43 protein-coding genes (2 of these 43 running past the window's edge) are annotated in these 57671 nt (G+C 58.8%); 11 read left to right on the forward strand and 32 right to left on the reverse strand.

Features of this window, described 5'->3' with window-relative positions; genetic code table 11:
• From DSM100238_RS02080 to DSM100238_RS02140, 12 genes are all read right to left on the reverse strand, one after another.
• Positions 1 to 518, reverse strand: the 5' portion of a protein-coding gene (locus tag DSM100238_RS02080) for a type III pantothenate kinase (RefSeq protein ID WP_152355084.1). The gene continues 259 nt to the left of window position 1, outside the view; 518 of the gene's 777 nt are visible here — the first part of the coding sequence; it begins with the start codon at positions 516 to 518; its stop codon lies beyond the left edge, outside the window.
• A gap of 112 nt (positions 519 to 630) precedes the next feature.
• Entirely contained in the window at positions 631 to 2025 is a 1395-nt protein-coding gene (locus DSM100238_RS02085) for a bifunctional phosphopantothenoylcysteine decarboxylase/phosphopantothenate synthase (RefSeq protein WP_152355085.1), read from the reverse strand.
• 300 nt (positions 2026 to 2325) lie between these two features.
• Positions 2326 to 3747, reverse strand: a complete 1422-nt coding sequence (locus DSM100238_RS02090) for an extracellular solute-binding protein (RefSeq protein ID WP_152355086.1) — start codon at positions 3745 to 3747, stop codon at positions 2326 to 2328.
• A 41-nt stretch (positions 3748 to 3788) separates the two neighbouring features.
• On the reverse strand, positions 3789 to 5876 hold the full coding sequence (locus DSM100238_RS02095) for a beta-galactosidase (RefSeq protein ID WP_152355087.1): 2088 nt from the start codon (positions 5874 to 5876) through the stop codon (positions 3789 to 3791).
• A 118-nt stretch (positions 5877 to 5994) separates the two neighbouring features.
• A complete protein-coding gene (locus tag DSM100238_RS02100; protein WP_152355088.1) occupies positions 5995 to 7008 on the reverse strand; it encodes a LacI family DNA-binding transcriptional regulator in 1014 nt (337 codons plus the stop codon).
• Between the two features lie 215 nt (positions 7009 to 7223).
• Positions 7224 to 7970 carry a pseudouridine synthase gene (locus tag DSM100238_RS02105; RefSeq protein WP_240812306.1) on the reverse strand — a complete coding sequence of 249 codons (747 nt, stop codon included), beginning with the start codon at positions 7968 to 7970 and terminating at the stop codon, positions 7224 to 7226.
• A 164-nt stretch (positions 7971 to 8134) separates the two neighbouring features.
• Positions 8135 to 10024, reverse strand: a complete 1890-nt coding sequence (gene glmS, locus DSM100238_RS02110) for a glutamine--fructose-6-phosphate transaminase (isomerizing) (protein ID WP_152355089.1) — start codon at positions 10022 to 10024, stop codon at positions 8135 to 8137.
• Positions 10025 to 10112: 88 nt separating this feature from the next.
• Entirely contained in the window at positions 10113 to 10796 is a 684-nt protein-coding gene (locus DSM100238_RS02115) for a hypothetical protein (RefSeq protein WP_240812290.1), read from the reverse strand.
• 100 nt (positions 10797 to 10896) lie between these two features.
• Positions 10897 to 11328: a hypothetical protein gene (locus DSM100238_RS02120; RefSeq protein WP_240812291.1), complete on the reverse strand. Its 432-nt coding sequence runs from the start codon at positions 11326 to 11328 to the stop codon at positions 10897 to 10899.
• Positions 11329 to 11833: 505 nt separating this feature from the next.
• Positions 11834 to 13012: a hypothetical protein gene (locus DSM100238_RS02130; protein WP_240812292.1), complete on the reverse strand. Its 1179-nt coding sequence runs from the start codon at positions 13010 to 13012 to the stop codon at positions 11834 to 11836.
• Entirely contained in the window at positions 13009 to 13707 is a 699-nt protein-coding gene (locus tag DSM100238_RS02135; protein ID WP_152355091.1) for an ATP-binding cassette domain-containing protein, read from the reverse strand. Before DSM100238_RS02135 ends, DSM100238_RS02130 begins: the two co-directional genes overlap by 4 nt.
• The gene (locus tag DSM100238_RS02140) at positions 13704 to 14858 is read right to left on the reverse strand and encodes a hypothetical protein (protein WP_152355092.1); all 1155 of its coding nucleotides are present in this window, start codon (positions 14856 to 14858) and stop codon (positions 13704 to 13706) included. The genes DSM100238_RS02135 and DSM100238_RS02140 overlap by 4 nt, the downstream gene beginning before the upstream one ends.
• Before the next feature lie 344 nt (positions 14859 to 15202).
• Here DSM100238_RS02140 and DSM100238_RS02145 point away from each other — a divergent pair, with 344 nt between their 5' ends.
• Both DSM100238_RS02145 and DSM100238_RS02150 read left to right on the forward strand, forming a co-directional pair.
• Positions 15203 to 15904 carry a response regulator transcription factor gene (locus tag DSM100238_RS02145; RefSeq protein ID WP_240812293.1) on the forward strand — a complete coding sequence of 234 codons (702 nt, stop codon included), beginning with the start codon at positions 15203 to 15205 and terminating at the stop codon, positions 15902 to 15904.
• Positions 15880 to 17283 carry a hypothetical protein gene (locus DSM100238_RS02150; protein WP_015450784.1) on the forward strand — a complete coding sequence of 468 codons (1404 nt, stop codon included), beginning with the start codon at positions 15880 to 15882 and terminating at the stop codon, positions 17281 to 17283. The genes DSM100238_RS02145 and DSM100238_RS02150 overlap by 25 nt, the downstream gene beginning before the upstream one ends.
• A 464-nt stretch (positions 17284 to 17747) precedes the next feature.
• Here DSM100238_RS02150 and DSM100238_RS02155 read toward each other — a convergent pair whose 3' ends face one another.
• The 10 genes from DSM100238_RS02155 to DSM100238_RS02200 form a co-directional block, all read right to left on the reverse strand.
• The gene (locus tag DSM100238_RS02155; protein ID WP_240812294.1) at positions 17748 to 18602 is read right to left on the reverse strand and encodes an amino acid ABC transporter ATP-binding protein; all 855 of its coding nucleotides are present in this window, start codon (positions 18600 to 18602) and stop codon (positions 17748 to 17750) included.
• A gap of 18 nt (positions 18603 to 18620) precedes the next feature.
• Positions 18621 to 19610, reverse strand: a complete 990-nt coding sequence (locus DSM100238_RS02160) for an amino acid ABC transporter permease (protein WP_152355094.1) — start codon at positions 19608 to 19610, stop codon at positions 18621 to 18623.
• Positions 19611 to 19857: 247 nt separating this feature from the next.
• Complete coding sequence (locus tag DSM100238_RS02165; RefSeq protein ID WP_152355095.1) at positions 19858 to 20799, reverse strand: ABC transporter substrate-binding protein; 942 nt, start codon at positions 20797 to 20799, stop codon at positions 19858 to 19860.
• Between the two features lie 190 nt (positions 20800 to 20989).
• Positions 20990 to 21919, reverse strand: coding sequence for an ABC transporter substrate-binding protein (locus tag DSM100238_RS02170; RefSeq protein WP_152355192.1), 930 nt, complete (start codon positions 21917 to 21919; stop codon positions 20990 to 20992).
• 543 nt (positions 21920 to 22462) lie between these two features.
• Positions 22463 to 22942 carry an SsrA-binding protein SmpB gene (smpB, locus tag DSM100238_RS02175; RefSeq protein WP_152355096.1) on the reverse strand — a complete coding sequence of 160 codons (480 nt, stop codon included), beginning with the start codon at positions 22940 to 22942 and terminating at the stop codon, positions 22463 to 22465.
• Positions 22943 to 24526: 1584 nt separating this feature from the next.
• Positions 24527 to 25981 carry a CHAP domain-containing protein gene (locus DSM100238_RS02180; RefSeq protein WP_152355097.1) on the reverse strand — a complete coding sequence of 485 codons (1455 nt, stop codon included), beginning with the start codon at positions 25979 to 25981 and terminating at the stop codon, positions 24527 to 24529.
• Positions 25982 to 26190: 209 nt separating this feature from the next.
• The gene (gene ftsX / locus DSM100238_RS02185) at positions 26191 to 27114 is read right to left on the reverse strand and encodes a permease-like cell division protein FtsX (protein WP_152355098.1); all 924 of its coding nucleotides are present in this window, start codon (positions 27112 to 27114) and stop codon (positions 26191 to 26193) included.
• A complete protein-coding gene (gene ftsE / locus DSM100238_RS02190) occupies positions 27111 to 28679 on the reverse strand; it encodes a cell division ATP-binding protein FtsE (RefSeq protein ID WP_152355099.1) in 1569 nt (522 codons plus the stop codon). Before ftsE ends, ftsX begins: the two co-directional genes overlap by 4 nt.
• An 89-nt stretch (positions 28680 to 28768) precedes the next feature.
• Positions 28769 to 29914, reverse strand: coding sequence for a peptide chain release factor 2 (gene prfB, locus DSM100238_RS02195; protein ID WP_152355100.1), 1146 nt, complete (start codon positions 29912 to 29914; stop codon positions 28769 to 28771).
• 1158 nt (positions 29915 to 31072) lie between these two features.
• Positions 31073 to 32101: a DUF559 domain-containing protein gene (locus DSM100238_RS02200; RefSeq protein ID WP_167510983.1), complete on the reverse strand. Its 1029-nt coding sequence runs from the start codon at positions 32099 to 32101 to the stop codon at positions 31073 to 31075.
• Positions 32102 to 33309: 1208 nt separating this feature from the next.
• Between DSM100238_RS02200 and dapD the strand changes: the two genes are divergently transcribed.
• Both dapD and DSM100238_RS02210 read left to right on the forward strand, forming a co-directional pair.
• Positions 33310 to 34299, forward strand: a complete 990-nt coding sequence (gene dapD, locus DSM100238_RS02205; RefSeq protein ID WP_152355102.1) for a 2,3,4,5-tetrahydropyridine-2,6-dicarboxylate N-succinyltransferase — start codon at positions 33310 to 33312, stop codon at positions 34297 to 34299.
• A gap of 211 nt (positions 34300 to 34510) precedes the next feature.
• Entirely contained in the window at positions 34511 to 34876 is a 366-nt protein-coding gene (locus tag DSM100238_RS02210; RefSeq protein WP_152355103.1) for a DUF1304 domain-containing protein, read from the forward strand.
• 1646 nt (positions 34877 to 36522) lie between these two features.
• Here DSM100238_RS02210 and DSM100238_RS02215 read toward each other — a convergent pair.
• The 3 genes from DSM100238_RS02215 to DSM100238_RS02225 form a co-directional block, all read right to left on the reverse strand.
• A complete protein-coding gene (locus tag DSM100238_RS02215) occupies positions 36523 to 37815 on the reverse strand; it encodes a citrate synthase (RefSeq protein ID WP_152355104.1) in 1293 nt (430 codons plus the stop codon).
• A 283-nt stretch (positions 37816 to 38098) separates the two neighbouring features.
• On the reverse strand, positions 38099 to 38878 hold the full coding sequence (map, locus tag DSM100238_RS02220; protein ID WP_152355105.1) for a type I methionyl aminopeptidase: 780 nt from the start codon (positions 38876 to 38878) through the stop codon (positions 38099 to 38101).
• A 153-nt stretch (positions 38879 to 39031) separates the two neighbouring features.
• The gene (locus tag DSM100238_RS02225) at positions 39032 to 39712 is read right to left on the reverse strand and encodes an HdeD family acid-resistance protein (RefSeq protein WP_152355106.1); all 681 of its coding nucleotides are present in this window, start codon (positions 39710 to 39712) and stop codon (positions 39032 to 39034) included.
• A 188-nt stretch (positions 39713 to 39900) separates the two neighbouring features.
• Here DSM100238_RS02225 and DSM100238_RS02230 point away from each other — a divergent pair, with 188 nt between their 5' ends.
• Positions 39901 to 41979, forward strand: a complete 2079-nt coding sequence (locus DSM100238_RS02230) for a M13 family metallopeptidase (RefSeq protein ID WP_152355107.1) — start codon at positions 39901 to 39903, stop codon at positions 41977 to 41979.
• Positions 41980 to 42159: 180 nt separating this feature from the next.
• Here the strand turns inward: DSM100238_RS02230 and DSM100238_RS02235 are convergent, their stop codons facing one another.
• Positions 42160 to 42729 (reverse strand): single-stranded DNA-binding protein, encoded by a 570-nt coding sequence (locus DSM100238_RS02235; RefSeq protein WP_152355108.1) that lies wholly within the window; start codon positions 42727 to 42729, stop codon positions 42160 to 42162.
• A gap of 533 nt (positions 42730 to 43262) precedes the next feature.
• Positions 43263 to 45083, reverse strand: coding sequence for a proline--tRNA ligase (locus tag DSM100238_RS02240; RefSeq protein WP_167510984.1), 1821 nt, complete (start codon positions 45081 to 45083; stop codon positions 43263 to 43265).
• A 419-nt stretch (positions 45084 to 45502) separates the two neighbouring features.
• On the opposite strand from DSM100238_RS02240, the gene DSM100238_RS02245 reads away from it, so the two are divergent.
• From DSM100238_RS02245 to DSM100238_RS02270, 6 genes are all read left to right on the forward strand, one after another.
• Entirely contained in the window at positions 45503 to 47104 is a 1602-nt protein-coding gene (locus DSM100238_RS02245; protein WP_152355109.1) for an extracellular solute-binding protein, read from the forward strand.
• Positions 47105 to 47351: 247 nt separating this feature from the next.
• A complete protein-coding gene (locus DSM100238_RS02250; RefSeq protein ID WP_152355110.1) occupies positions 47352 to 48341 on the forward strand; it encodes an ABC transporter permease in 990 nt (329 codons plus the stop codon).
• A gap of 9 nt (positions 48342 to 48350) precedes the next feature.
• Positions 48351 to 49292: a carbohydrate ABC transporter permease gene (locus DSM100238_RS02255; RefSeq protein WP_152355111.1), complete on the forward strand. Its 942-nt coding sequence runs from the start codon at positions 48351 to 48353 to the stop codon at positions 49290 to 49292.
• 118 nt (positions 49293 to 49410) lie between these two features.
• Positions 49411 to 50097: a YesL family protein gene (locus DSM100238_RS02260; protein WP_152355112.1), complete on the forward strand. Its 687-nt coding sequence runs from the start codon at positions 49411 to 49413 to the stop codon at positions 50095 to 50097.
• A 9-nt stretch (positions 50098 to 50106) separates the two neighbouring features.
• A complete protein-coding gene (locus DSM100238_RS02265; protein ID WP_152355113.1) occupies positions 50107 to 51168 on the forward strand; it encodes a LacI family DNA-binding transcriptional regulator in 1062 nt (353 codons plus the stop codon).
• A 165-nt stretch (positions 51169 to 51333) separates the two neighbouring features.
• On the forward strand, positions 51334 to 53262 hold the full coding sequence (locus tag DSM100238_RS02270) for a GH32 C-terminal domain-containing protein (RefSeq protein ID WP_152355114.1): 1929 nt from the start codon (positions 51334 to 51336) through the stop codon (positions 53260 to 53262).
• 77 nt (positions 53263 to 53339) lie between these two features.
• On the opposite strand, the gene DSM100238_RS02275 is transcribed toward DSM100238_RS02270, so the two are convergent.
• The 5 genes from DSM100238_RS02275 to DSM100238_RS02295 all read right to left on the reverse strand — a co-directional run.
• Positions 53340 to 53786, reverse strand: coding sequence for a permease (locus DSM100238_RS02275; RefSeq protein WP_152355115.1), 447 nt, complete (start codon positions 53784 to 53786; stop codon positions 53340 to 53342).
• A gap of 114 nt (positions 53787 to 53900) precedes the next feature.
• Positions 53901 to 55310 (reverse strand): PIF1 family DEAD/DEAH box helicase, encoded by a 1410-nt coding sequence (locus DSM100238_RS02280; RefSeq protein ID WP_152355116.1) that lies wholly within the window; start codon positions 55308 to 55310, stop codon positions 53901 to 53903.
• Complete coding sequence (locus tag DSM100238_RS02285; protein WP_152355117.1) at positions 55297 to 56196, reverse strand: Cof-type HAD-IIB family hydrolase; 900 nt, start codon at positions 56194 to 56196, stop codon at positions 55297 to 55299. Before DSM100238_RS02285 ends, DSM100238_RS02280 begins: the two co-directional genes overlap by 14 nt.
• A 108-nt stretch (positions 56197 to 56304) precedes the next feature.
• Positions 56305 to 56979 carry an oligoribonuclease gene (gene orn / locus DSM100238_RS02290; protein WP_152355118.1) on the reverse strand — a complete coding sequence of 225 codons (675 nt, stop codon included), beginning with the start codon at positions 56977 to 56979 and terminating at the stop codon, positions 56305 to 56307.
• A gap of 111 nt (positions 56980 to 57090) precedes the next feature.
• Positions 57091 to 57671, reverse strand: the 3' portion of a protein-coding gene (locus DSM100238_RS02295; RefSeq protein ID WP_152355119.1) for a sodium/proline symporter. 1048 nt of this gene lie beyond the right edge of the window; the window shows 581 of its 1629 coding nt (coding positions 1049–1629); the start codon falls outside the window, past its right edge; it ends in the stop codon at positions 57091 to 57093.

Genomic DNA, 57671 nt, shown 5'->3' on the forward strand with positions numbered 1-57671 from the left:
TCCGGCAGTTGGGCGGTTTCGTTCCACAGGGCGGCGGCTGCGGTGCGGATGCCGGTGGTGATCAGCCCGCTGCGGATACTTCCCTTGCCGTCCACGTAGTTGAAGGTCGTGGCTGTTCCGAAATCCGCGACAAGCACCGGCCCGCCGTAGGTGAAGTACGCTCCCACGCAATCGGCGAGACAGTCCGCGCCCATCGTTTTGGGATTATCTATGACCACGTTGATGCCGGTTTTGATGCCTGGCCCGACGATCATCGGGTCGATACCGAGGAATTTCACGATGCTCGCACGGAACGAATGCATGACTTTCGGCACCACGGACACGATGATCACGTCCTGCACATCGCTGGTGTGATACCCGCTCATCGCAAGGAATTCGGTGATCATCAAGCCGTATTCGTCCGAGGTGTGATTCGCTTTCGTCGTAATCCGGTAGGTGCCGGTGATCCGTTCTCCTTGCTCCCCGTCGAGGAAGCCGAGCACGATGTTCGTATTGCCGATATCCACTGCCAGCAGCATAGACGTCCTTTCTTCATTCGCGGCATTGCCGCATTTGCCGTATCGACCGTATTCGCCGTATGATTCGGATTCCCGCCAGCCCGCCGGCAAGCCCGATCCGGGTATCGTCCGCCTAGGCCGTCAGGCGGTCACGCCGCATGTGCGCGAGCCTGGAGACAATGCCCGCTGCAAGATCTTGCTTGTCCATCAGCGGCTGAGGCTCGGCATGCACGTGACGGTCCTGCGTGTCGACGGGCTGTGCCGTTCCGGAATGCCGACTGCAAGCCGCGCTGGAAATATCCGGGGTGAGTATCACGACCCGGTTCGTGTCATGCGCGAACCCGGCGCCGGGATCATTGAGATTGTTGGCGACCAGCATGTCGCAGTGTTTGCGTTCCAATTTGGATTGCGCGTTGGCGAGCAGGTCCTGGGTCTCCATCGCGAAACCGCACAGCATCTGCGAACCGTCCTTCCGCTTGTGTTCGCCCGCCCATGCGAGGATGTCGGGATTGTGCACCAGCGTGATGTTGAGCGTGGATTCCGCGGCTTTTTTGATTTTCTGGTCACTTCGGTGGTCGGGGCGAAAATCGCCGACCGCGGCGGCCATGATGATGATATCCGCTTGCGAGAACTGTCCGCGGACCGCATCGAACATCTCCTGCGCGGTCTGGACATGGATGGTGTGCACGCCGTCCGGCTCGTCCAAGGCGACCGGCCCGGACACGAGTGTGACATCGGCTCCCATGGATTGCGCCGCCCGTGCGAGGGCGTACCCCATTTTGCCGGTGGAATGGTTGGTCAGGTATCGCACCGGATCAAGCGGTTCTTGGGTGGGACCGGCGGTGATCAGCACGCGCAGCCCGCGCAGATCGCAGGATGCGTCTTGGCGATGATCCGCGTGATGAAGCGGCATACGCCCGGTCTGTACGGACGATTGGGATGTCTCGTCGCTGTTCTGCGGGCGTGCGAGCGCCTGCTCGACCGCTGTCTCGATGTCACCGAGGTCGGCGAGCTTGCCTTTGCCGGTCTCCTGACAGGCGAGCACTCCGGTTGCAGGCTCGACAACCGTCCACCCGAATTCGCGGCATTCGGCGAGATTGCGCTGTGTGACGGGATTGTCGTACATCCGGGTGTTCATCGCCGGACACAGGATTTTCGGTCCGCGATAGGCGAGCACCATCGAAGTGAGATAATCATCGGCGATGCCGTGGGCGATTTTGGCGATGATATCCGCGGTCGCCGGGGCGATGACCAGCACGTCCGCCCACTTCGCGTCATCGATATGACTGATGCCGAGCCGCTGGGCATCCACCGCATCTTGGGAATCCGCAGCCTCAGGGAACATGGCGGTACGTACCGGCGTATGTGCCAAGGATGCGAAGGTGAGCGGGGTGACGAAATGCTGTGCCGCGGCGGTCATGGCGACCCGTGTCTCATACCCGCGTTTGCCCCAATCGCTGACCAGTTGGCATGCCTTGAACACCGCGATGCTGCCGGTGACTCCGAGCATGATATGGGTTGAAGCCATACGACCTCCCAGGCGCCGCGCTGTTGCGGCGGTTCGTCATGTCGCTGCGGCGGTCGCCGTCAGCGCTGCCGCCAGTATAGGTCGCGCAACCGACGATGCCGGTGCCGTCACACGTGCGTCTTTTCATGCCAGGCGTCCCCGCGCCCGGCGACGCCTATCGGCCGGTCCGACGCATCCGGCCGAAGCAAGGCAGCCAACATCAACAGCAGGAATGCGATCGCCATAGACCACCGGAAGGCAGGCGAGAAATACCGGCGGTTGCGTCGCGAAGCAACCTACTCAAACCTCATCACAAATCTGTCATTGAATGGTGAAGCCTTGGTTCGCCCCATACTCCTGGATGTCCTTCTGCCAGCTGGCGAGCGCCCCGGCGAGCGACACTTTCGGCCCCGGATCGTCCGGCACGGTCACGGGATTGCCGTCATCGTCGGTCATCCCCGCTTCATACCGTTTCTTGGCGGTGATCCTGTGCTGATTGGCGGACTCCCACTTGTAGGCTTTGCCCATGGTCGCGCGGAAATCACTGCGCGCATACACTTCGAACGGCAGGTATTGGTAGTCTGCGGAAACGTTCTGAGCCGCTTGGGCGAGTACTTTGTTGAACTGTTGACCGCCGAAATACGGGATCTGGATGCCGCGCGAGTCGCGGATGGTCGTCTTGTCAAGGAAAGTCTTGGATTCCAGCGTGGCTGTGTCTGCCGGGAACGCCCCGCCGTCAACCCGCGTCGCGATGCCTTCAGCGTCGTGGCACACGTATTCGATGAACCGCCAGGCGGCTTCGGGTTTGCGCGTGGTGTTGAGCATGGTCAACGCCGATCCACCGGTTTCGGCGTTAGTGGCGCTGCCATCGACCGTCGGAATGGCACCCACCCGCCATTGTCCGGCGGCACCGGGCACATCAGCCAGCAACATGGACGGCATCCATGCGCCGGAAAGCACCGAAGCGACGGTTCCGCTGCCCAACGCGTTCTTCCATCCTGAGGACCATGTGGTCAGATGCGTGTTGATCAGCCCTTCGTCAAGCATTTTCTGCCAGTATTCGATGAAGGTTTTCGTGCCTGAATCACCTTTGAGATTCACGGTCACGGTTTTCCCGTCGGACGAAGTCTGGTACGGGCGACCGCCGGCAAGCCAGATCATCGCGTCGAAGAAACTCGCGTCCCCTGCGTCTGCGGCGATATACACCCCGATTTTCTTGAGTTTCTTGGCCGCCAGGTAATAGTCCTTCCACGTGTGGATTGTCGTCGGGTCAACGCCCGCCTGCCGGAACACGCTGTCGTTGTAGAAGAACGCCATCGGCCCCGAATCCATGGGCAGGCCGTAGATGCGACCGCCCAGCTGCACTGACGACCATGTGCCCGTGGTGTAGAAGTTCGCATAGCCTTGCGCACGGTCGGTCACATCGCGCAGCTGGCCGCTCACCGCATATTGGAGCAGCGCATAGTATTCGATTTGAGCGACATCCGGCAGCCCGTAACCATCTTGGATCGCCGTGTTGAGATTCTCATAGCCGCTCGTATTCTTCACGATGACGTGAATGTCCGGATTCGCCGCTTCGAAGGATTGGGCCAGCTTGCCCATACTCGGTTCCCATGACCATACGGTGATGACGGTGCGCGTATCCTGTACGGCGCATGCGGCGACCGTGAGCAGCATGCACACGGACATGACTGCGGATAGCACCTTCGCCACCAGGTGTCGTCCGCGGGATGGTCGGGTCATGCTGCTCCTTTGTCGTATCGGTCAGTCGTCGGCGCCAACCGTCATTTCATACTGACGATAACGCCATTGGGTGCGATGGTCGCCGTTCCGTCACCATGGTCGTCGGCGAGCGATGCAACGATCGCCCGGCCGTCGATATCCACGGCGACCGGGTGGTGGGTCCGGTTGAATTGGAAGGTGAACAGCGGCGCCTCATGCTCGCCGTCGCCACGGCCTTGACGTTCCACACGCAGGACGTCGCCGGAACCCTGCCATGCGGGTACAGTCACGTCCATAGCCTCGAACATGGCCGGCAGGCTCGCGGCAAGCCCGTCCGCGCCCAACCGGCAACCGACGTAGGCTGCGCACCCCTCACCGTACGTGTTGACGGTGATGGCGGGGACGCCATCCATGCCGGTCCATGGATCGGCTTGATAGGTGGCGAGCACACGTGCCGATTCGGCGGTCGAAGTGATGACGTCGGCGATGTCGTGCGCCACTGTGCCGTTGCTCACATCGAGGTGATCGAGGACGCCGTCATCATCGCCCATCGGGGCGAATTCTTCCGAACGCACGCCGACGACATCGCGTATGGCTCCCGGGTAGCCGCCGAGCCACACGTGGTCGCGTTCGTCGCTGATTCCTGTGTAGTAGGTGGCGAACAGTTTGCCGCCGCCGGCAACGTAATCGCGCACGCGTCGCGCATCGTCCTCTCCTAGCAGGTATACGCTCGGTAGAACGACCATCTCGTAGCGCTCCCAGTCGCTTGCCAGCGGTACCACGTCGGCGGTCAGACCGCAATCGGCGAGCGCGGTGAACCAATCCAGCGGTTCCGTCCAATGCCGTACCTGTTGGGTGGGTGTCGCCGTATGCTCGGTCGCCCATTCGCTCGCGTCATCGTGCACGACGGCGATACGAGCCTGTTTCAGCGTAGTGCCAGGCAGACCGGCTTGAGACAGGGTGTCCAAGTCGTCGCCGAGCGTGCACACATCACGGTAGACTTGGCTGTTCTGCCCTGCATGGGGCACCATACCGCTGTGGAATTTCTCGGCTCCCGCTTGGGATTGACGCCACTGGAAGAAGCAGATGGCGTCCGCGCCCATGGCCAGATGCGCCATCGCGTCGCGTTCCAGCTGCCCGGGTTCTTTGCGGTAATTGATGCCACGCCAGTTGACGGCGCTGGTGGAATGTTCCATAAGGAACCAAGGCTGCTTGCGGCTGATGCCGTCAACCAGCGAGGACGAGTAGGCCAACTCGTCAAGATGCCGGCTCCCCGCCGTGAAATAGTGGTCGTTGGACACGAAATCGACTTCATGGCCCCAATCGTCATAATCGAGGGCGTTCCCCGGCGCGCTGACCATGAAGTTCGTGGTCAACGGGATGTTCGGGGTGATCTGCGCGAGCGTGTCACGTTCGGCTTTGAAGAATTCCTTGAGCGCGTCGGAGCAGAACCGCTTGAAGTCAAGCAGCTTGCCCGGGTTCATGAAATTGCCTTCCCCGATGTAGCGCGGCGGGATGATCTGCGAGAAATCAGTCATGCGCTGGGACCAGAAGTAGGTGCCCCACGCGTCGTTGACCGCTTCGATATCCCCATAGCGCTCTTTGCACCAGCGCTGGAAGGCGCGCATGGCGTCATCCGAATAGTCGAAACGGTTGTGGCACCCGTATTCATTACTCACATGCCAAGCCACGATCGCCGGGTTGTCCCGGTAATGCTGTGCCATGGCACGGCACAGTCGCAGGGCGTATTCGCGAAAAATCGGGCTTGTGGGACGCCAATGCTGTCTGGCTCCCGGCCAGCAGGCGTCGCCCCGCTCGTCCTTCCACAGGACTTCCGGGTGCTTCTGCGTCAGCCAGAGCGGCGGGCTGGCGGTCGCGGACGCGAGATCGACGGCGATGCCGGCATGGTACAGCTTGTCGATGATTCGGTCGAGCCACCCGAAATCGTAGACGTCTTCCTCCGGCTCGATCGCACTCCATGCGAAGATGCCAAGGGAGACGATATTGACTCCGGCCCGGTTCATGAGTTCGATATCCTCATCCCACACGGATTCGGGCCATTGTTCGGGATTGTAATCTCCGCCGTACCAGATCCGCCGGGCTGCATTGTCCAACGGTCTGGGCCAACGGTGTGTTCTACGTGCTGTCATGGCGCTCCAACTGTATATGTTCGGTTACCGATGTTTACCATACCATCGACGGCCGTGTTTTTCCTGACGGCGCTTCCCCGGCCCCGTCCGGATGCGCTCGGCACCGGACCGGCACGGTTCAGCGGGCGTATCGCACCACCGATCCGCGTTCGATCAGCTCGCCGGGAATCACGGTTTTCACATTCACCGGCACCTCCTCGCCTTCGCATTGCTTGCGGATCATCGTAAAGGCCTCATGGCCGATGACGTCGAATCGCATGCGCATGGTCGTCAGGTCGAGTTGGGGGACGATGCCTCTGAGCGAATCATCCACGCCGATGACGCTGACGTCCTGCGGCACACGACGGCCGCCTTCCTTCAGGCCCAGGATTGCGCCGTACGCCATCTGGTCGTTCGCCGCATACACGGCGGTGCATGCTGGGTCTTGGGCGAGTTCGCGTCCGGCACGATACCCGCTGTCGGCCCCCCAGTCGCCGATCACAACGTCAGGCGCGCAGATGCCATGGCGATCAAGCTGGTCGCGCCATCCTTGCATTCTGCTGCGAGCCGCACGCGACTGCTCGGGACCGGCGATATGGTGCACGGTTCTGTGGCCTTGCGCCAGCAGATAATCGACGATATGCGTGGAGCAGCCGTACTGGTCGGCGTCAACGGTCGGGCAATGCGCGGCGGCTCCCTCGCACACGAGGACGACCGGCATCTCCTTCGGCGGGACGAACGTGTCGAAATCCGGCACGTCCTGCTGCAACACGATGATGATCCCATCAACCGGCAGTTGCGCCATACGCTCGACAGCCGCTTGGAGTGAGCGTTCCCGGCCGGCACCCATCGTGCGCACCGTAACGGCGTAGCCTTCGTCCACCGCCGCCGCGACGATGCCATCAAGGATGCGCGAGTCACCGTAGTCGTACAAGCTGAACACGACGACGCCGATATCGTTGAACCGGCCGTATTTGAGGGCTCGGGCAGCGTAGTTCGGTCGGTACCCGAGTTTGTCCATCGCTTCTTCGACGCGCTCACGGGTCTCGTCGCGCACGCCTTTGCTTCCGTTGGTGACGCGGGAGACGGTCTGGGGCGAGACACCGGCTTCCTTTGCGACATCCTGCATGGAGACAGTCAGGTTCCGGTTCATTGTTCTCCCCTTGATCGTTTCTGATACGCGCAGCCCAGTATAAGCGATATATCCGTCTCGGGGGCCGCACTCGTCTCATCATGAGCAACGCGGACGGCACGCGAAGCCCGTACTTCGTCGCGATTACGTGTGTTCACCGATGCGGGTGGGTGCCGCGATTGGATCCGCAATCCGCCAGCGACCGGAAGCGAGCGCGTCCAAGCGTCCGCGGCATGTCATGGGCATTGCAGCGGGATCGACGACACGAAATCCATATCACTCCCGCTGACCGGGTCGGTGAATACCAGACGGCGTGCAACCAGTTGCAGCGGAGCGCTGACATCATCCGGATCGCAAGGCTTCAGCACCGGATAGAACGGGTCACCCACAATCGGCAGGCCGAGCGAACTCATATGGACACGCAGCTGATGAGTTTTACCCGTCGTCGGATGCAACACGTATCGACGGATACCCATGGGCAGCGCAGTCGCACCAGGCCCGTCCGCGCTCATACCGCAGGCGTCGGGCAGATCAATGATGGTCTGCGCATTCGGCTCCCCCGGTATTTCGTAGGCTTGCAAACGGCCACGATCCTTGACGATATGCGAGCATCGCTTGAGGGGAAACACTGCCGGAGCTTGCAATCGTGTGACCGTACCGGTCCGCGGACGCGCGATCGGCGACGCCGGGGCAAGACATTCGTAGGTCTTGCGCACCTCATGGTTCTGGAACAGCATCTGGTAGGCGCCCCGGCATGCCGGGTCCCGCACGAACACCACGATCCCGGCAGTCAACCGATCCAGCCGATGCGCCGGCGTGATGTGCGGCTCCCCGTACAGCTCACGCAGTTTGATCAGCGCCGACTGCCGATACCACATGCCGCGGGGTGTGGTCGGCACGAAATGCGGCTTGTCGATGACAATGATCCGCTCGTCCTCATACAACACCACACAGTGAAACGGGATGTCGGGCTCGTCGGTCACCCAGCGGTGTCGTTTGGCGACCGGCTCTTGCCGTGTACGCGACGCTTGCTTCCGCGCGTCACGCATCGAAGTATCGCCGTCGTCAGACAGCGCGGCGGCATGCCCGGAGCGCAGCAACGTCGCATCGGGCACGCCGTCAGTGTGAGCCACAGGCATGCGTGGCATCACTCAACGGTCACGGATTTGGCGAGATTACGCGGCTTGTCCACGTCATAGCCCTTGAGCATGGCCATATCCATGGCGAACAACTGCAACGGCACCACGTCCACGAGCGGGCTGAGCAGCGTGGGGCATACCGGACGCCAGAACACGACATCCGCATACTGTTCGACATCCGGGTCGCCCAGTTCGGCAACAGCGATGGTGTACGCGCCACGCGCCTTGACTTCCTCGATGCCGGAAATCACCTTGTTGTGCAGAATGTTGCGCCCGCGAGCCGACGGCACGATCACGACGACCGGCTCACCCGCGTCCACCAGCGCGATCGGGCCATGCTTGAGCTCGCCCGCGGCGAAGCCCTCGGTGAAGGTGTAGGCGATTTCCTTGAGTTTCAACGCGCCTTCCAGCGCAACCGGGTAGCCCACATGACGGCCGAGGAACAGGAAGGAATGCGCGTTGACCATCCGCTTGGCGGCCTGCTCGACGTTGCCCGCCTGATTGTCCAGCACCCACTGGATTTTTTCGGGCATGCCCTTGAGCTGCTCGAGGATGTGCCTGATCTCGTCGCGGTACATCGTGCCCTTCACTTGCGCCAGATACAGGCCAAGCAGGTAGGCGGCGACAATCTGCGCGACGAAGGCCTTGGTGGAGGCGACCGCGATTTCCGGGCCCGCGTGCGTGTACAGCACAGCGTCGGATTCGCGCGGGATGCTGGCACCCTGCGTGTTGCAGATCGCCAGTACGCGCGACCCCTGTTCGCGGGCGTGGCGCAAGGCCATCAGCGTGTCCATGGTCTCGCCGGACTGCGAAATCGCGACGACCAGGGTGCGGGGCGTCAGAATCGGATCGCGATACCGGAATTCATGCGCCAGTTCGACTTCGACCGGGATGCGCACCCAATGTTCGATCGCGTATTTGGCGACCATGCCGGCATAGCTTGCCGTGCCGCACGCCACGACGATGATCTTGTCGACCTGGCGGAACACGTCCAGCCCGATATGCACTTCGTCGAGCACGATATCGCCCTGGTCGTCAAAGCGGCCGAGCAGCGTATTGGCCACGGCCTCCGGGTCCTCGTGAATCTCCTTGTCCATGAACGAGGGCCAGCCACCCTTTTCCGCCGCGGAAGCGTCCCAATCGACGGTGAAACGCTTGGAATCCTTCACCGGGTTGCCGTTGAAATCGGTGACGATTACATGGTCACCGCTGATGCACACGGCCTGGTCCTGCCCAATTTCCATGGCCTGCTTGGTGTAGGCGACGAACGCGGCGACATCCGAACCGAGGAAGTTCTCCCCCTCGCCCAGACCCACCACGAGCGGGGAATCATGCCGTGCGCCGACGACGATATCAGGCTGGCGGCAGTCCACGGCGAGGATGGTGAACGCGCCGGTCAGCATGCGGGCCACGCGCCGCAACGCTTCAAACAGGTCGGGTTTGCCGGTTTCCTCGATGATGGTGTTGGCAACCTTGCCGAGCAGTTTCGCCGCGACTTCGGTATCAGTGCCGGAGGAGAACACGTACCCTTCGGATTGCAGATCCATTTTCAGCTGTGATGCGTTTTCGATGATGCCATTGTGGATGATGGCGATTTTCCCGTCCGCGCTCACATGCGGATGCGCGTTGGTGTCGCTGGGCTCGCCGTTCGTGGCCCACCGCGTATGTCCGATGCCGACCGTTGCGTCCGGAAGAGGCGAACGCTTGAGGTCGGCTTTGAGATTGTCCAGGCGACCTGCCTTCTTGCGAACGGCTACGAGATTCATGCCAGGTGCGGCAAGTGCGACGCCCGCGGAATCATATCCACGGTATTCCAGCCTGCCCAGACCTTGCATGCATACTTCCAATGGTTTGCCGCATGCGGTCATGCCGCCTGCATATCCTACGATTCCGCACATAGCACACCAGTGTATCGGACGATTATGTCAAGCGCCGATGGCGAAAGTCACTTTCACATAACCGGCCAATCGGCGCTTGGAATGCACATCACGAATTCGTTTGGCACGCTTCGTACAGTTTCGCCTTCGCGGCATCATACCCTGGGGCGGATTCGTCGAAATACTTGCCGAATACGTTCTTGTCCTTGTTCTCGTCGCTGACGATCGCCTTGTAATCATCCACCGTCATGGATTGTTCGGCGAGCCCGTTTTTCTTCAGGCATTGGAGCAACGGTACCGCTGGATCCTCGTTCTTGGGATTGCTTTTCATGCTGTCGTGCAGAATGCTCATGCTGGTGAAATCATTGTCCTCGTCGCATTGGGCGACAGCGGAATCGCCATCGCTTTGGCTCATTCCGGCGGGATACGTGGTTTGCATGCCGCCTTGCGAGTCAAAAGTGACATCGACGCCTTGCTGTTTCGCGCAATCGCTGAAATGCTCGCTGAGTTCGTTGAACTCTTCGTCGGTGATTTTGCTGTCCTTCAGTATCTTCTTGGTCAGGGACTGGTGTGCATCATCGTAGGTGCGTTTGATTTGTTGCGCGTAGTATCCGGTGAAGACGGTGCCGTCCTTCGCAGTGGCGCTACTCGATGCACTTGTCGCGGTGCCAGTGGACGGAGCGGTATGTCCTCCGCCCGCACAGCCCGAAAGCAATGTTGCACAGCACGCCATGGCGCATACCATGACTGTCACAGCGGTGTGACGGTTCCCCCTATTGTTGGTCTTTTTCATGATTTCACTTCTCGGAGTGGTGATTCTTTCATTTCGCAGAGTCGGAAGGTGGGCTTGTGCCGCGAGTCCCGTAGCGCAAGCCCGCCTTCGCGGTTATTTATCATTTGGATTGATCGTTATCATCGGGATGTTCATGGACGTATACGTAGTGGGACAGATCGTTGATCTTATACCCGTCGTAACGTTCCATGCATTGCTTCGCAATCTTGTTCATCCTCTTCGCATTCGCACCATGGTAAGGATGCGGCATCCTTGTGCTTTCCGTCCAATCGATGTCGACGAAATCGTTTTCGCTTTGAGCTTGGGCATTGACACAATCCATTACCTTGTCTTGAATCGCATCAAGATCCTTCTCACTGATTTTGCCATCCTCGATGAGTCTCCGGGCGAAACCAGTCTGAAGGCTGTTGTATGTGTCTGCAAATTTCCGAGCATATGGCCCTTTGAACACGAATCCATTCTCGGCCTTCGCAGTGCTTTGCGATGGGTCTGGGGTCGCATTCTGATGTCCGGCACCGCAAGCGATACACATCAAGCATACCACGGCGACGCCGAAAATCAAGAGCACATTTCGTATATGAGCAACGGTATGAGTCAACATCCTGGACCAATCACTAATACCTGTGCCACTGTGCATCGTACGTTACCAACGGCTGTCCATGCGCATTCGCATATGACTTATGATAGGTCGGGGCCCATTTTCCATAAGCATTCCTCTTAGTCCCGTCATTGAATGAATACCTCAGTACGTGCCGCGAATACACCCCCTGTACCGTCGCCATGGAGTATGTCCAGTACACTACACCGCAATTCCAAACATCCCTCGCATTCGCGGTACCCGCCAATCCAGTCGCGAGCAGCAGCGATGCTGTAACCGCGGCCAATGCTGTCTTTACTTTCTTAGTTCTCTTCATTGTAGAGACTCCTTCTTGTGCCTCATATGCAACGCCCCGTTGACGTCACGATTGCATTGTTTCTCGCTTCACCACACGATGCAAATCCTTGTCATTGAAATTGCTACAAACCCCTGCTCACGGTCATCGATTCTTGAAATATTTGAACAGGTCGCGTTCGCGAGTGACCAGCATCGCAAGCGTGACGCCAGCCAACACACCTACAAGGGCCGCCGCTGGAATTCTGGCGAGAATGCCGATGAGCGTCAATGGAGCGATGATAATCCCTGTATCCATTTCCGTCACCGCCCAGACTGCCAATGGCAGTGTCACAAGAATTGCCGAACAGCACCAGGTCAATGCCTCAAGCAGCATCTGTAGCCAAAGCGCGGCCTTGGGTTCGCCACAATGCATAGCGGATGCGAGTTCAAGCCTCCTGACGCGCACAACAGCGAATCCTATGAAGAACGCGGCGATCAGCATCACCATAGGAGCTAAGGCAGTCTGCCTCTCCCGGAAGGCCTTGACGGCATCCAGCTGTGAGCCTTGCGTGGCATTCAACTGACTGATCGTTGGCTGCTGCGAAGCATCCGAAGGCCATGAGGAGACCGTGGATTGCAACAATGACTGCATGGCATCAGGAACCGGCCAGGCTTTGACCACGCATTGGTCGAAATCGTCCGCATCAGCCGGAACCTGGCTGAGCGCCACGTATTCGTAATTCGTTGACCTGCCATCATCTGGATACTGGAATACACCGGCGATTCGAACGCTACCGCCGGCATGCAATGCCAGCTGACTTCCGGCGGCAGCGTTCACAGACTGTGCCGCTTGCGAGGAGAGCCAAATGCCATCGTAATCCCGAGTACTCAACCCTACCGTGTCGGAACGGTTCGAAGAAGCGAAGACATCCAGCGCCCCAACCGTGGCATCAAGCGAAGGAATGCCCGCTGAAGGCAGAATGGCGGAAATGACCTTATCGTTCTTCGAGCGAAGTGCACCCGAGGCAAGCACCCCGTCCATGCTGGACAACCGCTCGCACGCCTCGCCGCTGATCCTGCCTTTGAATTCGATGACATACGTCGATGCACCGGAAGCGATGTACCGGTTAACCTGCTGCGCTATTGAGCGAATACTGAAGAGGTCTGCCGCAGACAATCCGCCGATCAACACGGCAACAATCAACATCAGCATGAAGGCATGCGACGTTCCAGAGACAATGTCTCGCCAGGCTTCGTCGATAACGCCTCCCAGTCGCATCCGCCCTGTAGCCGGCATACCCCGGTCAATGGCATTCACATCGGTATTCTGTTCCTGGCTCACTGGTAATCCCTCAAATCAATGATGTCCGTACAGGCATCGCGGGTACGCGGATCATGCGTGGCGACCACGACGATTGCCCCGGACATCGACAACGCATGCAAGGTACGGTTCACACTCGCCGCCGTCGCCAGATCAAGCTGTGCGGTCGGTTCGTCCACGAGAAGCAATCCCGCATGGGAAGCGACCGCGCGTGCCAACATCAGCCGCTGCGCTTCACCACCGGACAGATCACGGAACTGTTTGTCGGCAAGATGATCGAGTCCGAATACACGCAACAACGCCATGGCATGTTCCTCTGCTTCGCCTCGACGTTCTCCCCGCGAGATGTATGGCAGTGCCACATGGTCGATAACCTTTCTGCGCGCAACGCCATGAGGATTCTGCAACACCCAACACACTCTGCCACATGAAACCCGCGACACCTCGCCTTGAACCGGTTGCTGCCAACCGGCAATGATGGACAATAGCGTGGATTTGCCCGAGCCGGAAGGACCGACCAGCGCATAAACGCGCCGGGGATACAGCGTCATGGTGATATGCCTGAACAGCCAGTCGTCCCCGTCGAAGCTGTGCCCGACATCGTCGAGCTTGACATGGGCAGACTGCTCATCACCGGAATTGTCCTGAACTGTACTGGTTCCCGCCAATCCTGCAACCGCGGGTCGTATGGACTCGAGCCGGTCTTGCCCGCTCATCGGCACGCCTTGCCTGTGCTGGCGGGAACATCGACGGAAGTCAGGGATGCGCCGGATTGCACGCTGACCATCGATTTGCCAAGCTGGGAGGCGACCACATGGACGGCGACCGGCTTGCCGCGCGAAACCACGCATGCCGAATCCGCGGAGACATCGTACATCGCCGCCGGCGGCACCGAGACCACGTTCAGCGCTTTGGCGAGCTTCCAGCGATATGTAACGTTGATGGTGTTCGGAGCGGTGTCTTGTCCCGTGTCGCTTTGGGCCCCTCCGGTATCGGAAGCCTGCCCGGAGGCTGTCGGCTGTTGGGCGGCACGGTATTCGTTGCTCGCACCGATGGCTGAGAGCAGGGAGGCGTCAGTGCTGTCTGCTGTCTGATCGGTGATGGTGAACGTCGCACCGTTGACTTCCATGACCCGATCACCTTGCACCATCGAGGAATCATTGCGTCGGAACGTCGCACGGACCGGTTGGCTGGTAGTCGTCAGCACATCGGCTCCCTGCTCGACCTGCCCGCCATATCGGGCTTGGCACTCCTTGACAGTCACCTGCTGTTGGGGCAACCATGCGAACAACGACGTATCGATGCTCCACTGGCGCTCTTGCGTGGTTCCCTGCGTCCCGGCGGTTGTGGCAAGCGCATTGAAGGCTTTCACCGTATCCCACGTCATCACGTCCGAATCCGGAGCCGCATATCCGAGCCGTCTGAGCTCCGCATTGAGCGCCGCGATATCACCGCCCTTCATGCCACCGGTCATCGTCCGATACGGTGGTGTTCTCAGATACAGGGCGAGTTGGAGTTGTCCGTCAATGGCAATGAACGCGGAGCCTGATTCGATGTTGCTTCCGGCCGCGCACTGTCTCAACTCCGTAACCACTCCCCCAACCGGAGCGGCTACGGAACCGGATTCACTGCGTTCCACCGTGACGGTGACGGAACGCTCGTCATCATATGGTTCCGATCGCACGGCAAGTGTGCCCGCGCGCGTAGTCGACTCGAACGCGGTAGGTTGGGGCTCACGGGTGAGCAGAAACCCGCCGCACACGCCGGCCGCCAGCATGACGAGCGCGAGCAGAACAGCCACGGAGACGGACACAGTGTTGCGGCCCATGTTCCGGTTCGTACCGGTTTTCGGATGATGTAGCCGCATTCTGTGCTCCTTCGTGCAGAATCGAAACGTAGCCATTATCGGCAGGGAGGAATCCGCAGGCAAATCCTTGTCGTGCAAATACCTACACGGTCGCGATACTGGCACTCGCGCCAAACATGGCTTTGCGGCACGATTACCCGTTTTTCGTTGACTTTCCGCCGATACAGCGCCTCATCTCCCAAGCAAATCATGATTGCGCGTCTCACATATTGGCGCTGTTTTTGGAATATCCTGCGGAACGGTTTCCGTGAAACCCATTGTTGACGCCAATCCGGCGGCACCGACACAGAGCTATGCTGGTGTATGAATACCGTATTCGAACAAGCACGGAGCCAGGCACCACCATGAGCCAACAGCAGACACCATCCGCGACCGGCAGCGACCAGACGACGGGCACCGTGCAGGTCGTGCTCGTCGACAACGACATCCTGGCGCTGAAGATGCTGCGCGAGATCATGTCCGCGTGGCCGCGCGTCGCCATCACCTGGACCGAACATAACGGCTCGGACGCTTTCGACCACTACCGACAATGCGAATCCGGCATCCGCGATCTGCCGGACCTGTTCATCACCGATATCTCGATGCGCGGCCTGTCGGGCGTCGATATGAGCCGAGCCATCCGCTACACCAACGGCACGATGCCGATACTCGGCATCACTTCATACGAGCCGACCCAGTTCTACCATGATGCCGCCGACGCCGGCATGCAGGCGGTTATCGGCAAGAACGAGCTGTCGGCCCTCAAAAGCATCATCATGGAGGTCGCGGACACCGGCGCTCTCGCCGTCCGACCGCCCTTCGAGGCACCGGGGCGGGCGCATCTGCGCATCCGGCAGGAAGGCCTGCCGTACATCCTCTCGCTGAGCCAGCAGGAAAAGCAGGTGCTCACCATGTGTTCGCACGGATATAGCAACGCCGATATCGCGCAGGTGCTCGACGTTAGCCCGTCGACCATCAACACCTACATCACACGCGCGTCGCGCAAGATGGGCGTGACCAACAAACGGGAGGCGGTGGCGTTATGGACGAAAACCATCGGACTGTAATCAGCAACACCATCACAACCGTCATTCCGCAACGATTGCGCCACCATAAACTGCACGTCGCCCTTTGCTTGGTGACCACGATACTCATGATTGCAGTGCTGGCGTTCTTCCCTGCGAAGACCCCGGTGCAATGGGTGGCTTGTATCATCGCCTGCTGCTGCCCGCTGGGCATCGCCTTCGCACCGGTACCGATGTCCATCGTCTCATTCGCCGTGGTACTACTGCTGATGTTCACTCCCGGAATATCACTCTCGGATGCCGGTTCGATCATTCATATGCTTACGCCGCTGGCCATAGGTACGCTCGCGTATTCGACACCCACCCGATGGTCAATCTGGAGTCTTGTCGCTTCAATCATCACCCTGCTGTTGGCCTTCGACTTCCGCCACGCGCTGTCACAAGGAGAAGCACTTTCCTTATTCGTATTTCTCGTGCTGTATATCGTCACATACGCAAGTTGCGCATCCATCCGCACCATCGCCATCGACGATCGGCAACGGCACCGCGATGCCGAGCTGGAACTCCTGCGAACGCAACAGGCGCATCAGCATGAAGTCACCAAGTTCGCGCAGATGACGCATGATGCGGTCACCGCGAATCTGTCGAGTATCTTCTTGCTCGCGCAGCAGCATATTGATGCTATCGATGCGGTAGGCGCAACCGGCGTGATTAGCTCTGCCGCTGGCGCTACCTACGGCGCTACCGATGATGCCGCTGCCAAGATTGCCAGTAATGCCGCCTCCGCGTCTGAAGAGGACTGGCGAACGGTCAGGCAACTCAGCGAAAGCGCTCTGGCGAGTATCCGCTCGGTAATCAGAACCATGAACTCCGCGGATGAACAGCCTCGCAACGACCAAACTGACGATTCGCATGACCTTCCACTGCCGTCGCGCATCGGCATCGCCATCGAACAAGGACAGCATCTGTTGACTCCGCACCGTATGCATGTCGATGTACACATTTCAGGGCAAATATCGTCGCCCGTCTGCGTACAGTCCGGCGACGAAGCAGTGACGCTCATCGGAGAGATCTTCACGAATCTGCTGCGGCACGCATCCCCGGACAGCGCGCCGATGCTCACCATCACCTACGATGACGACAATATGTCACTCATGCAGACGAACGCACTGGCACACAAGGGCACACGTGGGCGAGGCACAGACCAGCAGTCGCCGAAGGTTGCTCAGGCCTCAGCCAGCCATGACGGCGCTCTGCCGCGATCGCAGAGCGGACTGCTGCTCCACCGCGGCATCATCGAATCGCTCGGCGGCGAGCTGCGCTTCAACAGCGAGGACGAGACGTGGACGCTCTACGCGCGTATCCCCCTGCACCCGCAGAGCCACGCCGCCGACGAGAACCACAATGTTGCCGCTCGATAAGAGCATTCGTAAGTGTTTCTGTTCTTCTTGCACGGCTTGCCCGCACAAGGATTTCTCTCACATAGATTTCTCTTGCACGGCCGCTGCCATGGCGTAGCCCGTGACTCATACGAGACCGCTCACCCCCAATGAGACGGTCTTATCATGCCGTGTCAGACAACGCACCAGGGAAGCCACTTGGGGCAGTCGCCGAGCAATGCCTCTACGCTCATGGAAACCGACGTCACGACCATGCGATCGGACTGTGTTCCCCTCATTCCCGTAGTAATGACGCCCATAATCGCGAGAAGAACCAAGAATCTCGCAAATCCCGCACGCAGCGCCGCGACAGCATCATACCTACCATGGCGTCGAACCGTACCGCTTCGCGATAGCACCGCACTAGTCATAGATTCCCCTTTCCCAAGGGGCTGTATCGGTTCACGGTTCCCCGATACAGCGCACCTGTGAACTCCTGCCGACACTCACAGCACGTGCTGCAGGAAGTCCTTGAAACGCGGCTCACTCGGATGATCGATGATGTCAGGACCACCATGCTCGACCACCACGCCGCCGTCCATGAACACCACCTGGTCGGCGACTTCGCGGGCGAACCCGATCTCATGGGTGACCACGATCATGGTCATGCCTTCCTTGGCGAGCTGGCGCATCACATTCAGCACTTCGCCCACCAATTCCGGGTCAAGCGCAGATGTCGGCTCGTCGAACAGCATGATCTCGGGCTTCATCGCGAGCGCCCGTGCGATGGCGACACGCTGCTGCTGGCCGCCGGACAACTGGGACGGGTAATAGTCAAGCCGCTGGCCAAGCCCCACACGCTGCAACTCGGCAACCGCCAGTTCGCGCGCTTCACTCTTGCCCATATGCTTCACATGGACGGGCGCTTCCATGACATTCTCCAGCGCCGTCATATGCGGGAACAGATTGAACCGCTGGAAAACCATACCCAGTTTGGACCGCTGGGCGGCGATTTCCTTGTCGTTCAACGTCTGGAGCACTTCCTGGCCGTGGTGTTCGACCTTCTTGAAGCCGATCATTTCGCCGTCCACACGGATTTCGCCGCCGGTCAGGGTTTCCAGTTGGTTGATCAGTCGAAGGAAGGTCGATTTGCCTGAGCCGGACGGTCCGAGAATCACCGTCACCGTACCCGGCATCACCGTCATGTCGATGCCTTTGAGCACGTGAAGACGTCCGAATGCCTTGTGCACGCCGATTGCTTCAACCGCCGGCGTGGCGGCGTGTGCATGCAACTCGTCTGGTTGGCTTGAGGAGGCATCCTGCTTCGGGAACGCGGTATCAGTTGCAGTTTGGTCGCTCATATCTTTCCTTCCTCACGCTCACGCGTTGAGCCCGATCATTTTCACATTGTTGCCGCGCGCGATGCGATCCTTCTTCGTTTCGCTGACGGCGACCGGGCCGTCCAGCTGATCGCCGTCGTCTTCAGCGACGATGGACCGCGCTTCGAATCCCTTGCCGAAATGCTTCTCGAGCCGGGACTGGATGATCATCAGGATGGAGGTGATGAACAGGTACCAGATGCATGCGACCAGCAGCAACGGAATCGGCTTGTAGATACGGTTGGCGATCGCGTTGGTGGCGAACTGCAGTTCCAGTGTGAACGGCACGGCGAGCACCAGCGAGGTGGTTTTGAGCATGCCGATGGTTTCATTGCCGGTCGGCGGGATGATGATGCGCATGGCCTGCGGCAGAATGATACGCCGCATAATCAGCGAACGCTTCATGCCGAGCGCTTTCGCCGCCTCGGTCTGCCCCGGGTCCACCGCCTCAAGGCCTGCACGCACGATTTCGGAAAGATAAGCCGCCTCGTTGAGCGCGAGTCCGATCCACGCCGCGTTGAACGCGGTGATGATCGTGGACGAGTCGATGCTCCAGAACGTCACCGAGGTGAACGGGATGCCGAGCGACAACTTGGGCACCAGCACGGAGAACAGACCCCAGAACACAAGCTGCGTGTAGACAGGGGTGCCGCGGAAGAACCAGATGAAGAACCAGCTGACCCCGCGCAGCACCGGATTGATGGACTTGCGCATAATCGCCAGAATCACCGACAGAATGATGGCGACAACCATGGAAATCACCGTGAGCAGCAGCGTGTAGCCGATACCCTCCAGCACGTTCTCGTTGAACAAATACTTCCAGACGATATTCCACTCGAACCGAGGGTTGGTAATCAACCCCTGTATGAGCATGGCCGCCAAAAGAGCCACGATAATCCCGGCCACCACCGGACCGGTACGCCTTACAGGCAACGCGTGGATGCGGTCGGGAATATCCAGACCTTCGCCGTCGACTTGTTTCTTCGCCATGGTTTGCGCCATCTCCTATTGTCGGTTCGTTGCCCAGTTCACACCCTCAGCGTGAACACCTTGTGAACTTCATTGTCGCCACGCCCGGCGACACAGTCAAGATATCGTCCATATCCCAATACCACGATGTCGATCCGCCACGTTCCCGGCTTCTGTGGATGCTTGCGGATCGCCCTCGAACACAAGTGCGCCCGCCGGCATTGCAGGAATCCCCTATGCCGGCGGGCGCACCATCACAGCGGTGTTGTCAGCTGAGTTCGGTCGGGTTGATCTCCGCCTCGCTCAGTGCTCCGGACTGCACGCCCCAGTGCTTGAGGATCTTCATGTAGGTGCCGTCATCCATCAGCTTCTGTACGGCCTTTTGCACCGCCTTGGCGGTCTGGTCGTCATCCTTGGCGATGGCAATGCCCTGCTTCACAGAACCCTCGTCCTTGCCGAGCGCCTCAAGCTGGCCATCAGTCTGCGAAATCGCGTACCCGGCGACCGGCGAATCAGCATAGAAGACATCGGCTTTGCCGGTCACCACATTGGTTGCGGCATCGGTCTGCAGCTTGCTGGAAAGAACCTCTGCCGCCTTCTTGCCATCAGCCTTGCACTGCTTGGCGGCTTTGTTGGCGTCCTCTTCCTCGACCGTGCCCGTTTGCACAGCGATCTTCATGCCGCACAGATCAGAGGTGTCCACCTTCTGCGGGTTGCCTTTCTTGACCACCCACGTGGCACCCGCCTTGTAGTAGCTGACGAAGTTGACCGCGTCCATACGCTCCTTGGTGATGGTCAGCGAGGTGATGCCCAGATCGTACTTGCTGCCGACGGACGGGATGATGGAATCAAACGATGCGGATACGATCTGGGTGTCCAGGCCGAAGACCTTGCCCAACGCGTTGGACAGGTCAACGTCGTAGCCGACCGGGGTCTTGCCATCTTCCTTGAGGAATTCCGCGGGAGCATACGTAAGCTCCATGCCGACGGTCAGCTTGCCGTCCTTGGTCACGGATTTAGGCAGCATGGCGGCGATGGATGCGTCCTTCTTGATGCCGGAGACATCGTAACCGGTCGTGGACGAGCTCGACGAGGAGCCCGAGCCAGAACCGGACGTCGCTTCATCCTTCGTGCCGCATGCAGCGGCGCTGAACAGCATCGCGGCGCTCAGCGTGCAGGCGAGCGCGGTTTTGAAAGCCTTGAATGACATATGTTCCTCTCTTCATGCATCACGGCCGGACTGTTTGTCGACCTGAAGTGCATATGTATGCATTGATTTGCATAATATACTATGATGCCGACCGCCAGTGAAAAAGACACGCCGGTCGTATCGCGCACGGGCAGACGCCCGATTCACGACACGACCGGCATACTACCGGCACCCGGTGAAATACGTTGGCTCACTCCTCGACCTTCGGGTTGATCTCCGCCTTGGTCACGGCACCGCCCTCAGCACCCCAATGCTTGAGAATCTTCTCATACGTGCCGTCATCCATCAGCTTCTGCAAAGCCTTCTGCACCGCTTCATCGGTCGCGGAATCGCCTTTCTTGATCGCCGCGCCCTCCGGAGCGACACCCTCATCATCGCCAAGGGTGGCCAGCTGATCGCCGGTCTGCGAAATCGCATAGCCGGCCACCGGAGTGTCCGCATAGAACGCAACCGCCTTGCCGGTCACCACATTCGTCGTCACATCGGTCTGCAACTTGCTCGAAAGCACGTCCACCGGCTGCTTGCCATTCGCCTTGCACTGCTTGGAAATCTCGGCGACCGACTCCTCCTGCGTGGTACCGGTCTGCACGGCGATCTTCTTGCCGCACAAATCCGAAGTATCCACCTTCTCAGGATTGCCCTTCTTGGTCACCCATGTGGAGCCGGCCTTGTAGAAGGTCACAAAGTCCACAGAATCAAGACGCTCGTTCGTCACCGTGAACGACGATACGCCGATGTCATACTTGCTGCCGACCGACGGGATAATCGAATCGAAATTCGCCGTCACCGGGTCAGCCTTCAGCCCGAAGATATTCGCCATCGCCTTGACAATGTCGACATCATAGCCGACCGGGGTCTTGCCATCCTCCGCAAGGAACTCAGCCGGCGCGTACGACGTATCCATGCCGACGGTGAACTTGCCGTCCTTGGTCACCGAATCCGGCAACAGAGCCGCAATCGAAGCGTCCTTCTTAATGCCGGAAACGTCATAGCCGGTCGTCGACGAGCCCGACGAGGATCCGGAGCCCGACGTTGTGTCCGTCGCGTCACTCGTGCCGCATGCCGCGGCGGAGGCAAGCATGGCGACGCAGCAGGCGGCTGCGCCAAACCGTTTCAGCATGGTCGCGGTTTGACTGGCGCCGTGATGGAAATAAGACATGGCTGACATGACTGAACCCTCTCTCTGTTCCGGGCGCGAGAACCTATCGGCTGCGTCCGTCGGCGTGGGCACCCGGGCGGATGCTCCGTCCTCGCCGATAGCCGCAGAATAAGCCCGCCATGCTACGGCGACGTTACGCTTTACCGTAACGCGCAGGAATCGCCCAGCATCGTGTGATTCCGACATACGGTCAGGACAGCCACAGACGACAGCACGGACGGCGGCGGCACAATCGACACGCAGCCAGCAGCCGCCCGACCGCCCGACCGGCACACAACCAACGGCGACCCGTCCGATTATCAAGACAACAGCGCCAATGACGGCATCCGGCAACATCCCCGCAGCTGCGGCTCCCCTCCCCCATCGCAATCACGAGGTTCGGCCCCGCGCCGACAGCATCCGCCGCCATGGCACCGGCGACACTATGCGGATCGCACGGAAACCGGCACGAGCCGACGCTGTCCGCTGTCAAGCGCAGTAGCGTGGATTGAGAAGCAGCGACGCTCAAATCACCTGCTTGTTCTTGTAGCGCATAATCCGCAATGCCTCACGCTTATCCTGCTCCTCGCGCAGCGCCTGACGCTTGTCATACTCCTTCTTGCCCCGAGCCAGTGCGATCTGCGCCTTGACGCGCCCATCCTTGAAATACAAGCTCAACGGGATAATCGTATAGCCTTTTGCCTGGGTCTGGCGCTGCAACTTCTCGATTTGCGCGGCATGCAACAGCAGCTTGCGCTTACGCTTCGGCGCGTGATTGTTCCACGTGCCATTGAGATACTCAGGAATATTCGCAGCCTCCAGCCAAATCTCACCACGCCGGTCAATGGTGACGAACGCTTCAGCCAGCGAAGCGCGACCCTCACGCAATGATTTGACTTCGGTACCGGTGAGCACGAGCCCCGCCTCATAGGTGTCCTCGATGCTGTAGTCATGCCGCGCCTTGCGATTCTGCGCGATCATCACAGTCCCCTGTTCCTTCGCCATATCCGTCCTCATTCCTCGCGCGTAAAGGGTTTTGCGACGCGTGTTCCTTATCGTTTCCCTCACTATCGCATCGCTGCGGACGCGACTGCAAGTGCGCGCCCCTCATGCTGCCTGTCGAACTAATCATTGTACACGAATCCACGCTCGACCGTCAGCGCTTCGCTTGCCCGGCGTCCCACCTGCCCGCGCCTCACCTGCCCCGTTCTACAGCGTTTCTCGCTACCGACGTGGTTCGCACCCCACCTGCCCGATCCGTCTGTCTGATCCACCTGCCCAGCATCAATCCATCGCCGACTCTATGGGCATAGCCGTCTCAGGCTCAGCCCCCACCTGCCCAACATCGATTGTGAGTCACCACTCACAACCAGCCGCCCGCCACCCCATCTTCAGCCGCTTTCAACCAGTCGAACCAGTTGGTTGTGAGTCCCCACTCACAACCAGCGGCACGTCAAGCTACACGGACCGTCCCCGCGCTATTCCCTCAGCTTGATTGTGAGCTGCCGCTGACAGCCAAACAATAATTCCCCGTCTTCCAGTCCTTCCAGCGCCACGAACGAGTTGATTGTGAGTCACCGCTCACAACCGGCGCCATCCAGATGCCGCCTCCACGCCAATCTCTGCCTCTGTATCCCTCAATTGCGGACGACCACTCACAACCAGCGGCTGTCCACTTGACCGCTGGCCCGCCGATAGCCACCAAACCGGTTGATTGTGAACCGCCACTCACAATCAATAGTCAGACACACCTCCTATCAGCCGCATAACCGCCCCAACCACATTGGCTGTGCGCCACCACTCACAATCAGCTCGACGGCGATGACGCGCACATAATAACCTCAACAGTGGTATCTCTTGGTTGTGAACCGCGGTCCACAAGCGATAATGTAAGGTGGTCAATCGCACCATCAAATACGTATCCGCCCACATGATAGTAAGCCCCCACTCACAATCAACGCTCAAGCGACGTACCCGGGAGTAGCGATCTCGCTGGCACTGCTTGATTGTGAACCGCCACTCACAACCACGACAAGGGTAGGATTGCATACCTCAGGCATGGCACCGTCAAGCGATAGATTACGCACCGTTACTCACAACCAACCGCCGATTGCACCAACCGTCAATCCCCGACCATCACAGCACGCATCGATTGTGAATCGTCACTCACAACCAGCTGCTTGACGGCTCGCCTCTCCGGCCCCTCAGACAACCGAACAAGTCGGTTGAGAGCCGTCACTCACAACCAAGCAATCATTACTCCTCCAGGCAAGCCCCGCAACCGATCAAGCAGGCTGATTGTGCCCCGCCGCTCACAATCAACTTCTCGACACATCAACACTTCAACCACTCAGGGCTTTTCCTTGCCGACCAGCACACACCACCCTTCAAACCAACGGGCTTACGCATCGGTGCCATCAGCAGCATTCTGGCAACGACAACAGCCGTGGCACACATTGTTCCCGCACTTTTGCTCCCCTTGCCGCCACGGGACCCCTAGCAATAGCGTCGGGGTCACGCCACCCTGTTCCGGCAGCATGACCCCGACGATGCAGCGCAACCGCATATCAGTTACGCATGGGCAGCACATCAGTAATGCACGTACTGGAAGCTGCTCGCGTTATAGACAACCTCCGAATACGGGATATACGGGCACTTCGTCCCACCCTCGGAAATCAGCACCGAACCGTCGGAATTCACACGCTCGACGATAGCGACATGACCGTAGGCGGCACTCGCATACCAGTTGGTCACCCGCTGTCCGGGCGCGAACACGATAACGGCACCGACATGAGGCGTGTTATTGACCAAGTATCCCAACGCACGAGCCTTGCTCGCCCACTGACCTCCATTGCCAAGATATGATCCGACAGGCAATCCCAATTGTTGACGGCGAATATACGCCCACCACGTGCATTGACGCGCCGGATACGCATTGCCGGAATTGCCGGTGCTATGCCCATAGCAGAACGATGAACCTGCCGGACAGCTGCCAGGCACACTGTAATTCATGCCAGAAGCGCCGGAACTGCTGGAGCTGGATCCCCCCGAACTGCTAGGTCGGCTTGCCGTGCTCGATGAGGATGTGTGCGAAGAACCGGAATTGCTGGACGATCCTGAGCTGCTCGAGCTCGACCCGGAATTCGACGGTTTTCTGGTAGCAGCCTGCGAACCGCCGCTCGACGGTGAAGCTTGCTGATTCGAGTAGCTGCTCGACCACGAGTTGATTTCCGCTTCCATCGTGACAATCTCAGCAGCTTCTTTCGCCGACTGCGAAGTCAGCTGGCTCTTCTGGCTTTCCAACGATTGGCGTTCAGCATTACCCTTGGCAAGCAGATCGTTAAGTTCGCTCTGCTTGGCTTGAGCGGTTTCCACCGCCTTCTGAGCGGCGGCAGCCTGCGTATCGGCCTTCCGCTTGAGCGTGGTGATTTCATCTTCGATGGCGGCAAGACGCTGTCCGCGGTTCTTCGCCGTGCTCAACTCAGTCGCAGCATCGTTGGCGGCATTGCTTTCCGTGCGGGTAACCGCCGCATCCGCCTGCATTTTGTTGACGAAATCCTCGGTTGTGCTGGAGTTCATCACCACGTTCATGACTTCCGACGCAGTCGTGCCGTGGAAGCTATCACGCGCCATTTGCGCGACAGCAGCCTTCGCATCATCGTAATCAGCGCCAGTCTGCTTGATTTGCTCCTCAAGATCAGCTTTGTCCTGCTTGGCGGCTTCAAGTCGTTCCTGGGCGGCCTGGGCTTGCGCCTGCGCCTGCTCGGCGGAATTCTGAGCATCCTGCAACGCCTGTTGTGCCGCAGGAATCTGATTCTGATTGAGATCATTAAGCTCAAGGATCTGAGCCGCCAACTGCGAGTTGACACCTGCCAGCTTGGCCTTGAGGTCACTCTGGCTTTGAAGCTTAGCCTTATACTGTTGCATCGTAACGGCTTGCGCCTGTTGCGGCGGCGCCGCGATAACCGCGGTGCCTGCGGCGATAAGAGTGAGCGATGCGATCAGCGCGCCCGCGATGGCGTCGATCTTTTTCGTACGCTTCATATCACAGCCTTTCTTGTTGTGTATCGCACATTGTACCCAACGATGCTCAATGGTCAATGGGAATGCCCCATTACATCTCACCTCGTGTGCTGCCACAGGGAATATCGGAATACCGACATGGCAATACGCCGAGTCCAGTGCGGCGGTCGCACACACCGGCCTACGACGCATACCGCGTAGCAATACCGTCTTGCGCCGCCGCACACCCCCTACACTTTAAGGTACCGCCGCAGTGACACAGCGGACGAAAGCGCGGACAACACCATCGCGCCGACGACCAGAGCCGGCGCGACCAGCCACACCGTCTGTTGCGTGATAAACGGCATCCACTGGACGGTTTGGGCGATTCCGTCCGTAATGAAAATCTGCACAATCCCACTCAACGCGCCGACAGCGAGCAGGGAACCAATCATCGACGCCGTCACGCCTTCAAGAATGAACGGCAGCCTGATCGTCCAATTCGACGCACCGACCAGACGCATGATCTCGGTCTCGTTTTTCCTCGACGCTGCACTCATGCGAATCGTCGTACCGGTCAGAAGCACGGCGACGACGATCATCACGCCAGCCAACACCACCGTCACGACGGTCGCCTTATTGAGCACGCTGAACACCGGGTCGAAAATCTGCCGCTGGTCTTGCACCTCTTCGACACCCGTGACACCCGAAAGCACTTCAGAGACCTGCTGGTACTTGGTCGGATCGGTCAATTTCAACCGCAATGAGGCCTGCATATCCGCAGCAGTCAAAGTACGACCCTGATATACGCCATTCGGATACTGCTTGAGGAAGGTGTTCTTATAGAAGTCCTCACGGCTGACATACGTGACTTTGGCAACCACGGAGCCCAGCTCGTCCTGGATCTTGTCCTCAATGTCCACGACCTCGTTATCCGTCGGCGCCTTACCGGAAGAGCAGTTCGCGGATTGGCTCGTGCCATCGGGGCACAGCCAGACCACAACCTCGACCTTGTCGTACCAATCGCCTTTTGCCTTGGTGATCTGCGCCTGCATCAGCACGGATGCGCCGATGAACAGGAAGGAAATGAACGTGACCAGCATGACGGAAAGGATCATCGGCACATTGCGCCGCAAACTGGTCCACGTTTCGGAAAGAATGAACCGTAATCTCATGACTGTTGCTTGTCCTTCGCTTGAGTGTCACGGGCATTGGCCGGGGCGGACGACCTGTCGCCATCATGCTCCGAGTCGCCTTTTTCGCTGGTTCTGCGCGGTTGCGGCGGAACCGGCGGTGTTGGCGGTGCAGGAGGTGCGGGCGGGATTGAGGATAGGCCATCCGACTGATGCTCTTGCGCGGCTGGCCGTCCAGGGGAAGCCGGACGTTCCGTAGCTTGCGCCATTATCGCCTGCGCGGCGGCGCTAGTTGTCGAGGTGTTTGTTGCCGAGGTGCCGTCATGCCGACGCTGTGCTGCATTCGGCAAGCGATCCGGACCCGACGGGGAGTCTTTCCGCTCTGGCGCATCGGCAGCACGCATATCAGCACGCGACTCAGCGGCTTTATTGTCCACGCTCGCATCCGGCACCGTCGTCTCAGCACGCTTGTCGATATCGTCAGCGTCGTTGACATCGCCGCCATGCTTATCGACATTGGTGCCATGCCGCTTCGCATAAGCTTCCTCATGCTCGCGTTTCGCCGCGATATCCTGGGCGCTGAGCCCCTTGCCCCAAGTCATCGTGGTTTCCACAGACTGGAACACTTCACCATACCGGCCGGTCCGCCCGGAATGCACCGAATGGGCAAGGCGGGCGATACCTTCATCACCGTTCTCAGAAGCCATCAACGACTGGGCGACACCAAGCGCTGACGCGGAACGCTGAGGGCGGAATCGCGCATCCTTATCCTCTCCGCTCTCTCCCCCGGCAGCATCCACCTTGGTATCAAGAGCCTCCGTCTTATGCTGATCCACAGACCTATCCTGATGTGCAGAAGCCTTCAACGCGTTCGCATTCGTGGCTTTCGACTCGACATCACGGTCAGGGAAGTACAAAGCTGAATCATACGAGCCGTGCTGCTCGTCACGCACGATCTTGCCGTTATGCAATTCGACAACGCGCTTGCGCATCGAATTGACAATCTCCTCATTGTGCGTCGCCATCACAATGGTCGTACCCGTACGGTTGATTGCATCAAGGACTTCCATGATGCCCAGCGACGTCGTCGGATCAAGGTTGCCCGTCGGCTCGTCCGCCAACAGAATCTGCGGATGATTCACATACGCTCGTGCGATGGCGACTCGCTGCTGTTCGCCGCCGGACAGCTCATGCGGATAATTCTTCTCTTTGCCGGAAAGCCCGACCGTCTGAAGCACCTTGGGCACCAACGTTCTGATCGTCGAACGGCTCGTGCCAATCACCTCAAGGGCGAAAGCGACATTCTGCCATACGGTCTTGTTGTTCAGCAGCTTGTAATCCTGGAACACGAAACCGATGGAACGGCGGTATTGCGGGACCTGACGATTCGTCAAACGGCGCAAGTCATTGCCTGCGACACGAATCTCACCGTCTGTCGCTTCCTCCTCGCGAAGCAGCAAGCTCAGCAACGTCGTTTTGCCAGAGCCGGACGCCCCCACAAGGAACACGAAATCGCCCCGGTCGATATGCAGCGTGATGTCATCCAGTGCAGGCCGTGTGCCCCTCGGATAGATTTTCGTAACATCATCAAGCGTTATCAGCGACATGATTCCCGTCTTCCGTGTCAAGTCCCGGACGCACGCCTCGAATCCGCATCAAGGCGAATACAAGGCGCGCGTTCATCAGTGATGAATTCTCAGTTGTTCTGGCCGGCTTTGGCGGCTTCCTCGGCTGCTTGCTTACGCTGGTCATGGCGCCAACGAATGCCCGCCTCGATGAAACCATCGATATCGCCGTCAAACACAGCCTGGGTTTGCGAAGTCTCATAGCCGGTGCGCAAATCCTTGACCATCTGGTACGGATGCAGCACGTAAGAACGCATCTGATCACCCCAGCTGGCCTTGATGTCGCCGGCAAGCTCCTTCTTCTTCTTGGCTTCCTCTTCATGGCGCAGCACCAGCAGTCGCGACTGCAGGACCGCCATGGCCGCCGCGCGATTTTGGATCTGGCTTCGTTCATCCTGCATGGAAACCACCAAGCCCGTGGGCAAGTGGGTGATGCGCACCGCGGAATACGTCGTGTTGACGCCCTGTCCGCCAGGGCCCGACGCCTGGAAGGTATCGACGCGAATATCAGAATCCGGAATATCGATGTGATCGGTGGATTCCACGAGCGGAATCACCTCGACCGCCGCGAACGATGTCTGACGTCGACCTTGGTTGTCAAAGGGCGAGATACGAACCAGACGATGCGTGCCGCCCTCAACCGACAAACGGCCATACGCGTATGGCGCGTCCACTTGGAACGTGGCGGATTTGATGCCCGCCTCTTCGGCGTAGGACGTGTCCATCATCTTGGTCTTGAAATTATGCCGTTCTGCCCAGCGCAAGTACATGCGCAGCAGCATCTGGGCAAAATCCGCAGCATCGACGCCGCCGGCACCGGAACGAATGGTGACCACGGCGGAACGCGCGTCATATTCGCCGTCCATCAAGGTCTGGACTTCCATATCGACAAGATCCTGGTCAAGCTGCTTCAGATTGCGTACGGCTTCCTCCATGGAATCTTTGTCGTCTTCCTCGGAACCAAGCTCGTAGAGGGTTTCAACGTCATCGATGCGACGCCGAGCATCGTTGAGACGCTTCAGCTGGGATTGCGCCGCCGAAAGTTTGCTGGTAACTCGCTGAGCGTTTTCCTGATCGTCCCACAGGCCGGGGGCGCTGGCCTCAGCCTCGAGATCCTTGATCGACGAGGCCAGAGCATCCATATCAATGGCCTTGGCGATCATGTCGAATTTCGCCTTGGTCTCGTTCAAATCCTGAGTAAAGTCATAGTCTGCCACGTCTATCCACCTTACAGGCACAGGCGGAAATCAACCGCCAAACCGCCCGAACGTTCACACCCTTTTCTGATTGTGAGTCGCCAGCCACACCGTAAGCGGCAAACCCGACCACCGACACCGACCACCCCCTCCACCACGCGCGATTGTGAGCCACCACTCACAACCAGCGCGACAAACCCAACCGCCAACACCCACCCAGACAAACAACACGCCCGATTGTGAGTCGACACCAGCAACGCAAGCCCCAAACCCGACCACCGACACCGACCACCCCGCACCACATATGGTCGTTGTGAGCGGTCGTTCACAATCAGTTCGGGTCTCCCCGCCGTAATCTCAGACAATTGCTGATTCTCACGTTGATTGTGAACGGCCACTCACAATCGTCATCATGCGGACAGCGCTACATTCATGCTCGAAAGACGGTAGCGAACAGCGGCTCACAACGAAGAAGAACACACGGGTATGCCGCCGCCGATCCAAGACTGTCATTGCCTTAGTCGAGAGCAACCACTCACAATCAGCAAGGCAGCAGGCAGACCGCGATGGCAACGCATCATCTGTGCATCGTTCGTACCATCATCCATATCGACCATGATACGAACCGTGTGCGCGACCAGCTCAACGCATCATTCGTACATCGTTCGTGCATCATTCGCACGTCATCCATATCGTGTCTTGCGAGCGGCCACTCACAATCAAGTGAAAAAACGAAGCGGCAGGATGTACATCATAAGGAGTTTCAAAGCATTCACACACCCAGACGCATCCACGCGCCCCACGCGCATCCGCCGCCCCTGACACATCCACACGCATCTAGAACAAGACGGGTTCAATCAGACTATCGGAGTCTCAACAACGTCAACATCGACAATTAGAAAGACACAGATGACATCAAAAGCCTCAGGGCATCCGCAACCGTGGGTCGCCGCACAACGGGTCTCCGCACAACGAGTCTCCGCCACACGGGCTTGCCCCGATTAACCCTGCCCGGTCACGCACCTAGAACAGCATTGTGTCAGCGCCACACATCATCTGCTGCAGCAGCAGTCAGCGACATCGCTGAACAAGCAACATGCGAAACGCACTTCACGCACCATGCAACAACGCCAGCGGCGCCAGTACATTCATCATCACACATACGCCGTGCAGCACTGATCAGCTGCGAGCGTGCGTTTCTTCGATACCTGAGACACCTGAGACACCGGATTCATCTGCCCGCTTCATCCCACGCAGCAAACGAGAAGCCAATCGCCGCAACGAAATCGGGCCTGACACCGCATGTTTTCGCCCCGATTGACGTTCCAGACGGGATGCCACACTGGCAGCGAAGGCACGCCGTTCGGTATCGGTCCGCATATCGTTCCGGGTGGCGTTCACGCATACCCAACCAGCATCTTCAAGCATCATACGGCGGCGCACATCTTCTTCCCAGTTACCGGCATGATATTTGCCGTCATATTCGACAGCGACTTTATATTCCGGATATGCAAGATCAAGGAACAATTTGCGGCGGATATTCGCATTCGTCTGTCCTGGCATCTTCTTGATATCGAGCTGCGGATTGACTTGCGGCATCGGCAATCCATAGGACAGCAACATCAATCGCAATTCACTTTCCCGAACAGAATCCGTATTCTCTTTCATCAAGACCAAAGCCCGGCGCAATTGCGCAGTGCCGGCTGGCATCCGTCTCCCGGTCTTTCGAATTTGCTCGTGTATCGCATGACAAGAATCACGAAAATCGCGCAACGGCATCCACCGTTGATCACGGTCTCTTCGCATGAAAGCATCCCCCAGCAGCACCAGCGATCCGAGCTTAGAACGTCGCGCATACATCAGCCATGTCGTATCCGGGGCAACGCACGTGATGCCATCAAGATGCACGAATCGCATGGGATAACTCCAAAATATGCACCGCACTCCTGCGATTCGTCTGCGGGTTTTCTGCGAATCAGCGACCACTACCAACTCGTCATGATCCAACCCATTTGGCACGTCGATACACAGCAATTTCAGTGCGGTGCTCAGCGCGAAAATCAACGGCGAGGCGACACGCGACTGAAGTTCGCGGCAGCGAATCAGTGTCTCCGCTTGAACGCGCAGCAGTCTGACCGGGGTCGTTTCGACGCGCCGTCCACAAGCCTGCGTCAAAAGCCCAGACCGTCGATGCTCAACCGTGTTCATAGTCATACGTTCGACGCTAGCTTGCCGCCATCCTCACCGAAAGCGATGACGGACAATGTGGTCAAAAGATGCGGTTATCCACATACGGCTGTGCGATCGCGCGCACCCACCGCGTGACCAAGTCCCACAAATTCTGGTCGAACGATTGCCAGCGACGGACAGATAACAGAAATGTCCGCGCCGTTGCGATGTGGGCACGGTTCTCATCCCGCGACTGGAGACGGGGTCACCGATGCCTATTGGCTTTGTTGTGAGCGCTGCCTCACAATGGAATACGTTGAGGTCATCTTTCTGCGCATCGAGGCGACATAACACGGCTGGTTGTGAGTCGCTACTCACAACCAGCATGATGATAAAACTTTTGCGTCTTTATTAGCGCTCACATAGCATACGTTTGCGAGTCACCACTCACAACCAACACGACGACAACGCCTCTGCGCCATTATCAACGCCCACACAGCACACATTGCGAGTCACCACTCACAACCAACACGACGACAACGCCTCTGCGCCATTATCAACGCCCACACAGCACACATTGCGAGTCACCACTCACAACCAGCACGATATATAAAGATGGAGGGATCATCGCAATCACAACAACAATCACGAACACAGCCGGGACACCACTCAACGGGCTGCAAGAATCGTCGACAAATACTGTCCGCCACGCCGCGTCAAGCCGCCGAGACCGTCCTGTCAATCCCGTCGCGCATTCCCACGGATACCGCAGCCGACAATCCTGCCAGCCCCATCGATCGTACCGAACAGCCCTCGCCAATCCCGCAACGCATTCCCACGGAAACCGTCACCGCCAATCTCTCCTGCCCCATCAATCGTACCGAGCAACCTTCGCCAACCCCGCCAGCACCCCACGGGTGCGTCCGGTAGTCGCGTGCACTCGCGACCCCGCGAGCCCCGCCGCCGACCCCGCCAGCGCTCCCGCGCAACTCCAACAATGCCGCCAATACCGCACCATCCAGCCGCACCATCCATCCACAATATCCGCCGTTCATCACGTGCGAAACCTCCCTCACGTTCAGCCCAATCAGCGCACATCCTTCACACACCGCAAAACAACTCGCACACCGGAAACCGCCTATCCATAACCGGTCAACCGTAATATACTCGCCAGTAAGCGCAACATACACAACGCGTGCCTTCAAGACATTCGAAGCCTTCAGGACATCAGAAAGCAGGAACATATCATGGCAGATCAACGCACCGCATGGGGATGGGGACTGGCAAGCATCGATGCAGCCGGCGCCACACTCGATGTTTGGTATCCAAAACTCACCCTCGGCCCCGCCCCATCGCCGGCCGACCGTCCCGCACACGGATTTGACGCTCTCGTTCGCGAACAAGCCGACGCGCGCGGGGTGCGACGCGTCCCCGTCTTCACCGTCAGCGACCTGGATGCCGCACCGGTGGACGCCGCCGACGCGTACCTGCGTCTACATCTGTTAAGCATGCGTCTCGCAAAACCAAACACCATCAATCTTGACGGCATCTTCGGCGTACTCACCAACGTCGTGTGGACCAATTACGGTCCATTTGCCATCGAAGATTTCGCCCTGCGCAAGATGGATGTGCAGGCAGCCGCAGCCAATGCCGCCAACGGCGCTCCAAGCGCTAACGTCGAAGTCATGCTCGTCGACAAGATGCCGCGCATGGTCGATTATGTCGTTCCCACCGGCGTGCGCATCGGTAACGCCGACCGCGTCAGACTCGGCGCCTACCTGTCCGAAGGCACGACGGTCATGCATGAAGGGTTCGTAAACTTCAACGCCGGCACGCTCGGCGTCTCGATGGTTGAAGGCCGCATCTCGCAGGGTGTCGTCGTCGGCAATGGCTCCGACATCGGCGGCGGCGCGTCGATTATGGGCACGCTGTCGGGCGGTGGCAAGCTGCGCAATTCCATCGGCGAACACTCGCTGCTCGGAGCAAACGCCGGCATCGGCATCTCCTTGGGCGACAACTGCGTGGTTGAAGCCGGATTGTACGTGACTGCAGGCACCAAGGTGACCGTCTACGACAAGGCTAAGGTCGCCGCGGGCGAGCCGCTCGACGTGGTCAAGGGCTCAGATCTGAGCGGCAAGAACAACATCTTGTTCATCCGCAATTCGGTCAGCGGCAGAATCGAGGCGCGCTACCGCAAGGTCGGCATCGCCCTCAACGAAAAACTGCACAAGAACTGAGCGCATTCCCAATTTTTCTACCTATTTCATCATATTTACGGGGCAGATGATTTTAATATCATTCATTTGCCCCGTAAATATTTATGAGATATGTGCCAATGTGGTTTTATCACAGTAATCACCGTATTGCAATGTTTTCATCAACTCGCACTATTCGATGATCGTAAGAAATCAAAATAATCAGAAATAATCCCTGGAAAGAAGCAACATCATGCACATCATCAGCGTTGTTCTGACAACCCTCGTGACCATTGAGTTCATGTATATCTTCTATCTGGAAACCATCGCGACCACATCCTCATCCACCGCACGCGTGTTTGGCATGACGACCGAAGAGCTATCGCGCGCATCAGTGACCACGCTGTTTCGAAACCAAGGCGTTTACAATCTGCTGATCGGGGTGCTTCTGCTTATCGCCCTGTTCGGATATCAGTCGCAAATGGCGGTCGTATGGTTGCTGGGCTACATCATCGCGGTCGCCGCATACGGCAGCTTTACCAGCAGCCCGTGGATCATCCTTAAGCAGGGCGGGCTTGCCATAGTTGCGTTGATTTTCACGCTGGTATTTGGAATCTGATGGGTGACAGAGCAACATGGCATGGCGCCCTGCCTATTGTCCAATATCGTTGTGAGCACATTGGGCAATAGGCCAATAGCTTAAGTCCCTTCATTCCGCCTCGTATCGATTGAGAACGTTCGCGTTTCCAACGATTACGTACCAGATGTTCGTGCATGCGGGTGAGAGACTGTTTGCCAAGCTGGTTCATGGTCTGGGCCAGGCATGATTAGTGTGGAGCGAATCCCCTCGGTTGTCCCGCATAAATAAGTACGGCGCCAGGCACGATTCGGTGTGGAGAGGCTGATCTGATCAATTTCGTCGGTTCTGCGCCTCTCCACTTTGCATTGGTTGCGACTGACAATTCATTGGTTGTGGGTGACAGCGCGCTGCGTATTTGACAACACATCGCGATAAGCACCATTAGCCCATCTCCACAGCTTGATTGTGAGTCGCCATCAGCAACGATTCACTATAATGCGCGAGTATCTTGCCGTACCACAGCCATACGATGTCGGTTGTGAGTCACCACTCACAACGAGCCCCAATCATGTGTCCAAGTCGAGTCGTTCAAGGCCATAAGATTGGGAGCTGTGAGTCGCCGCTCACAACCAAAGCCCTGCAGCGCATGACGATTCCCTGATCAGATTCCCCGTCGTATCGATTGTGCGTCCCCACTCACAACCGATACGACAGACAATCAGCGCAATCAATGTACTGCCTCGTTCTGTGTATTGATTGCGAATTGCCACTCACAATCGGCATGAGGACGGTGAAAATCGGCTACGAACAACACCTTTTGTACCAATGATTGTGAGCCGCCGCACGCAACAATCACAACAGCAGATTGCAGATTGCGAGGACATCCTCTGACACAGTCATCATCTCGGGCTATGTCTGACGTCGACTGTAACGACGACCATTAGTCACCGCTTACATCGTGAGTCATCACTCACAACCGAGAATGTTGGCGGTTTGAATCGACAACGGAACGGGGCCTTTCCGCCGTTGGTTGTAAGCCGCCGCTCACAATCAACGATGTGAGTATCCGAATCGACCCCCGGAAGACATTTTCCAGCAATTGGTAGTGAGCCGTCACTCACAACCAAGGCATCAGTGAGCAGAATAGTCAGCAAACAGGGTGCATCATCCTACGGATGACGAGTCATCACTCACAATCAGGGATATGGGCATGCCGGCCAACCGACACAGAAACGTCCAACACAGCAACAAAAGGCAGACACAATACCAGACCACCTCAGTAGAGGCAATCAAAGCAGCAGCACCGCAACGACAAAGGCAGCCACAACACAAGACATCCACAGTCGGACGGACAGCAGCACAGTACAGGCAGCCACAGTAAGCGGCAGCCACAGTAGAGGCACACAGCATGAGACAACCGCAATAAAAGACAGTCACGACAGGGCGCAATTACGCGACATATCAATGCCAATGCAAAACGGGCATCGCGGCGGCTACACCACGACACCCGTTACGTACTCCCTTGCGCGGGGATGACCGCCGCTGACGCCACGAACGTCGCTGACCGCCGCGAACACCGCTGACCGTCGCTGACCGTCGCTGACCGTCGCTGACCGTCGCTGACCACAGCTGACCGTCGCGAACACCGCGAACGTCGCTGACCACAGCCGCGGCATCACCGTGCTTCAGCGCTGATCCATCGGAACGTAATCGCGCTTTGCCTCGCCCGTGTATACCTGGCGCGGACGTCCGATCTTCGTCATCGGATCGTCAAGCATCTCCCGGTATTGCGCAATCCATCCAGGAATGCGGCCGAGCGCAAACAACGTCGTGAACATGGCGGGATCGAAACCGATCGCACGGTAAATCAATCCAGTATAGAAATCGACGTTCGGATACAGGTGGCGCGACACGAAGTACTCGTCATTCAGCGCAATCTGCTCAAGCTCCGTAGCGACATCAAACAACGCGCGCTCGTCCTTCGGCAGCTTCGACGTCGCTTCATGCTCCACGATTTTCTTGAGATAGGACTTGGCGATCGCAGCGCGAGGATCATACGACTTGTACACGCGATGACCGAGCCCTGCAATGCGTTTGCCGTTCTCCTTGGACCATTCGACAAATTCCTTGACGGTCTTGCCAGAGTCGCGGATAGCCTTGAGCTGGCGCAGCACCGCTTCGTTCGCCCCGCCATGCAACGGACCTGACAACGCGTTGACACCGGCAGCAACCGCGGAATACAGGTTGGCATGTGCACTCCCCGCGATACGCACCACAGAAGTCGAGCAATTCTGCTCATGATCGGCATGGATGATCAGCAGACGGCCGAGAGCATGCACATAAAGCTGGTCGGATTCGAACGGCTCGTAGGGCACGGCGAAGCACATGCGCAGGAAATCATCCACATAGCCTCGCGACACATCCGGATACAGCATCGGCTCATCACGACGACGGCGGAAGATGTAACTGACGATGGTGCGCGCCTTCGCCATGATGATTTCGGCGGCTTCATCAAGCTGGTCGGAATCGTTGACATCTGTGGTGTCAGGATAGAAGGCCGCCAGCGCGTTGATTGCCGAGGCGAGCACGCTCATCGGATGCGAAGTGCGCGGGAACGACCCCATGAACGTGCGGAAATCCTCCCCCACCATGGTGCGATGGTTGATATCCGAGCAGAACTTGTCGTACTGCTGGCGCGTAGGCAGTTCACCGTGGCGCAACAACCAAGCGACTTCAAGGAAATCAGACTGTTCGCACAACTGCTCAATCGGGTAGCCTCGGTATCGCAGAATCGAGTTGTTGCCGTCGATAAACGTGATTTTTGATTCACACTGCGCGGTCGTCAAGAAACCGGGGTCGAGCGTGACCCAACCGTCATTGCGCAAATTAGACACAACGATGCCGTCCGGCCCCGAGGTCGCTTTCACCAGCGGCAGATCGTACTGTTCGGAATCGATCTTCAACTCGGCTGTCGCCATCAACTCCCCTTTCTGTAAGATACGTGCGCACCCGTCACACGGCATCATGTACCACTGCCACTGATGCGATGACGGTCGCATTACGCGTGCTGGAGTGTGTTCATCATAACAGACTGCGCATAGCCGTGACTGGGATGTCTTGCACAACGGTCATCCACTGGCAGCGCAATGGTCTGTAACCGTCCGGCGCGGAAGCGATAAAAACCGGCAGGGCGGGACGCACCCGTCCACACCTCTGCCGGCAAATGCCCCTGATGGGCTGATCCGCTTGAGCGCCGTATTATTACTCGTCGCGGGCGGTAAGAATCACCGGACCGTTCTCGGTGATCGCGATGGTGTGCTCGGTATGCGCACCGCGCGAACCATCGGCGGAACGCAGCGTCCAGCCGTCCTTCGGATCTTGGTAGATTTCATCTGTCGTCTTCATGAACCACGGTTCGATCGCGATGACCAGGCCCGGGCGCAGCTTATACCCGTGATGCGCCTTGCCATCATTGGCGACATGCGGATCGCCGTGCATGACGTGGCCGACGCCGTGGCCGCCGAATTCGAGGTTCACGGTGTATCCCTGCTCGTGTGCGACATCGCCGATTGCCGACGAAATGTCACCGAGACGGTTGCCGGGCTGAGCCTGGGCGATGCCGGCGGCGAGCGCATCTTCCGTGCATTTGATCAACCGCAGATCTTCGGGGTCCTTGTCCTTGCCGACCACGAAGCTGATGGCGGAATCGCCGACCCACCCGTCGACGCTGATGGCCAGGTCGAGGCTGACCAGATCGCCGTCCTGCAGGTTGTAGTCATAGGGGACGCCGTGCAGCACGGCATCGTTGACGGAGATGCAGATGTAGTGTTTGAACGGGCCGGTACCGAAATCCGGAGCATAGTCTACATAGCAGGATTCCGCGCCTTTACGGCTTTCGATACGACGACGGACGTAGTCGTCAATGTCAAGCAGATTGGTGCCAACGCCGGTCTGGGCGCGCAGTTCTTTGAGAATGCTGCCGACGAAGTGACCGGCAGGCTTCATTGCTTCGATTTCCTGAGGTGTTTTCAGTTCGATCATAGTTGTAACCCTACTTCGTGCGGCTTACAAAGCAAGCCGTTGCACGGTGAATCAGCCGTCCGGTGAGCGGACACAATACCGTGGGCCGCACGCCAGTTGCGGCATGCGGCCCACGATCCTTATGACTTCACGGCGTCGTATAGCGCACGTCAGCTATCGTTTGCTGGGTTTGCCGAAGGTGAACGCGCGCACAATCGCGCTGACACCAAGCACAATCAGCGTGATTCCGCCGAAAATCATCAGCGTAAGCGCCGACGGCCCAGGCCAGAACAGGATTGCGATACCCGCGATGATTGAAATGATCGCGTAGAAAATCGCCCATCCTTGCTTCGGCAGCATCCAGGATTCGGTCAATGCCATGATGCCTTCGACGATCCAGCAGATGCCGACGGTCAGCGTGATGACGATCAGCAGGGTCTGCGCGGATAGAGCCGTGTACTTGAACATGATGACGCCGCCGATGGTCAGCAGCAGACCCACGATGATATCAAGCACACGCCAGCCGGCGGGCAGGCCGAGTTCGACGATGGCGCTGACGATGCGGACGACTCCGGCGATGACGAAGAAGACGCCGAGCGCGACTGCCGCGACGACGAGTGTCTTGCCCGGCCACACCAGCAGTGCGATGCCGAGGATGAGCGCGACAATGCCAATGAGCCCGTAGGCTCCGCGGATGGTGTTCTTCGCCCGCTGCGGCAACATTTCCTCGACGAGCCGGAATGGATTGAATGAGTACTGGCTTCCGTCCTCAGACACAGGGTTCTGTCCTGCGTTCGGGTTGGGGTTGTTGGCATACGGTCCATAAGGATTCTGATTCATATTCTGATCAGTCATGACTACTCCTTTCCTTACAGGCGCCTGTTTTTGCCTACACTTCGCATTGTATCCGGGTGTGACAGCCTTGTGAAGGAACAACATGCGCGATGTTGTCGGGTTTCCCTTCTCGACGATCGGTCATTTCCCCCTGCCGCAGGGGACGCGATGGCGCCTGGGTTGTCACTGAAGATGGCTAGGGTGAAGCTATGAGCAACGCTTTGGTTTCCGGCCTCGACCCGGCTTCTTTCTCCTCGGTCATCAAGCCCGCTGACGACCTGTTCCGCTATGTGAACGGGCCTTGGATTGACACGTATCGTCTTCCTGACGATCGTTCCCGGTATGGTTCCTTCGACAAGCTCGCGGAAAACGCCGAAAGCCAGATTCGTGACATCCTTGAGGATGATAATTGTCCTGCGACGAAATCGCGTGCCCTTTACCGCGCCTTCTGCGATACGGATGCCGTGGATGCCGCCGGCATTGAGCCGATCCGCCCCGATCTCGACGCCATCGACCATGCCGCGGATAAGACCGCGCTCACCCGCGTGCTCGGCTCGCTGAACCCGACTGGCGGACCTGATCTGTTCGCCATGGCGGTATACGGCGACCCCGGAGACCCTGAACATAACATCGTGCATGTCGAGCAGGCGGGTATCGGCCTGCCCGACGAAGCGTACTACCGCGACGACCACTATGCCCCGGTCCGCGAACAGTATGTGGCGATGGTCGCCAAGCAGCTGCGTCAGGCGGGGTATGGCGATGAGTTGGCGACCGAGGAGCAGGCGAAACGCTTCCTCGAGGTGGAGACCGCGATTGCTTCGCACCATTGGGACAACGTAGCCACCAGGGATTCGCAGAAAACATACAACCCCACTGATTTCGCGGCATTGAGCGAAACGTTGGAGCATTTCGGCATGTCCGATTGGGTGGACGCATGGCAGGCGTCGTACGACGCGACCGCCGCGGGTCAGGCACAACCGCTTGATTTCACAGCGATTGTGCAGCATACGATCGTGCATGAGCCGAGCTTCCTGTCCGGGCTTGACGCTTTCTGGGCGGCAAGTGATCTCGATGATCTCAAGCTGTGGGCGCGCGTCCACACCATCATTGGATGGGCGGGCATGCTCAGCCATGAGTTTGACGAGACGAACTTCGCGTTCTTCGGCAAGGTGTTGTCCGGTGCGAAGCAGCAGCGCGACCGGTGGAAGCGCGGCGTCGCTCTGGTCAATGGGGTGTGCGGCGAAGACGTCGGACGCGAGTATGTCAAGCGCCACTTCCCTGAAAGCTCCAAGCAACGCATGGAGCAGCTCGTCGGCAATCTGATTGACGCCTACCGTGTGTCGATCAGCACCAGCGACTGGCTTGGCGAAGCGACCAAAGGCAAGGCGCTGGAGAAGCTCTCGAAGTTCACCGCCAAAGTCGGGTACCCCAACCACTGGCGCGACTACGCTGCTCTGGACGTGCGCGATGGTGTCGGCCTCGTGGACAATATGCGCGCCGCATCCCTGTACGAGAACGGCTACCAGCTGTCCAAGGCCGGCGAACCCGTCGACCGTGATGAGTGGCTGATGAACCCGCAGACGGTCAACGCCTATTATGAGCCGTCGTTGAATGTCATCGTGTTCCCGGCAGCGATTTTGCAACCCCCCTTCTTCAATCCTGAGGCCGATGACGCCGCGAACTACGGCGGCATCGGCGCCGTCATCGGCCACGAAATCGGACACGGCTTCGACGATCAGGGCAGTCAGTATGACGGCGACGGCAAGCTCAACAACTGGTGGACCGATGAGGACCGCAAGCACTTCGAGCAACGGACGAAAGCCCTGATCGAACAATACAACGGTTTTGTGCCGAGCCAGCTCGCCGAGAAGTACGCAGACCAGCCGGACAAGGCGCCCCATGTCAATGGCGCCCTGACCATCGGCGAGAATATCGGCGATCTGGGCGGCGTGAACATCGCGCTGAAAGCCTATGCCTTCGCGCTCGACGCCGCAGCCGGCAAGCCTGAAGATGGCTCCCCCTGCGCCATCAAGGCCGCGCTCGATGCCGCTCCTGACATTGACGGCTTTACGGGACTGCAGCGTTTCTTCCTCAGCTATGCCTCGATCTGGCGGACCAAGCAGCGTGATGAGCTTGCCGAGCAGTATCTGCAGATCGACCCTCACTCCCCTGCGGAATTCCGTACCAACGGCATCGTGCGGAACGTCGATCTGTTCTATACGGCGTTCAACGTCCAGCCGCAGGACGCGATGTGGCTCGCCCCCGACAAGCGGGTGCGCATCTGGTGACACCGCCCGGCTGCCGATACGGCGTACGGCTGCAACCGCCAGTCCATGCGCCGTTGCCCTGCCCAGCCGTGTCACGCATGTGACCGACTTGCTGTGCGACACCCCACCATGTGGCCACGAAGGCGTCTGCATGTCTTCGTGGCCATTGCCATTGCTGGAGTTCTGTGAGACCGTCCCGGATCAAAATGCTTCCTCAGGAGGGTTTTCGTCGTCTTCCGGCACTGGGTACTCGCCGCTGTCTGCCATTTGCGAGTCTTGCACTTCAGCGTAGGGATCACGCGGAAGATCACTGTGATGACTTTGCTCTGCTGACGCGGTTTGAGGCATGGCTGCCTGCTCCGATGCGTTCGGTGCGGCCTGTTGCGGCTGTGCCGGCGTCGCAGGCGCAAACCCGGGTTTGTGTCTGGTGAATTGCGATACCCCCAATCCAAGATCATGGCCGATGGAAGCCGCCTCGATAACCGTTCTGGAATGGGTTTCGCCGTCACGTTCCCATTGCTCATTCGCCAGCGTGCCCGAAACGATTATCGGATCGCCTTTATGCACACTCGCCGTCACGTTGCGGGCCAACGCGCGGAACGCCTTAACCGTAATCCATATGGTCGGGCGGTCCTTCCATTCCTTGGCCGTGTTGTCGAAATATCGGCGCGTACACCCGATCCTGAATGAACAGGCAGATGCGTCCTTGCCGAAATTGACCGGATCCGAACCGACGTACCCGTTGATAGTGATCAACCCTTGCTGCACCATTGCTTCCCCTTGATATTGAACCGATACCTGCGATATGTGGACCGCAGGCGCGACGGGGCATGTCCTGCCACGCAACCGGAGATTGGAGCGAGGAGATTGGCCTGTCACGTTGCAGGATGCCATCGCCGCCCCTGCGGTACTTCCTATTCTTCCGGGCGACGCCCGTGCGGCGCCAGTGAAACGGAAAATGTGGTCAAAAGTTATCTGATGCAGGGGAAAAGCGCAGAATATCAACAAAACCGAAGAACACCGGCATGTGGATAACTCACGTCAACCGGTGTGAGCACTTGGCTTGCGCGATCGTCCTCGATCACCGCACCACCACAACATGCCGCCCTTCTTCGACAGAGAGCTGCGGCAATGAGGCCGATCAGGGCACAATCGCATGGGAAGACAGCAAGACCGGCCGCCAGTGCCGGCATTCCGACATACATACAGCGACGGGCGCCGCCTTGAACACAGCGGCGCCCGTCACAGGCTTGTTCCCCGGCGCGAACGCGAACGCCGTTCAGGGGGAACACAACGGCGAAGTCTTACTTGCCGAGCAGTGCGGCAAGACGGTCGGCGATAGTCTGCGCCGCCGCATCGACCGCTACAGCCTCGGAGTTCGAGCCGTCACGATCGCGGACTTCGATGGTGCCGTTGTTGACCGTGTCGCGGCCGACGACAGCGACCAGCGGAACGCCAATCAGCTCAGCATCCTTGAACTTGACGCCCGGAGACACCTTCTTGCGGTCGTCGTACAGCACTTCGATACCCCGGTCTTCAAGCTCAGCGACCAGCTTCTCAGCCGCGTCGAATGCTTCGGCGTTCTTGCCGGTGGCGAGGACATGCACTTGGGCTGGGGCGATCACCGCAGGCCAGGCCAAGCCCTTGTCGTCATGATGGGTTTCTGCGACGCATGCGAGCACACGGCTGACACCGATACCATAGCAACCCATCCACACCGGGACTGCCTTGCCGTTCTGGTCGAGCACCTTCAAACCAAGGGCGTTCGAATACTTGAGACCGAGCTGGAAGACCTGCCCGATTTCCACGCCGCGCTCGAAGCTCAACGGACCGGAACCGTCCGGGCTCATATCGCCATGGCGGACCTCAACAGCTTCGACGGTGCCGTCAGCAGTGAAATCACGGCCATACACCAGGTTGTAATAGTCCACTTCATGCTCGTCGGCACCCGTGAACCACGCGGAACCGTGAGCGATATGCGCATCGACGAAATAGCGGATCGGATGCTCGACACCGCGTGCCGCAGCCTGCGGACCAAGCGCCATCGGGCCGATGTAGCCGCGCACCAGTTCGGGATGCGCCTTGAGATCGTCTTCGGTCGCCTCTTCGATCTCCGCCGGAGTGAACTGGGCTTCCAGACGCTTCATATCGACCACGCGATCGCCAGGTACGCCGACGACCACGAGTTCACGCCACGGCTTGTCGTGGTCGCCATCCTCAGGATGCTTGACGGCGATCACCACGTTCTTCAGAATGTCGCTCGCCTGCCATTGCCTGCCGTCAGCACGCGGATGATCCGCATTCGCGCGGGCGACCATGTCCTCAATGCTCATCGCATCCGGGGTCGGCACCTTTTCGGCGGCAGGAATATCGGAATAATCCTCGACCGGCGGTTCCGGCGTAGTCAGCGCTTCAACGTTCCACGCTTTACCTGACGGGGCGAGCGCGAAGGTGTCTTCGCCGATCGGCATCGGGGCCAAGAACTCCTCGGATGCGGATCCGCCCATTGGACCGGACATGGCGAACACCGGAACGTACTTCAAGTCAAGACGGGTGAAAATGCGCTCGTAGGCGCCGCGCTCGTCCATATAGGCCTTGCGCATGCCTTCCTCGTCGACCGTGAAGGAGTAGGCGTCCTTCATGATGAACTCGCGACCGCGAATCAGACCGGCACGAGGACGGAACTCGTCACGGTACTTGGTCTGGATCTGGTACAGCGTCACCGGCAGGTCCTTGTATGAGGAGTACATGTCCTTGACCAGCAGGGTGAACATCTCTTCGTGCGTCGGGGCCAGCAGGTAGTCAGCGCCATGACGGTCCTTCAGACGGAAGATGTTCTCGCCGTACTCTTCCCAGCGATGGGTCGCCTCATAGGGCTCGCGGGGCAGCAGGGCCGGGAAATGCACTTCCTGGGCGCCGATGCCGTTGATTTCCTCGCGGATGATTCCTTCGATCTTGTCGAGAACGCGCAAGCCGAGCGGCAGCCACGTCCAGATGCCGGGGGCGGCTTTGCGGATGTACCCGGCGCGTTGCAGAAGTTTTGCGGAATCGACGTCCGCATCAGCAGGATCCTCGCGCAGCGTGCGCAGGAACAGCGTAGACATACGAAGTGCTTTGGAACTCATGAATCCCAAGGTATTCGCGTTATGGGACATTATGGGAGGCAAGGCTTCGGCAGATACGAGGCGATGCGAGACAGCGCGCGCAGGACGATAGCGTCTTGGGCTCCACCTACGACGAGCCGTATCGGAACCGCCGACCGTACGTTAACCTCCAACGGATTGAATTCGTCGAATCGGCCCATCCAAGCCAATTGGTTGTTATATCAACGATGATTACGTTCGCATAAAAAACGACACGCGTAAAACGTTTCACGCTTGCCGTTAAACGTTTAATGTTTTATGATGAGATCACGCAAACGGAAAACGACACGGACGTCAGCAGCAAGCAATACGGACAACACATTCACACCAGCCTGTCTCACTGATTCCCCAGTCGATTCCCGCAGCACCACAAACAACAAGTAAAGTTGAAGGACAGAGAAATGGCACGAAGAAGTGTACGGATGGCCATCGCGGCCATCGCAACGGCATCCATGCTCATCCCGCTCGCCGCATGCGGCGGAAGCGGCAAGGCGACAACCGATGCCAACGGCAAGCCGATCGTCACCATCCAAGTCAGGCGCAACGTCACCGACAACCCGATGAAGAAGACCCAATTCTCCAAGGATCTCGAAACCGCCTGCGACTGCACGATCAACTGGCAGGAAATCAGCGATAACGCATGGGGCCAGCAGAAGTCCGCCAAGATGGCTGCCGGCGACTTCCCCGATATCGGCCTGTCGCTGTATGACTCCACCGACGTCACCAAGTATTCCTCACAGTTCGAAGACATGTCCAAGGACCTGTCCAAGCTGCCGAACGTCCAGAAGTTCTTCAAGGCGCAGCCCGACGCCAAGAAGTTCGCAGAAGACAACGGCCACCTGTATCTGCTCCCCTCCGACCGCGGCAAAGGCTACCGCGTCTCCGCCACGCATATGTTCATCAACAAGACCTGGCTTGACAAGCTCGGCTTGCCGGTCCCGACCACTTGGGATGAGCTGAAGACCACGCTCGAAGCCTTCAAGACGAAGGATCCGAACGGCAACGGCAAGGCCGATGAGGTCCCGATGAACATCCGCGGTTTGGGCTTCGGTCTGTGGAGCCCGCTGACGCTGATCAACTCCACCGGTCTGACCACAAGCTTCATGGGCGCCTCCGCATCCAGCCAAGGCTACTATGTCAAGAACGGCAAGGTCGCCAGCTACCTGACCTCCAATGAGCTCAAGGACACCATCAGCTACCTGCATTCACTGATGGCCGAAGGCCTGATCCCGAAGGACGCGCTGACCCGCGACGCCTCCAAGTACAACTCGCAGACCATCAGCGACGGCAAGACCGCCATCAGCGGTGTCACCTTCGGCTGGTCCAACTACTCGGAGTTCGGTGACAAGCTCGCCGACCAGTACATCACCCTTCCTCCGCTCAAGCAGAAGGCCTCCGACCCGGATTCCCAGGTCAAGTGGGATTACTCGCAGCCTGCAGCTGAATACGCCTACGTGCTCAGCCTCAACCCGAAGACCGCGAACAAGGCCGCAGCGCTCAAGCTCATCAACGCGATGTACAGCGAAAAGCTCTCCGTCTCCGGCTTCTACGGCTCCATCCCGGATATCGTGACCGACAACGGCAACCACAAGTACACCATCGACAAGGCCAAGGCCTACGCCGAGTACCCGGACACCCGTGCCGTCGCACTCCAGGACCGCTTCGCCGGCTGGATCCCCGATGACGTGACGATCGTCAACGACACCAACGCCGAGCAGGTCACCGCCAGCGACCAGGCCGTGCGTGAAACCATCAAGAAGAACGTCGACCCGGTCAAGGACGTCATCCCGATCTGGGTGCACCCGAGCAGCGAAGACATGGACACCCTGTCGAACAACAACACCGCAATCTTCAACTACACCGACAACCAGCTGGCCAAGTGGGTGCAGAAGGGCGGCATCGACAGCGAGTGGAGCGACTACCTCAAGAAGGTCAAGGAACCGACACTCGGCCTCGACACCAACATCAAGATCTGGCAGAAGTACTACGACAAGCAGGCCTGACGCCACATCCTGACACTGACGAATAACTGAACCGGCAACGCGCCCTGGGTGTACCGCACAACGCGCGTACACCCAGGGCGGAGACCACGACAAGACTTACCCTTGAATCCTTGAACGGTGGAGGGGTCGCTCCCCTCCACCCCCTCCTCTTTTTCCCATGCCGATGATCGCATACCAGGCTCCAGACATAGCCAGCGCATTTCACCGGCCAGGTGAACACATAGAACAACCAACCATTGGAGCTAACATGGCTACGCAATCTCTCAGCGCAACGCCTGCCACGCCTGCACAGGACAGCCGGCAGCCATCCAGCGTTGCATCAGGCACGACAACAAAGCCCAATATTTTCAAACGAATCGCCCAACATTTCCGTCGCTACTGGGAGTTGTGGCTGCTGAGCGCCCCCGCACTGATTTTCGTGGCAATCTTCGCCTACGTGCCGATGTGGGGCATCCAGCTGGCCTTCCGTAAGTTCGACCCGGATAAGGGCCTCACCGGTGGCGATTGGGTTGGATTCTACTACTTCAACCAGTTCTTCCACTCCCCGCTGTTCGGCGAAATCATGACCAACACCATCCGTATCAGCCTGTGGACGCTGGTCATGGGCTTCATCTTCCCGATCATCCTCGCACTGCTCATCAATCAGATTCATTCGTCGAAGGTCAAAGGCTTCGTCCAGACCGTCACCTACATGCCGCACTTCATCTCCGTCGTGGTCATCGTCTCGATGCTCAACATCTTCCTGACCCCCGGCAGCGGCATCATCGGCCGCTTCCTCGGTCCCGAAAGCGTGCTGGGCAATCCGAAGGCGATCACTTCCGTCTACTGGATCTCTGAAGTCTGGCAGCATTGCGGATGGAATTCCATCATCTATCTCGCCGCACTCGCCGGCGTGGACACATCCCTGTACGAAGCAGCCAAAATCGATGGCGCCGGACGCTGGCAGCTGATCCGCACCGTTGATATCCCCGCGATCATGCCGACCGCTGGCATCCTGCTCATCCTGAGCATGGGCAGCGTCTTGAACGTCGGCTTCGACAAGATCTTCCTGATGCAGAACTCGCTGAACCTGCCCGCCACCGAGGTCATCTCGACCTACACCTACAAAATCGGTATTCTCAACAGCCAGTTCTCGTACTCCACCGCAATCGGCCTGTTCAATACGGTCGTCAACTTCGTCTTCTTGATCACGGCGAACGCGATCTCCAAGAAGATCTCTGAAACCAGCATTTTCTAGGAGCCAACCATGTCGACAACAACAGTTACGCCAGCCCCGAAAACCTCGGGCGATGAAATCCCCTGGAACAAGCATCAACACCAGCATCTGACCCCAGGTGACTGGGTGACCTCGATCATCATCTACGGCCTCATCGCACTGGCGGTGATCGCGGTCCTGTACCCGCTCTGGTTCGTGGTCATCGCATCCTTCTCCAACCCGAACAAGGTCGCCGCCGGCGACGTGCTCCTTCTGCCGAAGGGCATCACCTTCGTCGGATACGCCAAGGTGTTCGCGAACGCCCGCATCTGGCGCGGCTACCTCAACACCATCATCTACTCGGTGGTCGGCACCGCGGTGAACCTCGCGGTCACCATCCCCTGCGCATTCGCACTGTCCCGCAAGGAATTCAAGCCGCGTCGCGTCATCCTGTTCCTGTTCACCGTCACGATGTTCATCGCCGGCGGCCTGATTCCGAACTACTTGCTCTACAAGCAGCTCGGCCTGCTCAACTCCATGTGGGTCTTCATTCTCCCGGGAGCGGTCAGCGTGTACAACGTCATCGTTGCACGTTCCTTCTTCGAGACCTCAATTCCTGAAGAACTGTTCGAAGCCGCCCAGCTGGATGGCGAAAGCTACCTCGGCTACTTCTTCAGGATTGTGATCCCGCTGAGCTCCGCGATTCTCGCCGTCATCGGCCTGTACTACTTCGTCGGCCATTGGAACGACTTCATGACAGGCTTGATCTTCATCACCGACGACGAGAAGCAGCCATTGCAAGTCGTACTTCAGCAGCTGCTGCTCGTTGCGCAAGGCACCGCGACCAACGTCGATGCCGCAGCCCAGCAACAAGCCGCCGACCAGATCAAGTTCGGCATCATCATCGTCTCGACGCTGCCGCTTATGGTCATCTACCCGTTCCTGCAGAAGTACTTCAACAAGGGCGTCATGCTCGGAGCGGTCAAGGGCTGAGCCCGCAACACACTTGCCGGGATGCCGTTATCCCCTTTGCGGCATCCCGGCGATTTCTCGCACCGCGGGTGCGACGGTTCCACCGTCACCCGCACACGACTTGACTTGAAGGAGAGTCATGTTACGTTCATTCGCCGTAGGATACGAACGCTTCTGCCGCGTCGTACTCATGATTGCGGTCACCCACGTGGCGTTCCTCGTCCACACCCTGATGGGCGTGGTCGTCATCGGCCTGTTTCCCTCGATTTCGGCAACCTATACGACATACCGCACATGGTGGCTCGACGAAGACCACAGCTGGAGCATCCGCCAAACCTGGACCGTCTTCCACCGCGCGTGGAAGGACGAGCTTGCCGGCGCGAACCGGTTCGGCTGGCCTCAAGCGCTGCTGTGGCTGCTGCTGATCTTCGACTACTGGGTGGTGAACTTCCATGACGCCGGAACACTCGGATACGCCAGTGCAGGCATCCTGCTGATCGGCATGGTGCTCTATGGCCTGTTCTGCAGCCTGTCATGGGCGATGAGAGCCAACTTCAACGAATCCGGTTGGTGGATCGCCCGCATGACCCTCCAGATGGTCATCGCGCGTCCGCTGTGCAGCCTGTCCCTGACTGCGCTGGTCATCCTCACCGTATGCGCATGGATGACATGGCCAGGGCTCGTCCCGGCATTCGGAGTAGCATTGCCGGTGTTCTTCGTCATCATGGCAGTCGGCAAGTTCGGCAAAGTACCGGGCATGGTCAGGCCAACCGAAGACGCGAAGCCCCGCCTGCGCTTGCAGACGACCGGCACCGCAGACAAGTAAGGAGCGCTGATGGTATCTCTCAAAGATATCGCCAAACAGGCAGGTGTCTCCGTCTGCGCAGTCTCCCTGGTGCTCAACGGCAAGTACAAGAACCGCGTCAGCGACACCACCGCCCAGCATATCCGTGAAACCGCGGCCGCGCTCCACTATGAGCCGAATATGCTCGCGCGGACGCTGAAAACCAACAAGTCACACACCTTGGGCTTCGTCACCGACGAGATCATCACCACGCCTTCCGCAGTGCGCATCATGCTCGGAGCGCAGGAAGCCGCCCGCAAACTGGGCTACATTCTCATCTCGATGAACACGAACAACGACAAGTCGCTGGAACGGCAGGAAATCGCGACCCTCAAGCGCTACCACGCCGACGGTTTCCTGTACGCGTTCATGTACCACCGGGTTGTGGACGTTCCCCCGGCTCTGCGTTCCGTGCCCACGGTTGTGGTCGACGCCGAGGATGCGAAGCATGACCTGCCGTCGATTTTCCCCGATGAATTCGGCATCGGCTATGACGCAACCAACCGGCTCATCAAGGCGGGTTGCCGAAGGATCGCGTATTTCGGCTCAGAATCAGGAATCATCGCCCAACTGCAGCGCTTGGCCGGGTATCGCAGGGCGTTGCACGATGCCGGCATACACGAGGATCCGCAGCTGATTGTCGGGGCAACGGAACACCTGAACGCCGACCAACGAGCCGTCGACTTGCTGAAAGACGCCGCGCCTGACGGCGTGTTCTGCTTCAATGACGTTCGAGCTTCATCCATTTACGCCGCGGCGAATACATTGGGCATGACGATCGGCAAAGACATCTCCATCGTCAGCGTCGACAATCTGCCGAATATCACCGACGCGTTGCGCCCAGGACTGACCACCATCGAGTTGCCGCATTACGAGATGGGCTTCGAAGCGGTCCTTCAGCTCGTGGCGATGATTGAACAGCGCGATAAGCCGGACATCAAGCCCGACCAGATGTTTCGCTCATCTTTCGACACCGACGATACATTCACGACAGTGCATGGTTCAATCATCGAGCGGGACTCCGTCCAACACGCACCTCATGGGAACGAGTAACGGCACACCAGAGCCCTGACCGGCGCTGTGCCCGGCAAACCAGGCGTGCGGCATAAGCCTGCTGCCGATGTGTGCACACGCATGTCGCGGCATCTGCCCAGAACCTGCCGTGCCCGCGGCAACCAACCATTTTTCAACCAACAACCACCATTGCAAAGGAGCACCATGCTTCCCACTACCAACACCACCAGCGCGCATATCGCGACCGGCGACTACACCCGTCTCGACCTGTTTGTCGAACGCACGGGCGAGCCGGCATCAATCAGCTTGACTCGCCCCAGCGATGGAGCCACCATCGCGCACGAGGTCATGCCGAAGAACGAAAACCGTCACCACTTCCAGTTCGACGTGCCCACCGGCACCGACCTGGACATCAGCATCAATCAGGCGGTGTGCCGTTTCGGCTATCTGAGCGAAAGCGACAATGACCTCGACAAGGGCATTCAATACGTCAATCTCGATCCGGATTTCGCACAATGGGATACGCTGCCCACCACGGCAGCCATCTACCGCCAGCCGGAACGCACAGGATCGCACTTCGAGCCGATTGCGCGCTGGATGAACGACCCGAACGGTCTGTGTGAGTTCAGGGGACGCTACCACCTGTTCTTCCAATTCAACCCCTACGGATGGGGCTGGGACTGCATGCATTGGGGCCATGCGGTGAGCCGCGACCTGGTGCATTGGACGCATCTGCCGATTGTGTTGGAACCTCAGCCTGAATTCGCCACCGACCATACCCTGACCGGCGGCGCGTTCTCCGGCTCCGCCATCACCGTGAACAACGACGGCTATCCGTGCAAGGGTGAAGACGCCGATGCCATCCGCTTCGCGCTCACACGCCACACCGAAACCCGTGGCGATGAGCATTCCGTCGAAGAATACCAGACAACCTGCCTGAGCCATGACGGCATCCACTTCGAAGTGGAAACACCATGGATCACCCGGCCGACGCCAACGACCGGACTGGATTTCCGCGATCCGAAAATCGAAACCAACCTGCCGCTGAACGCAACGCACAACGGACGCGCATGGATTGTGACCGCCACCAACCAGCCGGTCGACGAATTCGACCAGCATGCCGATGCCGGCATCAGCCGCGCATCCACCGCCGGCTGGTTCGCCACCTACCCGATGGGCAAGCCGGGTGAAGCGCAGGAAAACCAGGCGACCGTGCCTGTCATGACGCTGTTTTCCACCGCCCTGCCGCTGCACCGCAACTCTGTGTGGCAGTATGAGGGGCCGGTCCTCGCTGATTTCGGTCATCAGGTCTCCCGCACCTACGAGTGCCCTGATATGTTCGCGCTTGACAACCGCACAGTCGCCTGCGGAGCGCTGATGCACTACCGCACCGCAGAGGGCGGTTTCCAGCCGGTTCGTTGGTATGTGGGCGATCTCAACGATGACGGGAAGGCACCGCGTCTGACCGTAACGTCCAGCGATTGGATCGACTTCGGTCTCGGATACTATGCGACGCAAAGCTTCCGCGATGACCACGACCGCCGTATCGTCATCGCATGGATCGTCGACCATGCCGGCGTCCGTCGGGAGGGGCCATGCCGCGCCAACGGCATCATGTCGCTGCCGCGCGAACTTCACGTCGTCAACGACCGTCTGATCGGCAAGCCGATCAAGGAAGTGTACGATCAGCTGGTCGGCGCCCCGATCCAGATCGACGCCTCCACCAGCGCCACATCGAATGTCAAGCAGTGGTCCGCGACATGCCCGAACGACTCGTATTACGCGGATATCACGCTGAATGACGACGCCGACTTCACGCTGACGATCGCCGAGAACCGCAACACCAACGGCGGTACGCCGGAAAGCCTGCGCTTGGTGCGTCGTGACGGAGTGACCCGTCTGGCGACGAGCGGGCAAGGTGATTTCGACAAGAACACCTATGACAGCGGCATGCGCGACGTGCGCCACATCGAGGTGTTCTTCGACCATCAGGTCGCCGAAGTGTTCCTCAATGACGGCGAGGCAGCGGGAACCATGCTGTTCCAGGCCGGTGAGCCGCAGGTGCGGATGAAGCTCGAGGCCCAAGGCAACGTCACCGCGTGCAAGGTGAACACACTCAACACCATCTGGTGACCCCTCCCCCACACCAACATGGCCCTCTGCCGACGCTGAGCGCAATGCCAGCGAGGCAGAGGGCCATGTGTTTGTTATTAATGCTTCTTGCCGCCCGCAGGCGCGCTTGTTGTTTCGTCAACCTCCTCCTCGACGGTCTCTTCGAGTTCCGCACGCTCCAGCCCGGACATCGGATACAGGAAAATCGGCAGCATCATCAGGCAGCCGACCAGATAGAACACGTCAGGCAGTGAGAACAGATGGAAGAACGTCAAACTGTTCGGCAGTAGGATGCCGACGCAAACCACGGCCATGCCGATCGGCGGCAGGGTCGACCACACCGCCGGATTCGGGGCGTTGTCGGCGCTCTTGCGTTTCACGGAATCAAGATATACCGGAATGATGAACATGAGGCCGCCGACCAAGGTGAGCACATCCGTGAGTTTCAGCGTGCCGAACAGCACAAGCGGCCACGTCTGGAACAGCACGAACGCGACGAACATGATCAACAAGCCGATGACGGATACCACAGTCGATTTCTTCATGGCGAACCTCCTTGCGATGGCGTTCTGCTCTCCTATGAGCCGGACGCATCCGATACCACCAGTGTAGCCCGAGAATCGCGGTCACGCGGGTATCGCCATGCGGGTATCGCCTGATCAGAACAACCCGCTCTGCATGAATTCATCCTCATCCGACTGCTGTTTCCGGTTTTTGAACGACTCGTCGCCATGCTCGGCAAGCTCATGCTCTGCCATCTGCGAACGGTCTCTCAGCACGCCATCAAGGCTGACCGCTTGCGGCGAGACCAGAAACGCCCGGTCATTGATGCCGTCAAGATACAGCCCCTCCATCGATTCGACACGGGACAACGCCACATACCCCATGCCGGGCGCGAACGTCCGGCGCAAATCCATACGGGCCCGATCGAGGGTCATTCCCTGAGACTTATGAATCGTAATCGCCCACGCACAACGCAATGGAATCTGCTTGACCGAAGCGAGCACCGTCTCACCATCCATCATCTCCCAGGCCGCAGGCTGCATGATCACGATATGCCCGTTGTCAAAATGAACCATCGGGTATGTGTTTCCGTCACGATTGGTCACGAAATCCACTACTGTGCCAAGCGATCCGTTGACATATTGCTGATTGGTGTCATTGCGCAACGCCATAACCGCCGCCCCGACCTTCAGCGTCAGCAGTTCAGGGGCGAGCATCGTGCTTTTCAGGCGCTTCACCAACTGTACAGGGCCGGACGCCTCGGCTTCAAAGACGTGCTCACGGCTGTCGATCTGCGCGAGACGGCGATTGTTCAGCTCGTCGGTCTGCCGGTTGTTGGGGAACAGGTAGACGGCGACGTCATCGTCAGACGGTTCGACCCCGATGCGGGTGCCAAGTGCCGAACGGTCGGCATCGGTGACGGCGCCATGCCGGATGTCGGTCAGGACATCGAGCAGCTGGCCGGTATCCTGACGGTGCTGTTCGGTCAGATAGCATACGACAGGATTGAGCTCGGGCCACACCAGCGATTCGGTGACGAACCCTTCAGGATTGCGCCCAGCACGCTCATATCGTTCACGCATCGCGACTATCTGGGGCGGCGGAACGATAAGTTCGCGGTCGCGTCGAGCATGTGAAACCGGAGGCAGCTGGAACAGATCGCCGGACATGACCACTTGGAGCCCGCCGAACGGTTCCGGATTGCGCCGGACCGCACGACAGGCCTGATCGACCATGTCAAACAGCCAAGCGTGCATCATGGAGATCTCGTCGATGACAAGGATGTCGGTGGCACGAATCCGTTTGCCACGCCGGGTCTTGATCTGTTTCAGCAGGCTGTCGGTCATCGCTTCGGCCACGCCGACACCGCTCCACGAATGGATGGTCTGCCCGTCAAGATGCGTCGCCGCGATTCCCGTGGATGCGGTGACGGCAACGGACGCCCCACGCGCCCGTGCCTGCTTGACGAATGCGTTGAGCACATACGTTTTACCGGCACCCGGGGCGCCAGTAAGGAATACACTCGCGCCTGCATCAAGAATCCTCAGCGCGTCAGTCTGCAGCATAGGACGTCCCCTTATTCCCTGGGTGCTCTCGGGCGTTCAGCATGGCCTCGATGACGCGCAACACGCCGTGATCGGTGTTCGCCGGAGCGATGAAACGCGCCTGGTCCAATACATCCGGGTACGCGTTGGCCATGGCGAACGACCACTGCCCTGCGCTGAGCATCTGCAGATCGTTGAGATAATCGCCGAACACCATAGTCTGCGCGGGCGTAATGCCCAGCTGCTGTTGCAAGGTGAGCACCCCTCGACGCTTGTCGGTATTCGCGTCCATGATGTCCACCCAATGCGCGCCGGATACCACCACCTGATACTGCCTGCGCAGCGGCGAGAACAAGCCCTCCGCGGGAACCCGGACATCACCGAAATCGAATACCGCCACTTTCAGAACCCGGTCAGCGCGCTCACCGGTCACCGCCTCGTGCAGATCGTCGAGAAACGCAAGACGATGGTAATACTTCCGGCACTCGTCAACGAACGGAGTGTCCCGGCGGTTGATATACGCGCTATGTTCCCCGCACACCACCATGCCGACATCATGGCCTTGAGGCAAGTCGGCGAGCGCAAGGATATCGATCATCCGCGCCACCGCATCCGCAGACAACGCGGTCACGCCGACCGTGCGACCTTGGGCGACGACGAGATTGCCGTTCTCGGCGATGAACGAGCCGGACGGCATGGCGTCGCCGAACATGTCGCGCAACGTGAAAATCTGTCGCCCGCTCGCCGGCACGAACTCGATGCCTGCCTGTTGCATCCGCTCCAGCAGCGGCCAGAATCCCGCGGGAATGCGACTGTCGCCGTCAAGCAGCGTGCCGTCCATATCGGCGACCACCATTGCGATATCAGCGGGAAGTGGCGTGGATGCGGTCCATCGCGTCGCGCTCATGCTTGGTCCTTTCACCTTGTGGTATGGCAGATTGCAGTGCGGCCGATGCATGCCGGCAACGTGTCCGATGGCTGCCGGGCAGGATTCCTCGCCACTGTTGCTCGCTCGTTACTCGAGAGCGTTGCCGTTCTTCTCGTAGGTACGCAGCAGACTGGTTGCTTCGATATGGCGAGCACCCGCCTGCGCCGCTTCGGCATCCGGGCCGGGGGTCGGGACGAACAGCATATCGCGGTAATAGCGCAGCTCGTCGATGGATTCGATGATGTCGGCGAGCGCGCGATGGCCGCCGTTCTTCGCCGGGCGATTGCGGTAGACGTCCGGGTACCAGCGGCGGGCGAGTTCCTTGATGGTGCTCACGTCAATGACCCGGTAATGCAGATGCTCCATGAGGGCGGGCATGTACCGGTCGAGGAATTTCTTGTCGGAACCGACGGAATTGCCGGCAAGCAGCGGCTTGACTCCGTCCGGTGTGAACCGTGCGACATACTCGGTCACCTTGCGTTCGGCTTCTTCGAGGCTCAGGCCATGCTCCCATTCGTTGATCAGGCCGGAACGGGTGTGCATGGCGCGCACGAAATCATTCATGTGCGCGACGGCGGCGTCGGACGGCTTGATGACATAATCCACGCCTTCGTCAAGCACATTGAGATCGAAATCGGTGGGGACGACGGATACCTCGCACAGTTCGTCATGGAAAATATCCAGTCCGGTCATCTCGCAGTCAATCCAAATCATGCGTGAACCTTGTGCGGTATAGGTTTCCGCGTCGTGTGCATCTACCATTGCGTGCCTCTTTCTTTGCCTGTTGCGGTCACGTCCCAGCCGCGGCAATACACCATGCCCCTGCGGACAGGACCTCTCAGGTTACCGCAGGGGCAGGAGATACCGGTGGCATCAGATATTGGAACGCTCTTCAGCCGCCTGGATTTCAGCGGCCACCAGATCATCATCGACCTTGCGATCGGCTGGGTCGTCGAGATAATGGTCGAACTCGTAGAGCACCGCATCCTCCGGTGCCGGCGTGAGCAGGGAGACGATGACGATGAGCAGCAGGGAGATGATGAACGCGGGCAGCAGCTCATAGATGGCGAAGACGCCGCCGAGCGGTTTGATGAGATTATGCCAGATGAGTACCGTCGCCGTGCCGCCGAGCATACCGGCGATGGCACCGTACTTGTTGGTGCGACGCCAGTACAACGACAGCAGCATCAGCGGGCCGAAGGAAGCGCCGAGTCCCGCCCATGCGTACGAGACGACTTGGAAAATCGATGAATTCTGGTCGAACGCGACGAAAATACCGAACAGGAACATGACCAGCAGCGTGGTGCGCGCCACCATCATCACCTGCTTGTCCGTCGCCTTGCGGTTGATGACACCGCGATAGATGTTCTCACCCACCGCACTTGCGCCGATGATGAGATAAGACGAGGAGGAGCTCATGGATGCGGCGAAAATACCGGACACCACAATGCCGC

It is taken from the genome of Bifidobacterium apri (assembly GCF_009299485.1).
In the GTDB taxonomy this organism is placed as follows: Bacteria; Actinomycetota; Actinomycetes; order Actinomycetales; family Bifidobacteriaceae; genus Bifidobacterium; species Bifidobacterium apri.

What these genes read in the sequence shown, in the direction of transcription:
- map (WP_152355105.1), bottom strand. Translation starts at nt 38,878, where the DNA reads ATGATCGAACTGAAAACACCTCAGGAAATCGAAGCAATGAAGCCTGCC.
- DSM100238_RS02100 (WP_152355088.1), bottom strand. Translation starts at nt 7,008, where the DNA reads ATGAACCGGAACCTGACTGTCTCCATGCAGGATGTCGCAAAGGAAGCC.
- DSM100238_RS02230 (WP_152355107.1), top strand. Translation starts at nt 39,901, where the DNA reads ATGAGCAACGCTTTGGTTTCCGGCCTCGACCCGGCTTCTTTCTCCTCG.
- smpB (WP_152355096.1), bottom strand. Translation starts at nt 22,942, where the DNA reads ATGGCGAAGGAACAGGGGACTGTGATGATCGCGCAGAATCGCAAGGCG.
- DSM100238_RS02165 (WP_152355095.1), bottom strand. Translation starts at nt 20,799, where the DNA reads ATGTCATTCAAGGCTTTCAAAACCGCGCTCGCCTGCACGCTGAGCGCC.
- DSM100238_RS02140 (WP_152355092.1), bottom strand. Translation starts at nt 14,858, where the DNA reads ATGCGGCTACATCATCCGAAAACCGGTACGAACCGGAACATGGGCCGC.
- ftsE (WP_152355099.1), bottom strand. Translation starts at nt 28,679, where the DNA reads ATGTCGCTGATAACGCTTGATGATGTTACGAAAATCTATCCGAGGGGC.
- DSM100238_RS02170 (WP_152355192.1), bottom strand. Translation starts at nt 21,919, where the DNA reads ATGCTGAAACGGTTTGGCGCAGCCGCCTGCTGCGTCGCCATGCTTGCC.
- dapD (WP_152355102.1), top strand. Translation starts at nt 33,310, where the DNA reads ATGGCAGATCAACGCACCGCATGGGGATGGGGACTGGCAAGCATCGAT.
- DSM100238_RS02275 (WP_152355115.1), bottom strand. Translation starts at nt 53,786, where the DNA reads ATGAAGAAATCGACTGTGGTATCCGTCATCGGCTTGTTGATCATGTTC.
- DSM100238_RS02225 (WP_152355106.1), bottom strand. Translation starts at nt 39,712, where the DNA reads ATGACTGATCAGAATATGAATCAGAATCCTTATGGACCGTATGCCAAC.
- DSM100238_RS02095 (WP_152355087.1), bottom strand. Translation starts at nt 5,876, where the DNA reads ATGACAGCACGTAGAACACACCGTTGGCCCAGACCGTTGGACAATGCA.
- DSM100238_RS02090 (WP_152355086.1), bottom strand. Translation starts at nt 3,747, where the DNA reads ATGACCCGACCATCCCGCGGACGACACCTGGTGGCGAAGGTGCTATCC.
- DSM100238_RS02255 (WP_152355111.1), top strand. Translation starts at nt 48,351, where the DNA reads ATGTCGACAACAACAGTTACGCCAGCCCCGAAAACCTCGGGCGATGAA.
- DSM100238_RS02115 (WP_240812290.1), bottom strand. Translation starts at nt 10,796, where the DNA reads ATGAAAAAGACCAACAATAGGGGGAACCGTCACACCGCTGTGACAGTC.
- DSM100238_RS02160 (WP_152355094.1), bottom strand. Translation starts at nt 19,610, where the DNA reads ATGGCGAAGAAACAAGTCGACGGCGAAGGTCTGGATATTCCCGACCGC.
- DSM100238_RS02245 (WP_152355109.1), top strand. Translation starts at nt 45,503, where the DNA reads ATGGCACGAAGAAGTGTACGGATGGCCATCGCGGCCATCGCAACGGCA.
- DSM100238_RS02135 (WP_152355091.1), bottom strand. Translation starts at nt 13,707, where the DNA reads ATGAGCGGGCAAGACCGGCTCGAGTCCATACGACCCGCGGTTGCAGGA.
- DSM100238_RS02210 (WP_152355103.1), top strand. Translation starts at nt 34,511, where the DNA reads ATGCACATCATCAGCGTTGTTCTGACAACCCTCGTGACCATTGAGTTC.
- DSM100238_RS02280 (WP_152355116.1), bottom strand. Translation starts at nt 55,310, where the DNA reads ATGCTGCAGACTGACGCGCTGAGGATTCTTGATGCAGGCGCGAGTGTA.
- DSM100238_RS02120 (WP_240812291.1), bottom strand. Translation starts at nt 11,328, where the DNA reads ATGTGTATCGCTTGCGGTGCCGGACATCAGAATGCGACCCCAGACCCA.
- glmS (WP_152355089.1), bottom strand. Translation starts at nt 10,024, where the DNA reads ATGTGCGGAATCGTAGGATATGCAGGCGGCATGACCGCATGCGGCAAA.
- ftsX (WP_152355098.1), bottom strand. Translation starts at nt 27,114, where the DNA reads ATGAGATTACGGTTCATTCTTTCCGAAACGTGGACCAGTTTGCGGCGC.
- DSM100238_RS02260 (WP_152355112.1), top strand. Translation starts at nt 49,411, where the DNA reads ATGTTACGTTCATTCGCCGTAGGATACGAACGCTTCTGCCGCGTCGTA.
- DSM100238_RS02145 (WP_240812293.1), top strand. Translation starts at nt 15,203, where the DNA reads ATGAGCCAACAGCAGACACCATCCGCGACCGGCAGCGACCAGACGACG.
- orn (WP_152355118.1), bottom strand. Translation starts at nt 56,979, where the DNA reads ATGGTAGATGCACACGACGCGGAAACCTATACCGCACAAGGTTCACGC.
- DSM100238_RS02200 (WP_167510983.1), bottom strand. Translation starts at nt 32,101, where the DNA reads ATGAACACGGTTGAGCATCGACGGTCTGGGCTTTTGACGCAGGCTTGT.
- DSM100238_RS02270 (WP_152355114.1), top strand. Translation starts at nt 51,334, where the DNA reads ATGCTTCCCACTACCAACACCACCAGCGCGCATATCGCGACCGGCGAC.
- DSM100238_RS02265 (WP_152355113.1), top strand. Translation starts at nt 50,107, where the DNA reads ATGGTATCTCTCAAAGATATCGCCAAACAGGCAGGTGTCTCCGTCTGC.
- DSM100238_RS02150 (WP_015450784.1), top strand. Translation starts at nt 15,880, where the DNA reads ATGGACGAAAACCATCGGACTGTAATCAGCAACACCATCACAACCGTC.
- DSM100238_RS02155 (WP_240812294.1), bottom strand. Translation starts at nt 18,602, where the DNA reads ATGAGCGACCAAACTGCAACTGATACCGCGTTCCCGAAGCAGGATGCC.
- DSM100238_RS02085 (WP_152355085.1), bottom strand. Translation starts at nt 2,025, where the DNA reads ATGGCTTCAACCCATATCATGCTCGGAGTCACCGGCAGCATCGCGGTG.
- DSM100238_RS02240 (WP_167510984.1), bottom strand. Translation starts at nt 45,083, where the DNA reads ATGAGTTCCAAAGCACTTCGTATGTCTACGCTGTTCCTGCGCACGCTG.
- DSM100238_RS02285 (WP_152355117.1), bottom strand. Translation starts at nt 56,196, where the DNA reads ATGAGCGCGACGCGATGGACCGCATCCACGCCACTTCCCGCTGATATC.
- DSM100238_RS02235 (WP_152355108.1), bottom strand. Translation starts at nt 42,729, where the DNA reads ATGGTGCAGCAAGGGTTGATCACTATCAACGGGTACGTCGGTTCGGAT.
- DSM100238_RS02215 (WP_152355104.1), bottom strand. Translation starts at nt 37,815, where the DNA reads ATGGCGACAGCCGAGTTGAAGATCGATTCCGAACAGTACGATCTGCCG.
- DSM100238_RS02180 (WP_152355097.1), bottom strand. Translation starts at nt 25,981, where the DNA reads ATGAAGCGTACGAAAAAGATCGACGCCATCGCGGGCGCGCTGATCGCA.
- DSM100238_RS02250 (WP_152355110.1), top strand. Translation starts at nt 47,352, where the DNA reads ATGGCTACGCAATCTCTCAGCGCAACGCCTGCCACGCCTGCACAGGAC.